The organism is Syntrophobotulus glycolicus DSM 8271 (assembly GCF_000190635.1).
GTDB lineage: Bacteria > Bacillota > Desulfitobacteriia > Desulfitobacteriales > Syntrophobotulaceae > Syntrophobotulus > Syntrophobotulus glycolicus.
The window spans coordinates 3,218,443-3,275,711 of sequence record NC_015172.1; the positions used below are offsets into that span (position 1 = coordinate 3,218,443).

A 57,269-nucleotide genomic window follows, 5' to 3' on the forward strand; every position below is an offset into this window, starting at 1 on the left:
AATAAAGCAACAAAGTTGCCATTTTCGGCTTTTGACCCGGCTGTCCGTATGGCCTTCACCCTCTGAATCACTTCAGAGATCGGTCAAAAAATTCTTTGCTGAAAAGGTTCCCGAACCTCTTTTCGCAAGAGATATTATATCGAAAACTTCGAGATTTTTCAATAGTTTTTGCAAACAATGTTTACGAACAATGTTTGCCAATCCTCATTTTTGCAAGGGAGCCAACCAGGAGGCTCGCTGAAGTATTCAAGAGACAGGACTCAGATACCACTTGCAGCCATTGCGATCATCTGGTGCCCGAGAACATTGGGATGAAAGTGGTCCGGTCCGATAACTGACTGCTCTCTGCCTTGAAATGTCCTGTCAATTGGGACGACTTGAAAACCATAACGTTTAGCACAATGAACGATCACTCTGTTCACCTGATTAATCAAGGGCTGGACTAATGTTGAGAATCGGCAATACGGTCCGGCTGGCAAAGGATTATAAATTGTCGCGATTTTTACAAGAGCCCCTGGATGAAGAGAACGAATTTGAGAGCCGATTAGATCAAGATTTTTTTTAAAATCAGCCAGGAAAAGCGGGATATTCAAGCTCCCTCCCCTTAAAACAGCCGCTGCTGAATGTAAAAGATCATTGGAGCCGATCGTAAGCGTGATCACCTCCGCTTTAGAGATTAAGCTTTGCAGCTGAACATTTGAAAACAATAAATTGGCCAACCCTTCTGTTGTCAGCCCGTTTATTCCGCAAGCGATGAATTGAAGATCAGGATTGATGGAATGAAGATAAGAATAGTAAATCAGGGCGAATTTTCGGCTGCCGACACCATACCCCGCTGTTAAAGAATCCCCCAGGGCAATATAATAGCTTAACACGTTTTTTACTCACCCCCCGGCCCCTGATTATATGTCAATATATGGTATTCAGACCGAGTCGAGCTTGTGAAAAAGAATAAAAGATCATCCATTAGATTCTCGGCCGTCTCGTTTTACTAAAAAAGGGTGTTTTAGCATTTTTTTCTTTTTTATGAGAATTGAAGGCTCACATCAGGCACCTGTTGCATAGTCTATTACTGGATATATATTCCAGAGAAGGAGGGCTATTCAATGTCAATCGGTGCTGTAGACGGCTTTCAGGGAAACAGATGTTTCTGCGGTATAGCAATCGTTGTTGTGATCATTCTTTTGTTAATTGCATTAGGCATTGTTTTCTAGTTTTTAAAGAAATGCGCGAAAGGAGGAAATATTTATGTTCGGTGGAGGTTGTTGTTGCAGACAGGCATCATACCCGGCAGTATCATACCCTGTAGGTGGATATGGCGGCGGTGCGGGAGCTGCTATTATTGCTATCGCCATTTTGATTCTCATTGCTTTAGCTGTAATTTTTTAAGTATGGTTTTTTGAATATAACGATTGACTGGAAGAGCTTTGTCTGCTCTTCCAGTTTTTCATTCCTTGATCACCCCAGTTATAAGAACAAAAAGACCTGTTACACCAGGTCTGAACACTGCATTCTGCGGCTTAAGCAATTTAGAGAGTTATCCCAGCATCTTTCCCAATACGGAAACAATTTCCTGAGAGTACTTACGTCCATCACTTTTCAGCGCTTTTACTGCTGTTTCCATTTTTTGCAGCGGTTTATAGGGACGATAGGAGATCATTGCATCAATACTATCGGCAATCATTACGATTCTGACGTCAGGATGGATTTGTTTTCCTTTCAGTCCTTTGGGATACCCGCTCCCATCCAGGCGTTCATGATGCTGCAAAACGATATCCAGGCATCCCTTAGGGATACCGCATGGTTCAAGAGAGCTCATCCCAAATTCACAATGCTGCTGGATGTGCTCCATTTCCACGTCATTTAAGGAACCGGGTTTCTCAATGATGGATTTTGGGATTAACAGCTTTCCTGCGTCATGCAGAAAGGCTCCCGTTCCGATATTCCATAACTCGTCATCAGAATACCGCATTTCCATAGCGATCATCAGGGATATCATAGAGACATCTATACAATGAACATACAGCCAGTCGACATAGCTCCCCAGAGCATGGACAAAAAACCACCAGGGCTTCGTTTGGGAATCAGCGATGATCGCGCTCAATATCTCTATTGTATATTCCAAATTCCGTTCATTACAAATATTGATCTTTTCTGCGAGATCCCAGGCAATCCTGGAAATTGATGAGCCCTGTATCCTAGCTAAAACATCATCTGTTATTTTTTTGCCCTTAGCCAATAGCAATAACCCGTTTTCGTCATAAATATTTTTCTTCGCAAAAGGTTCAGACATTTTAAAGACTCCCTCTATGACTTGCTCGATTAATGGCAGGTTTAAATGCTATGATGGTTTAGCAGTCAACATTGATTTTCTCATTTGGGAACTGATTTATTTCATTCATTAGGACTATCGGCCTATTAGATACAACATTTTAGTAATTTTGTTGCATTTACAATATCAAAAAAACCCTTTATATAAAGGATTTTCGTTGCTGATTTCAGAAATTTTATTATTTTTTTATGTATTATAATTATCTTTTTTTATATACTATAATAGTAAAAGATACATTTGGAGGACGAAATTATTATGACCGTTGAACCAATTAGAGAAAAAGACAAAATTAAGCAGCTTTATCAGTATTTAAACGGCAGTGATCCCAAATATGCTCTGGTTTTTAAATTTGGTATTAATACCGGCCTGAGAATCAGTGATATCATCCCTCTTAAAGTGAATGATATCTTTAATCATAAATGGCAATTTAAAGAGCACCTCATCCTGACTGAAAAGAAAACCGCAAAAGAAAAGAAAATTAAGCTAAATGACACCTTGCGCAAATCTCTTGATTTTTATATTAAAAATCAGCGTCTCGACCTGAATGACTATCTTTTTCGAAGTCAGAAGGGCGGTTATATCGGGAGAATTCAAATCTACAGGGTATTAAAGGAAGCCGCTGCTGTAATTGGGATTGAAAATTTCGGTACTCACAGTTTACGGAAAACCTGGGGTTATTGGACTTATAAAATATCCAAATATAATGTCGGACTGATTATGGACACCTTTAACCACAGTTCACCCAGTATCACTCTCCGTTATATCGGTATCAATCAGGACCAAAAAGATGAGCTTTATTCCATTGTTCAACTATAAATGTTCTTTTTCGCAAAAATCTTCATTGTTCAACCATATCAATACATAATCACCCATAGATTGACAATTTTGTACCAGCAAGGTAAACTATACTTAAGTGTAAATGCAACAAAATTACTAGAATGTTGCATTTATTGGGTATCCTTTCCAATAAATCTTTGGTCCGCTTTACTTTAAGATCATCGCTCAGAAAGGGAATATCGCCAAGAACCGTTTATCGCGGTTGGCAATATTCCCTTTTTTATTTGATGGGGACATTTTTTATCAATTGTCGGGGAAATATCCTCAATTCTGATCATCCAAAAATACCTTAAATGCAGTCGGAAGAGCATATGTCCCAGCGACAACAGCCTGATTCATCCAAGTAAAACATGCCGGCTGTGCTGTACAGGCAATATAATAACAGGTCATATGCCATTTTATATGAGTAAAAATATGGACACGCTGTAGGGATTTTATCATTGAGACAGGCTGGGTTTTCCATTGTGCGGCCAGTTCTATCGCCTGCTGCTCATCTAATTTCCCCTGGACATTAGGGAACTCCCACAATCCGGCTAACAGCCCGTCCTTTTTTCTGCGATGAATTGCGATGTTCCCCTGGCAGGAAAATAAAAACACTGTAATGTCTTCGATCTTCTTTATTTTTTTATTTTGCTTCCCGGACCAGTGCAAGCCTGTATTGTTCTGGAAGGCTTTGCAGAAAGTTGATACCGGACAAATCCGGCATTTGGGCGTCCCTTTCGGAAGACAAACCGTTGCTCCAAGTTCCATCAGACTTTGAGTAAAATCGCCGCTCCGGTCTTTGGGATAAATTTCGACAAGTGAAGCTGTGATCAATTTTTTTCCCTCTGATGCCTTCACCCGGTCGTCAAGCCCCATAATCCTTGAAATGACCCGCAATACATTACCGTCTACAGCCGGAACCGGCTGTCCGAAGCAAATGGAGGCAATCGCTCCTGCCGTATAGGGACCAACACCAGGCAATTTTAAAAGCTGCTCATATGTCTCGGGAAAATGACCGACATACTCGTCTACAATGCGCCTGGCCGTTTTTTGCAGGTTACGGGCACGACTGTAATAGCCAAGTCCCTCCCAAAGCTTCAGCAGTTTTTGTTCATCTGTTTGGGCAAGCTCTTCCACGGTGGGGATTTCCTCAAGGAAACGAGTATAATAAGTTTTCACAACCTCTACCCTGGTTTGTTGAAGCATAATTTCGGAAAGCCATATATGATAGGGGATACAATCTTTCCGCCAAGGAAGGAGCCGGGCGTTTTGATCATACCATTCCAAAAGTATACGGGGTAAGGCATGCTGAAGCCTCAGCCCGTCTTTGTCCGCTTGTACCGCGTGTGCAGATCCTTCTTCAGTCATCATTTTCCTCTCATGGGTTCTTCGTTTATGCTATCCTGCGACTCAGTGTTTTTCATTATAGCATAAAGAATGATCCTTTGAATATTTACGACAGCTTGGAAAAAACCGCTTGGTTATATTTTCCTTATTTTAACAAGGGCAGTTGGATGCCGGAAGTCCGAGCACAAAAAAATAAGCCCCGCGACAATGGGCAGGGCAAATCGTACGGTAACACCTTCTCTATTTATTCATCGACCCCAACCATAACGGAAGTAGCTTTAACGACGGCATAGGCTTCTCCCCCCACCTTCAGTCCAAGCTCTTTAACGGCCTCGAGGGAAATTGTTGCGGCTACTTTGTTTCCTGCGCCAATATCTAATACAACAATAGCATTGACAGCTCCTTCATTAATAGAAACAACTTTGCCTTTCCACTGATTCCTGGCACTGATTTTCATGACTTATCCCTCCCAATGTAATTTAATACCTCTATCTTAGCAATAATTACTATGGTTGACAAATATTTCGGGTATGATTTCATAATATTGGGTTTCTGAGCTCTTGCCCACCGCCTTTTACACCCGCCCTTCTTTCCTTGAATATACTATGGCTATCAATGCAATGATTGGAGTGGGTCACTTTGGACTACTGGATTGAAGTAGAGCAGGGAGTTCGGATTTATGTCAATGACATCAATCCATCCGGACATAGCCCCATCTTGTTTATGCACGGCTGGCCGGCAAATCATCACTTGTTTGAGTACCAGTATGATCAGCTTTTACAGCGGGGGTACCGCTGTCTGGGAATGGATGTCAGGGGTTTCGGACAATCCGATAAACCCTTGTACGGCTACGACTACAACCGGTCTGCCGACGATATCCGCTGCGTGGTAGAAGCAATGACGCTGAATAACTTTACCCTGCTTGGGCACTCTACCGCCGGGGCAGTTGCCGTCCGCTATATGAAACGCCACGAGGGATATGGAGTTTCCAAGCTTGTCCTCTGTGCCGCCGCTGCTCCCAGTCTCATTCAACGCCCGAACTTTCCCTATGGACTAAACGAAATGGCGGTAACCAACATAATCCAGGGTACATATCGCGACCGTCCGGATATGCTGAGAGACTTTGGAGAGATATTCTTCCACAACAAAGTGTCCGAACCTTTTGCCAGCTGGTTTCTTCAAATGGGTCTGCAAGCCGCAAGCTGGTCTACGGTCCAAGTGGCTAAGGCGTGGCTTTCAGAGGTACTCTTTGACGATCTTGCCTTTGTGAATATTCCGACCCTTATTCTCCACGGCATTCATGACAGAGTCTGTTTATTCCGTTTGGGTGTTGCTCAACATCAGGGAATAAAAGGCTCCATCTTTGTTCCGTTCAAGAATAGTGGTCATGGCCTGTTTTATGACGAAAAAGAAAAATTCAACGATCAGCTGATGCGGTTTGTCGGATAGGGATTTTTTCTCGTTTTTATCCCCATTGAATATTTCAAGGTCCGGTATTCCCTTGGTCTGCCACGGAGGTGTCATTGACAATGCCCACAATGTTTAATTGATTTTCTTTTGACAGGTCGACTAATTCAGAATTCACATAGATGATCGGCCTTGTGATGTTGTATTTGGGGATATGAATGACCTTCCCTGTCTCACCTGAGTTTAGCAATACCTGCGAACCTACATAATGAAAGATCAGGTTATTGACAAAAGTGTTCATGATGCTGATATCGTAAGTAGTTAATCCTTCCGTCATCAGGATATCAAGTGCCGTGAAGGGCGTGTATTTGCCCCTGTATTCCCTGTCGGAAGTCAACGCGTCATAGGTATCGGCAATTGAAACAATTTTTGTGTTCATATTCAGCTGCCTTCCGGTATATCTGTTCGGATAACCGGACCCATCTTCTCTTTCATGATGCAAGAGAACCCCTACCTTTATATCAGAATCCATGGAAATGATTTCTTTGATCATGTTATAGCCGTACATTGCATGTTTTTGGATCACCTTAAGTTCTTCAGAACACAATTTTTCTTTTTTGTTCAGTAAATCGAGCGGAATTTTAGTTTTGCCGATGTCATGGAGCAACCCTGTCTTAATAATGTTTTTTGTCTTTTTTTCGGTTAAATTCATCCATCTGCAAATCAGTGCCGAATAAAATGCTACATTTAAGCTGTGCTCGAATGTATAATTATCATGATTTTTTATATCACAAAGAAATTTCACAAGGTATTGGTTACACGCCATCTCACTAAAAATGAAATCGCTGATCATGTCAAGATTATTGATGTCGGCTTGATCATCATTCGACAAATTTTGGATTATCTTTTTAAGCGTTTTTATGTTATTCTCATAGTTTTCATAAAACTCATCAAGCTCCGGATCAATACCGGCGGATTGTCTTTTCTGCGCTGCCCTGAATATCCAAAAATCTTTGATCCCCATATTAATGAGGTTTTTCAGGATATATTCATTGATTATGGTATTTTTTGCTACAATGAGCAAACCATATTGATTGAATATATCAACAGCTACCTGATCTCCGATTTTGCAAGTAAAAGGTGATGCTTTAATCTTAATCATATAACCACCTTAAAGTATAATGTTCTTCCGTAAAACTCATCTAAGATATCTTAAACATCTAAGGCAGAATATTAATAAAAAGACAAATAAAATAAATCGTATTTATTTTATTTATTCGATTTTATTAATAATAAATAAAAGTCATAGCCCCCATAAGAGCGCCATGACTTTAAAATCACATTGTTATACGATTTTATGGCAACCCGGCTATCATGGTTAGATTACTTTAGACCCGTGGCTTTGTGTCCCTGTCTTTCGACAGGTTTACTCTTATCATATTTTTTCACATCTCTGTGCTTATGGTCACAATAATATATAGGACCAAAGAACTACACATTTATATCAGGTTACAATAAACGGGGAGAAAAGTCAACAAAATTCTTACTTTTTTTCACATTATATCCGTTTGTTGCTAATGAAGGCGAATCTGCGTTTTATTTACAAATATTTCGTTGTTGGTTTTAAGTATGGCTTCTCAATTTACAAACTGGCATCTCACCCCTTCTATCAGTTCATTGATCATCAATGCAATATATACTTTACATAAAGCAATTTATAATATATATTATAAGCATTAGGAGGTTTCCAATGAAAAATAAGCGAATGAAAATCGCCCGAATGGAATGTGATATGAAGCAAGAGGATTTAGCGAAAGCTGTAGGTGTCACACGCCAAACAATAGGGATGATTGAATCTGGGAATTACAATCCTACTCTTAATCTTTGCATAGCAATCTGTAAAGCGCTCGGCAAAACTTTAGATGGATTATTTTGGGAGGAATCGCAATGAAAAGAAAACACGGGTCAGATGAAAGAATTCTAATACAAAGCAGGAAAGTATTGAGTGAGGGATATACCCTTTTGATGATTATGCTTCTTGTATCTATCCTTGTGCAGCAGTTTCTGTTCGACGCTCCATTTGAACAGTATGCCGTTGAATTCATATGCTTTTTTGGTGTATACATTTATATTGTCATTCGAAGGTTAATGCTGGGAGTCAATCTGTTCGGCGACAAGGATACGACCAAAAAAATGACCTTACTGAATAGCCTAGTCACCGGGTTTATCATAACGATAATGAACGGTGTTCTGAACTATACCAAATATACGGAGAGCGCTAAAGAGCAGTTGGGATTTTTTATCATTACACTGTTGATTGTCTTTACGTGCGCAACTATTGGTTCATCCGTTATGTTGTCGATTCTCAATCATTTTAACAATAAAAAGCAACTGCAGATTCAGAAAAGATTGGATGAAGAAGAACGAGAAGACTAAGAAGAGGGGCTTTTGGGGGCTGAAAGAAAAAATAAGCTTATTTTCTTTTATAAGCAATCGCATCAATCTGCACATGAAGTCCATCCGGTCCGCCCCGATGGGCAAACTCAGTGCTTATCGTCTTTCTGGCCGGATACCTTTCTTTGAATCTTTCCTTAAAGACTCTCTCCATGACCGGGATATTCCACGGATCACGCATCATTACGTTTACCTGTACTACCGCGTCCAGGGTCAGTCCAATGGTCTCCAGGCGTTTGTTCATATCATCCAATGCGCCGTTGACTTGTGCTTCTATCGATCCGCCAATATTACCGACGCAAAAGGTCAGAAAGACAAAATCACCGGCTTCCACGATCCCCGAAAAGGCAAACTCCTCGTTTATCAGGCTTCTTTTAATCGTATCCATAATAAAGCTCCTTTCAAATGCTTTCACATCATCAAGGATAACAGGTCAATGACGACACCTGGCTGTCGTCTATTTTCAAGAATCATAATTTTTCAGGATTTTGTTTGCGGTATCAAGCAATTTTTTCTTTAATTGATCCGGCTCAAGCACAACCACCTGATCGCCGAACCCCATAATTACAGAAAACCATAGACGTTCTTTCTCCGGCAGGTACATCTCATAAATAAAACCACCATCCTCAAGCTCCTCGGCTATACTGCCGTTTAAATACTCCAACACTTGCTGTCTGACAGCGGGTTTACAATATAACTTTATCTTTAAATACCGCCGGATATCTCCACCTGTGCATTCCTCCAGAATGCGGGCGGTGTCCAGGTGCCTGCACGAAAAGGGCCTGTTTTTATGTTCCGCCCGGGTAATCCTCGCCAGTTTGAAGAGACGATAGTCCTTTTTCTTTTGACAATAGGCAAGAAGATACCACGAATACCATTTATATGTGAGCAACAGCGGTTCAACATCCCTTGCAGATACGCGGCTGTCCGCGTCGGAATAATCGATCTGAACAATAGTTTCTGTCCATATGGCTTTTTCCAGCAGGGAAAATGTCCTTTCCAGGTTATCCCCTTCCCGCAAGACGCCAAAATCCAGCGCCACACTCTGTCTCAATGATGAAACGGTAGAGAGCACCTTTTCAAGAGTCGAGTCGGCTTTTCCCTTTATGTATGCGGAACAAAAACCTTTCAGAGCAATAATGATGTTTTGGTAGTCTTCTTTGCTATATATTTGCTTATCCAGAGAAAAAGTTTCCGCAATACTGTACCCGCCAGCGGATCCATGGTATGTTACGATGGGAATTCCCGCCAGACAAAGCGTCTCAATGTCCCGCTGGATGGTTCGTTTAGAAACCTCAAAACGGTCAGCCAGTGTTTTGGCATTGACTATTTTATGGTTAAGCAGACATGTTGTTATCCCAAGTAATCTATCTATCCTCATCGTCTATTTCTCCAATATGAAAAGCAATAATCACAATCCTGTATTCGTGCCTGCCTATCTGTCTCAATTATAGTCTTTAATTTGGGAAAAAAGAAATTATCCTTTTGTGCGGATTTATCACCAGCCTTTGGAAAGAATTTACCGTCTATTTGCTCTCATCTTGATAGAAAATTTAAATACTATATTACTTTTTTCAACCTTTTGCCACGAACATCGTTCATCATTTCCATCATTGCCGTCATCAGCACAGTCAATATCATTAAGTAAAACGGGTATAGGCTGATATCGATTTTTTCAGCCAAAAACCCAAAAAACGGAGCCATGAATGTCGTTCCTACATATGCACATGCCATTTGCACCCCCATGATTGACTGTGATCTTTCTGCACCAAAATTGTCGGGAGTCTCATGCAATAAACTTGGATAAATGGGCGCGCATCCTAATCCCACAAGGACCAGCCCGCTAAGCATGGATATATTTCCAAGCGGAAGCAGCATAGACACAATACCCATCCCGGCGATCATCTGTCCGATACGGATCATATTTTTATCCCCGAGTTTCTCCGTGATGAAACCGCTCAAAAATCTTCCGGCAGTTATCCCAAGGTAAAACAAAGATGCCCATTTTGCCGCTGTTTCTGAATTGATCCCCTTATATAAGACCATATAACTGCTTGCCCAAAGACCTGCAGTCGATTCCAGAGCACAGTACAGAAAAAAAGCTGTGAAAATTGCCTTTGCACCAGGAAGTCTCAAGATTTCCCGCAAACTAAGGCTTTTTGTTCTTTCTGCTTTTGCTTCTCCTTCTTTTTTCTTTGTTTTCCATAAAGGCAAAGAAAATGCCAGGCAAATCGCTAAAATGATTTGCATCATGCCTATGACCTGATATCCTGAGTTCCATTTTAAACCACTGGTTAAGCATAAACCCATGATATATGGACCGGCTGTCGCACCGATTCCCCAAAAGCAATGCAACCAGTTCATATGGCGCGATTTATAGTGCAGGGCCACAAAATTGTTTAATGCCGCATCGACACTCCCCGCTCCCAAGCCATAAGGAATTCCCCACAGGCACAGCTGCCAAAAAGACTGTGCGCATGAAAATCCGAACAAGGCCGCAGCGGTCATTGCAACACTTGCCACAGTCACAGCGGCAGTACCATATTTACGGATGAATTTATCGCTAAAAAGGCTGGAGAGGATCGTCCCTCCAGCAATAATCATGCTGATGATCCCAGCGTAGGATACGGATACGTTTAACTCTCCGTACATGGCCGGCCACGCGGAACCCAGTATAGAGTCCGGCAGTCCCAAGCTGATAAATGCTAAATAAATAACAGCCAATAATAAAGACGTCATATTTCCTCCGGATTATGCTTCTGCTCAGTCTTTTCAATAACAGAATATGCCTATGCAAGTTCGCCATGGATGGCACCGGAACCTTGAACCTCGATTGAAGTTCTTTTCGATCGGTTAAAAAAGATGCCCTGCATATCTGACCATACGGCATCTTTTTGGAACCGTTCTTTACTTACTGTATCTTACAGGACAAAACTTAATTTTGTGATTCACTCCACCTCAATGCCAGAATCGTTTCCTCAATCAGCTGGTCAAGCTCCCATCCGAGCATTTCTGCCCCTCGCTCTATAACTTCCCGGGAGCATCCGGCAGCAAAATTGGCATTCTTGTATTTTTTCTTGACTGATTTCAATTCTAAATCCATCACACTTTTAGATGGGCGCATGATGGCGACCGCACCGATGAGTCCCGTAAGCTCATCAACAGCATAAAGCACCTTTTCCATTTGATGCTGTGGTTCGATATCTACCGTCAGCGCATACCCGTGGCTGGCAACGGCGCGGATCAAACGTTCATCAAGCCCGCGGTCCCTCATGATTTCCTGCTCTTTAATGCAATGCTGCTCCGGGTATATTTCGAAATCAAGATCGTGCAAAAGCCCGACAATTGCCCAGAAGTCGGCCTCTTTATCGTAACCCAGCTTATTTGCAAAATAACGCATGACATCTTCTACGATCTGAGCATGTTTCAAATGAAATTCCTCTTTGTTATATTCGGTCAGCAATGTCCACGCTTCTTCTCTTGTAATATTCTTTACCATTGATATCTCCTCGATTCGTTAGTTTTACTGAGCATGCATCTGAATTATCCAAAAATATTATTGACCTTGAGTTATTACTGAACAAGCAAGCCAGCCCATAATTAAGACATATGGGATAACTAAAATCCATGCAAGAATATGATTTTTTAATTTAACAGCTATTGCCGAGCCGATAAATAATAGCGGAAGGCCATACATAAAATACCTAAACTTTGGAGTGGAACCCAAATACCATGACATTGGAATCGCTAATAATGCCCCAAAAACAATTAAGCCAATCCTCTTTGAATATATCCCATAGCTCACAAAGACAATTGCCCCAATAATTCCAGGCCAACCTATTAGCAATATTTCTAATCCATGAAGCAAGGCCATGCTAACTCCCTCTCTTAACATAATCTACTTCTTGGTAAGATGTATTCGGAGAATTTGAATTCTTATTCCTCTATTCATGACAAGTTGCTTACTCTTTGTCCTTTTATCTTATCATTTTTCTCATGATGAGTGGACCTTATTTTCAGGGAACAAACCAAGTGTGAAAACCTGCCCCTAAGAAAGGACAGGTTATGAACATAACTATATTCTCAAATACCGGGAAATATTATCCCTTAGTATTTGATCGCATAACGTTTTGACGCAGATAAGCAATAATTCCCGGCAGCAGGGAGATGAAGATAATTGCCAGGATCACAAGGGTGAAATTGTTCTTAACCGCAGGTATATTGCCAAAGAAGTATCCTCCTGTTACAAATATCAAAACCCAGACGACGCCCCCTACAATGTTATAACTGAAGAACTTCCAATAGCTCATCCTCCCCATACCTGCGACAAACGGGGCAAAGGTACGTATGATCGGGATAAACCTGGCGATGATAATTGTTTTTCCTCCATGTCTTTCATAAAACGCGTGGGTTTTTTCAAGATATTCCTTTTTAAAAAATCGACTGTCTTTGATACCAAATGCCTTTAAGCCAATGAATTTTCCTATATGATAGTTGAGCGTATCCCCTCCTACCGCGGCCACGACCAAAAGAATCGTTACAAGCTGGATATCCAAAGCCCCCGTGGCTCCTAAAGCACCGATTACAAATAGAAGCGAATCCCCGGGTAAAAAGGGGGTGACAACCAGACCCGTTTCACAGAATATAATCAGAAAAAGTATCATATAGGTCCACATTCCATAGATTTGAATAAATTCCGCCAAATGCTTGTCGATATGCAGGATAAAGTCGATGATCCAGGCAATTAACTCCATTAGAACTCCTTCACAAAGTATTTTTCCGCGATTATATTTCAGCGTATAGCTTACGGCACAATCATCACCGGGCAATGAGTCTCGTGCAGCACATGGGTAGCGACACTTCCCAAAATCGCCCGTTTAACAGGCCCCAATCCCCGATAGCCCATGACAATGAAATCAACGGAACTCTTTTTAGCTTCCTCCAGGATCTCCTTCCCGGGGTCGCCGATTCTGACGACTGTGCGAACTGGAGTAGCCTGCTCATTGGTGATTTCAAGCGTGTGATCCAATACCTCTTTGCTTAATTTTTCCTGATAGGAATGAATTTCTTCCGGCGAAAAAAACCGCTTTACATTCGGGGTATTAAAACCGGGTTGAACATTTAACACAATGACCTCCGCTTCTTTTCCATGAGCCAGAGATATCCCAAAACGAACCGCCTTGTCAGAACCCGCCGATCCATCAACCGGTATTAATATTTTCGTCATGCTCATACTCTCCTTTTTTATTTTAATTTCAGGTTGTCCCATTTATATTACACGGTTTAAAAACCCTTGCCAAACTGAACCTTTGAACGGCCAAAATCAGGATGGATCAGCTAGTTGCTTGCTCTTTTTTTTGTTTCATGATTCTGCCGGTGAACAGAACTCCTGCAATGAGAACAATACTCAAGCCCCATTTCAGGACGAGATTATCCGCGAAAAAGCCTTTCAGGAACGCTTCGCCGGTAATCATTTTGGAAGCGGTCCAGGCTAATACGCCGGCCCCAATGTAGATGATGACGGGGTAACGCTCCACCCATTTGAGAATAATTGTACTTCCCCAAACGACGATGGGGACACTGATCAGCAGCCCAAGAACAACCAGAACGAAATTCCCATGGGCTGCCCCCGCGACCGCCAGGACATTATCCAGTCCCATCACGGCATCGGCAATAATAATGGTTTTAATTGCACTCCAAAAGCTTCCCCCGGACTTCATTTCACCGTGCTGTTTTTCTTCAACCAGCAGCTTGAAAGCAATCCAAATTAGCAGTATGCCCCCTATCAATAACAAACCGGGAATTTTCAACAACCAGACAACGACAAGGGTCATCAAAGTACGAACAGCAATTGCGCCGAAGGTTCCCCAAAAGATAACCTTCTTTTGTTTCTCCAAGGGTACGTTTCGTGCTGCCAAGCCAATAACAATAGCGTTGTCACCCGCCAGCACCAAGTCTGTAATGACAATAGCCAATAACGCCGACCAAAATTCCGGGGGGAAAAAATCCATTCGCAGGCACTCCTTTTTTGTTCATGTAAACTTTAGTCGTAATGCGCCAAAACCCCTTCAAACATACGACAAAAACCTTGAGCTATATAAAAAGACCCTTAACACAATTCGTTCAAGCCTGAATCGTGTTAAAGGTCTTGCTTCCTATTTGGATTATAAAGCCAGGCAGTTTCAATGCCGGTTGTTGACTTTATAGCTTAGAGCTACTCCCCTTTAATAGCATTAGAATACGATATCGCAGGACGTTAGTCAAGACAAAACTTTTCCCTATGAGAGATTCTCTGTGATAAATCCGCGTTCATCTTGAACTCAGATAAGAACCTTGCTTGATTATCGCTCATTAAAAGCAATATACCGGATAATTTATTGAAATTCTATCAATCCTTATAAAGAAGGTGCTGTAATAACATTTGAATCTACTGTAATTTCCGTAAACGCAGTCACTTTGCCTGTAGCGTCCACTTCATAAATATCGATATATTTCTTGCTCGTTGCATCTACTCCCGTAATGTCACCGCCTGAGGTATAGGCCTTTCCTCCGGCTTTTACTCCGATTCCCGGCAGTTTGCCCGGCTTGCTCACTACCTGTATTTTAAACGTATCCCCGGCATTGTTCGGTGTAAGCGTCAGTTTGACGCTTTTTGCCTTGCTTCCCGGTGCCTGTACCGGCGTCGCCGACAAAACCGGCGCCGCTATATTGCTTGCTGCTATCGTCAATTCTTTGAACGCGACAACCTTTCCGCTTCCATCTACTTCGTAAACGTCAAGGTATTTATTGGTCGTCTCATCAATCCCGCTTATGTCCTCCCCTGAGGTATAGGCAACCGCTCCTCCGGGAACTGTCTCTCCTACAAGCGGCAAGCTCCCCAGAGCAGCATTACTGATCACATACCGGAAAGTATCCCCTTTCACCAGCGGTGTCAGGGTTACCTTTGTCGTACCTGCCACGCTCCCGGGCGCCAGTGTTGAAGTTTTGAGGTCAGGCGCCGTAATACTTTCGGCAGTTACTGTAATTTCCGTAAACGCAGTCACTTTGCCTGTTGCATCCACTTCATAAATATCGATATATTTCTTGCTCGTTGTATCTACTCCCGTAATGTCACCGCCTGAGGTATAGGCCTTTCCTCCGGCTTTTACTCCGATTCCCGGCAGTTTGCCCGGCTTGCTCACTACCTGTATTTTAAACGTATCCCCGGCATTGTTCGGTGTAAGCGTCAGTTTGACGCTTTTTGCCTTGCTTCCCGGTGCCTGTACCGGCGTCGCCGACAGAACCGGCGCCGCTATATTGCTTGCCGCTATCGTCAATTCTTTGAACGCAACAACCTTTCCGCTTCCATCTACTTCGTAAACGTCAAGGTATTTATTGGTCGTCTCATCAATCCCGCTTATGTCCTCCCCTGAGGTATAGGCAACCGCTCCTCCGGGAACTGTCTCTCCTACAAGCGGCAAGCTCCCCAGAGCGGTATTACTGATCACATACCGGAAAGTATCCCCTTTCACCAGCGGTGTCAGGGTTACCTTTGTCGTACCTGCCACGCTCCCGGGCGCCAGTGTTGAAGTTGCTGCTTCCGCTACTTTTCCTCCCATGCTGATATTAATCAGAATAATTAAAAGACTTATCACGATACTCTTTTTCAGCCATGGTTTGACGATATATCGAACTGAATTCATATTTTTACTTCTCCTTCATGCAATAGCACCTTTTAATTAGTACCTTTATCTAGAATATCGTCATTTTTTTATCTTAACTTTATGTTTTTCGTATAATTTTTCCCAATTTTTATATCTTTATAGAAAAAGAGCATAATCGTCAGTCAGTTCTACACGGACTTTTATTCGGTGTTTCTTTTGTTTCTTTTGCCCTTAATGCTTTGAAAACAGCATCATTTCCGTTTGGATGAGTAAAACCGAAAATATTAAACGATTGTCCTTTTAAGTGATGATAATTAGCTTGACATATAAAGCCGGAGGCCGTCATGGTGTCTAATATAGTCTGCTCCGGCGTATAATGACCTGATATTCTCATAAAAATGCTTGCCCTTTCATTCCAATCAATAATTGCTATCCTGCCATTTGTTTTTAAGCATGAACGCAGCTCTGAAAAGTAAGCCACGGGGTTTTGCAGATGGTGAAACACATCACGTAGAAATACAAGATCATATTGATACTGATGCAGTTGATTTCTGTCCTGAATGTTTATCGTTCGTATATTTCCTATCCCAAGCTTTGCCTTTTCAAGCTGAATATACCCCAACAGCGAACTATCGGTATCGGCGGCGATTACAAGACCATTGAAGCCCGTCCGTTTTTCGCCGGACTGCCAGCCCCATAGCGGACTTTCACCGCCCAGTTACGCGCAATGCGTGGCGCACGCCAAAAAATCGGAGCAAAAATGTTCATTTTTCGCCCCGATTTTCGCTCAACCCAGGTGTTTCGCCACCGGCAGTCTATCGGAAAAAATGCCGGTCGTGGGCAGACTAGCCCCTGAAATTTTTCCTCTCCCAAATGAGCTCACCGCTGTAGGCATTCGACTGAGCGGCCCACCACTCGGAAGACCATCCAAAGATCAAGGACTATTAAGAGAACAAAAGAAACAAGAACGTCTGGATGCTGGAATTCGAAATGCTGTTGAAGGAAAATTCGGAGAAGGAAAGCGGTTTTATGGGCTCGGACGTATCATGGCACGTCTTAAGGGAACCAGTGAAACTGTTATCGCCATGCAACTATTGGTGATGAACCTGGAGCGCAGGCTCCGGATTCTTATACTCAATTTTATTGAAGGATATTTCAGACTGATCAGGTTAGCTTATTGAAAAAGCAGAGATCTGTTCAGCAATCTCTAGTTACATTAGATCAAACATACGTTCTGTCTAACAATATAAAAGCAGAGGTATCTCGTTAAAATCGATTAAATAAAAAATAATTCCCCCGAATTCGAGCGAATTAAAAGATGTCTGTTTATTCTATGCTCCTAGTCCATGCGTTTTCCTTCAACACGTTGGCTAAACCCCCCTAAAGCACCGTCATATACATTATGTGTCTAGGCCTTCACAATATTAGCCAGCATATTTTTTTAATATGATTCTCATAACACCTGCGATTGTTGCAGAATTTAGGTATGGATGACCATAATGAAAGGTTGTTTTCTTTATCTCTTCTTGAAATAACCTTTTAAATCTTTCTTCATCATCTATTTTTTGTTCTTTCAATTCCTCTTCAAAAGACCTACCATATATAATCTGATATTCTTTAATTCCCTGTAACATCCAAAACGCATCATAAAAAGACGTTCCGTACGCACGAATCCAGTCCCACATTATTTCTGGATCAGTAACATTAGGATTTTCTAAATGGCATCTATGGCAGAGCAACACTAGATTCGAAGGCGTGTCTTCTCCCCCCAAAGAATCCGGTATAATATGACATCTTTCAAGTGGTGCTTCATATCCACATCTCCAACATCTCTCATGGGCTTCTGCCGCATCAACGCTTAAACCACATTCATCTACTCTAGAAAACCAATAATCAACAATCTCTTGATTATTAGTTTTAATGCTCCTTCTCATATACTCTCCCCCTGAATAAAATATCTACAACTTTTATTGTCGCCTCGATTTTATTAACCCATTCAATTAACCCTCGATAATTCATCATAAAGCATTGAATTTTCTGTACTTTATCCTTATGTCATCTTTTTTTATCTACTCAAGGGTCTTGCCACTTACGATTAATAAGATATGCCTAACCTCTTTTATTTACAAGGCTTTAATGCCTCTCAAGCAGACAGACCGTTTCTGTATGCCTTGAACTGTCAAAAAAGATGCCACTTTAACCTAGTACAACATTCTTAAATTAGTTGCGCAAATCAGATTTGAATTTCATCCATTTTATATTTCCAATGGTAAACGACAGGAACCTCATTAACTTCATCCATATATCGGTAGATTCTATCGATGAGTTCTTCCTTAGATTTTACCCTGATGCCCTTCAGGCATACCCTTGCTAACTTCCCGAAGAAGCTTTCTATTAGGTTTAGCCATGATCCGTGTTTTGGGGTGAATACAAATTCAAACCTTCCTGATCTGCTAGCCAAATATTTCATGGTTTCTTTCGAAGTATGCGCACTATGATTGTCCTGTTGAAATAACTCCAAAGGCTAAAAAAAACTTGTACACTGATTCTTAAAAAAAAGAATTTGATTCCAAATGGCAGCTATAGGAGAAAAGCAAAAAGCCTTGAGTTTGTACTAATCTATGTACCTCAAGGCTTTTATCTTTTCATTCGCTGGTTTGTTTAACGGCGGCAACGTCAAGTCTTGCTCTAATATTCTGAAGCAATCTTTCAAATTCCATTACATACTTTTCTTGGATATTATGGCAAATTTCGATTGCCGATTGTTCGCTATAAATATGAGTTGTTGAATTCCTGTCCATGAGCATGGTAAGCCAAAGTTCATCGTCTTTTATCAGCCCTGCTGAAAATGCTTCACGCAATACTGTCTTAGGAGAATTCAGGCCCGTCAGGCCCTCATGCTCAAAGACTGTCTTCAAGGTTTTCCACGCAAGCTCAAAGGTGAACTCAAAACGTTGTATGATGCCATCTCTTAACAGGTCATTCGCTTCATCATACTTGGTAATCCCCTCTTTGAGTCTGACAAGTGCACGGAGGAAATTATCAGTTTTAGTGTATGGCTCGCTCATACAGAGATATCCCTTCTCTCTTAATATTTTCCAATAATTTAGGGTCTGTATGTTCGTTGATAAACGTGATATCTATTTTCAGGAGCGTATTAAGGTCTTCCAGGTCACTGGTCAAATAGCCTTTGCTGTTAAACTCCGGTAAGAGAAAAATTGCCAGGTCAATATCACTTGCAGGCTTATAATCCCCTTTTGCTCGTGAGCCAAAAAGAACAATTTTCTCTACTGCATACTTCTGACCAATTTCTTGGATACTCTGAACCAGCTCAGTATTTAAACTTGAAGCCATACATTGTCCACCTCTTGACAAATTTTTAATTGACCAAGACTCAATGGCTATTAAGAAAGCACCTCAAAACTTTAAAGTGCTTTCCTGAACTGCATATGTATTAAACGATGTTATCTCTTCAAAGAATCTAGAAAACGGATTATCACAAAAAGCTTAACCTCTTAAAGTGGTAAAGTAACCGATTATTCAGCTACCCCTTCCCTATACTGGTGGGTTTACATGGTGGAGGCGAGGGGAATTGCACCCCTGTATCGAAAGGCAACTACAACAACTTCTACGTGCGTAGCTCTCATTTTTGTTCTCGCTTCCTCGGACTCCTGAAAGCACGATTCCTCGGATGCCAGTCTGGTTAATCTCCTCTGTCAGCCTCAGACGGTGGCCGATTCGAGCAGCCTGCTCATATGACACCCTGACCCTTCACCGCAGGCACAGAAGGCAGGATGTAGCAGCACTTAGGCTGCTAAAGCGTAATCGTTTTTGCCAGTTATTAACTGATTCCGTCCTTTTTAACGAGGATCTGACGGGAATCTCGGCACGCGGCTATTGCCATTGCTCCCCCGAGCGATTCTAATAACGCCCCCTTATTGGTTGGCTTATTAAGTATATCATATGTGCGGGATATTGCCAGTGTTATTTTAAATCATTTTAAATAAGTTTAACTTGATTTCTTTCTTTTTTATCTTTTGCCCTGATAATAGTATAATTTTTTATTCATAATCACTGATTCTTATTGTATAGGTAAGCTTAATGTAAAATTACGGATTCTTTTTGGATAAATCAAATAGTTAATGAGATAAATAGATAAATTAATGAAAATGATTATCCTGATCTTTCACTTTAATGGCTTATAATAAAAATCTGATTTATAAGAAGAATTTACTTTTTCAATATTTCTTTAAATCCCTTTTCAATCCTCAGCCCTAGCTTCCTGAAGATGCTGCTGTCGTCGCTGTGCAGGTTGCTCCGAGCATAATGGCGGTCTGGGCGGAAATCAATGCTTCAATGGTTACAAACGATACGGCTTGCAGAACTTCATTATTCCTTTTCATGTTTTCCAGGTATTGTGAGGAAACCAAAGCTGCTGCAGTCAAAAAGATAGTTTCCCTGCCCAGCCAGCGAAATCTTCTGTCTTCAGAAAGATAGTCCGCCAGTTCTAATGTTCGGTCGGCAGCTTCTGTACTCTTTTCCGCAAGCAGAGTAATCAGCCCCAAAGAACTATAATAGGCAGAATAAATATGCTGGCCACTCTTTTTGAAAAATGTGAATAGCTCATGACATCTCCGGGCCTTAACCACATCATCCTCCACACTAAAATCCAAAATATGGGAAAGAAATTGCAGACCGTTGCTTTTGCTAAATCCGGCTTCTTGTAGTTTATGATAAATATTTTCTATGTTTGTCATAATAGCGGAAATTTCTTCTTTTGAACCCGCCAATAAAACCGCCAGAGGATAATCATCCCCCGAGGTAAGCCAAGGATGGTTTTTTCGCATTTCGCTGAATATCTTATACGCCTTTGAGATCCTTTGATTAACCTCGTTCTGTGAACAGGAAAGGAGCAGGGTGTATGCTGTCACAGGCCGGTAGGTATAGCTGCGGAAGCCCTGTTCTTTGAGTTTTTCTTCGTATTCAAGCAATAAATTGAATCTTTGTTCGGGGTCCGGAAAATTAAGATCCAGTAAAACTGAAAAAAGAACAGATTTTTGTCTATAGCAGGAAAAAACACTGGTATTATCCTTAATATACTCATTGATGATTCCTATCCGCTCAGCGGAGTATTCTCTTCCTTTCATGACATGAAAAAGAGCAATGAGATTGTTCATATTGCTGGAATTTTTCCATCGAAAGTCCCGGCTCGCTTCATTATAAATTTCTTGCAGCTTATCTGCCTTAACTCGGAGCTGTTTGTCCATACACTATAGCCTCCCTGTCAAAAATGCGGACTATCCCCAACATTGATTCCAGTTTTAATACTGCCCCTTGTTTCTCTCGCGTAAAGTGCGCTCTATCTCACGCTTGGCATCTTTGTCAGCCATATCATCGCGTTTATCATAATTCTTTTTGCCTTTACAAAGCCCTAGTTCTATTTTAGCCAAACCATGGCTTAAATATATCTTGATTGGCACAAGTGTCATTCCCTGTTGCTGAACCTTTGCCGAAAGTTTGATGATCTCCCGCTTGTTTAACAGGAGTTTGCGTTTTCGGAGCGGGTCATGATTGAACCGGTTTCCTTTTTCATACGGGCTTATATGCGTGTTTAATAGCCATACTTCTCTGTTTTTAATTTCGGCATAGCTGTCTTTGAGATTTACGCGTCCTCCCCGGATGGATTTGATCTCCGTACCTGTTAATATCACACCTGCTTCATAGGTTTCTTCAATGAAGTAATCATGTCTGGCTTTGCGATTTTCTGCTATGACCTTAATTCCGCCTGCCATAAACCCACCTCCGGTCCGTCTGATTTCCCCTGTCTTTTTCTTTTGATTCATGAATTTTCCTCATTCGTGGATCATCCTATTTCGTGGAATATCAAGCATCCTGAAATGCCAGGCTTTTTAAATGATCGCCACTTTATTATGATATTTTTAGGCTGATATTATTTTGATCCTTCTGTTTTCATGAATGCTTTAATCCATATCTTTTGCTATTGCTTCAATCCATATTTCTCAAAAAAAGAATCAATTTTCATCCCCAGCTCTTCTCTTGCCGTGCTTAAGACGATATAGTGATCTTCCTGCTGCCAGTAGATGACTTCTTTCTTCGCCTTCGTGATGCTTTTTTCAATGATGCGGCCGCTGCGGGGATTAACGGTTTTATCTTCCAAACCCTGTATGATTAATGAAGGGCATTTCACCTGGGCCAAGCTTTTTTGCACAGGCGTAATCGCCTTAGTGAGAGAGACCAAACACTTTATCGGCACTTGGGTATAAGAAAAGTGGGGAATTCCTTCTTTATTGATATGAATTTCATTTTCTTTATTCGGTTTATCCAGGTATTGTATTTTTGGCAGAAGCCGTTCCACAGAATACAATTCTCTTTCCCCATATATGATTGGGGCGTTTATTGAGGCTACTCCCTCAATTTCACCTGATGCTGCCAAACTGAGTGCAATAAGCCCTCCCATGGAATGACCGATCGCGAGAACCTTAGAACATCTTCGGCGCAGGGCAACCACTGCTTCCTGGGCGCTTAGCCTCCAGTCCTCCCATTTTGTCATGCTCAACTCCTGGGGTGTGGCGCCATGTCCGGCCAGCAGGGGCGCATGGACAGTATAGCCTTTGCCTGCCAAATATTCGCCAAGCGGACGCATATCTATAGGGCAGGCCGTAAATCCATGGATCAGAACCACCCCGGCCCTGCCTTCTCCCAAAATAAACGGCTGGATCAACTCTTCTTTCGTTAGCATTTCATCACTTCCATCGTTACAATTCTATTCTACCTTGTAAAGAAAGGCACCCACCATAAATAAAAATATGCTTAATAAAATGTCTTCGTTTATTTTTAAACTGAGTTTTATCCATTCTATCATTTTCCAGTTCATTACTATATCATTGAATTAATTTTATATGGTTTTAAAAAACCTTTTTTTCAATCGTTCATGGGGGGTGTTTTTTTTGAAGCAAAAGAATTCTGACCGTCTTCAAACATTTTATAAGTGGTGGCTGCCTGTATACAAAATTTTAAATATCAGAATGCGCTCAAACTACCGGGCTGCGCTGCCTGCAATCCTGGAACGGATGGCTATCAGCAAAGAGACAACCGTCCTTGATGTCGGCACCGGAACCGGTGCCTTGGCCGGGTTATTGTCGGAGTATACTCCCAATATCACGGGTATTGATTTTTCCATTGATATGCTGAATCAGGCAAAAATAACTTACGGACAGAAGATTGACTTTATTCATATGCCAGCACATGAAATCGCCAAATTTGGACCTGAGTCTTTTGATCTGGTTACATCCGCATTCTGTCTCCATGATATGAATAATGAATACCGGTTAACTGTTTTGCAAGAGATGCAGCGGGTTGCGGCAGAAAAGGTTGTCATTCTTGATTTCCCCAAAACTTTTAACCCCGTAATCCGCTTGATTGAGCTGTTGGAGGGCAGTTTTTACCATGATTTTGTTCAACAGATTGATGATCAATTAAACTCTGTCTTCTCCATGGTTGAGGAAATCCTTTTTTCTAATGAATTGATCATCTACATTTGTGATCCTTAAAGAGCTTTATCTAAGAATAAGATAAAAGACAGGCGCTTCAAATTCAATTGAAGCGCCTCGTCTTTTTATGCTGAATATTGTCTTTTCGCTCTCAATACCCGCACATTAAGAAAGGAACGGAGCGATAATCAAGGAAATTGTACCCATCACCTTAATCAGGGCATTAAGAGATGGTCCGGCCGTATCCTTAAACGGATCACCGACGGTGTCTCCGATAACCGCTGCCGCATGGGCATCTGTTCCTTTTCCGCCCAGGTTTCCTGCCTCAATATATTTTTTAGCATTGTCCCAGGCCCCGCCGGCATTAGCCATATAAATCGCCAGCAGGAAACCTGCAACTGTACAGCCGGCAAGCATTCCGCCCATAGCGCTTTTCCCGAGTCCAAAACCGACCAGAACCGGAGTTCCTACCGCCAGCAGACCGGGTATGATCATCTGTCTGATGGCAGCCTTAGTGGAAATATCCACGCATGCCGCATAATCCGGTTTGGCTTTCCCCTCCATCAGACCGGGAATTTCTTTGAACTGGCGGCGAACTTCCCCAATCATCTCAAAAGCGGCCTTCCCGACAGCTTCCATCGCAAAGGCTGAGAAAAGGAAAGGCAGACCGCCGCCGATAAACAGACCGACAATTGTTTTCGGCACAAGAATATCAATACTGTGCAATTCCGCCAATTCAGCAAAGGCATTAAACAGGGCCAAAGCCGTAAGTGCGGCGGAACCGATCGCAAAACCCTTGGCAACAGCGGCAGTGGTATTGCCCACAGCATCAAGCTTATCTGTCGTTTTCCGGACACTGGGCTCCAGTTCCGCCATTTCGGCGATACCACCGGCATTATCGGCAACAGGTCCAAAGGAGTCAATTGCTACAATCATCCCGGCCGTAGAGAGCATAGCCATGGCGGCAACCGCGATTCCATATACCCCCGCTACAGAGAAAGAGATCATTGTCGCCGCACAAATCGTAATGACCGGCAGCGCTGTACTCTTCAAACCAACAGCCATCCCTGTAATCAGGTTGGTTGCCGGACCTGTGAGTGATGCCTGGGCAATAGACTGGGCAGGTTTTTTGTTATTGGATGTATAGTATTCTGTAATAAGTCCGATCAAGATATTGACAACCAAACCGCAAATGACCGCAATAAATACTTTATTCGGTGTAAGCACCACACTTCCGGTATCATAACTGGCCGGAAGAAGCAAATGAACCAGTGCATATGATCCGAGCGCAGTCAGAAGATTGGTCCCCCAGAGACCTTTGTTCAAGGCTGTCTGTGGATTGGCATTCTCCCCTGTTCTCACCAGAAAGCTGGCTAAAATAGAACTAATAATTCCAATAGCACCCATCAGGATAAAGAGGAGCTCACCCGCTCCATGTCCTTTAAATACGGAAAAACCGATTAACATACCGGCAATCGTGGTTGCGGCATAAGATTCAAATAAGTCGGCACCCATTCCGGCCGTATCACCGACATTGTCTCCAACATTGTCGGCAATAACCGCCGGGTTTCGGGGGTCATCTTCAGGAATACCCGCTTCTACCTTACCGACAAGGTCCGCTCCGACATCGGCAGCTTTGGTATAAATCCCACCGCCGACACGGGCAAAAAGAGCAATCGCACTGGCGCCGAACGCAAACGAATTAATGGTTTCGGCATTGCCAAACAAAAGAAAAAGGCCTGCTACACCTAAAAGACCAAGCCCTGCCACCGACATACCCATTACCGCACCCGCTCTGAAAGATACCCCGAGAGCTTTGTTCAGGCTGGTCCGGGCAGCTTCTGTCGTCCGGCAGTTTGCTCTGGTGGTGATCCCCATCCCGACATATCCCGCTATACCGGAAGAAACCGCACCGACCATAAAGGATACTGCTACCTGCCAATCTTTAAAAATAAAGAGTACAACAAAAATAAGAACAGCGATCGGAATAAGTGTTCTATACTGTCTATTCAGATAAGCCATAGCCCCTTCCTGAATAGCCTTGGATATTTCCTGCATCCTGCTGTTGCCCGGATTTTCTTTAAGTACACTGCTGGCAAAAAAGACTGCGACCAGCAAACCGAGAACACCGGCTCCTACCCCCCATAAAGGCGTTAAGAAATCCATCACTTTTTACCTCCTACAAAAATAAAACCAAAGCGAAGTACTCAACATCGCCCGGCTTGAAAAACTTGCGTGACATCCTATTTCAGGTAAATGGTCAACCCCAGCGAACTGACAAGAAATAATACCGCAAAAGCAATGCTTAGTTTGGCCAGGAAACCTTCCATTCCTTTTGCTGATTTGCCAAAAAATTGCTCGCCTGCGCCTGTAATAGACCCTGAAAGGCCTGCGCTTTTTCCGCTTTGCAACAGCACAGTAGCGATTAGTCCAAGAGAACTGATTAAAAGAATTACAATAATAAATATCGTCATTGATTTCACCTCCTAAGCCTTATTTATGTAAATATGCCTGAGCTATTGCATGAAATACAACCACAATACGCAAATATGATGTCAGCAGTCCTATTTTAGCACAGCCCTTATTATCACGCAATATCTATCCTGTGCTTTGATCCCAAACCCTGGCAAAAATAACTTGCCCCATATGGAAAATCCATACAGGGCAAATGCTTTGTCCCTGCTCGTAAAATTCTGCTGTCCGGCAGACCGCCCCTTTATCTGATTATTTTTCTTCCTTTGTAAATGGCGGTTTGCCCCAGCTCTTCTTCAATCCGGAGGAGTTCGTTGTATTTGGCCAGCCTGTCGGTTCTGGCCGGGGCGCCGGTTTTAATTTGACCGGCATTTACGGCGACCGCCAGATGGGCCAATGTGACATCTTCCGTTTCTCCGGAACGGTGTGATATTACTGTGGTATATCCTGCCCTCTTAGCCATTTCGATGGCATCGAGCGTTTCTGTCAATGTTCCGATTTGATTCAGCTTGATTAAAATGGAGTTCGCAGACTGATCCAGGATGCCTCTGGCTAATCTTGAAGGATTGGTGACAAAGAGGTCATCACCGACAAGCTGCACTTTCCCCCCCAGACGCTGAGTAAGCTTAGCCCAGCCTTCCCAATCGTCCTCGGCCAGTCCGTCTTCAATGGAGAAAATCGGGAACTGCTCCGCCAGTCCGGCCAGATAGTCAATCATCTGCTCGGAAGTTTTGGTCAGCCCTTCCCCTTCCATTACATAAACACCGTTTTTATACATTTCTGTTGTCGCGGCATCAATGGCCAGAACGACCTGTTCCCCAGGTTTATAGCCTGCCTTTTCTATGGCGTCGACAATAACCATCAAAGCTTCCGCATTTGATCCCAGGTTGGGGGCGAATCCGCCTTCATCCCCAATTCCGGTGGCCAGGCCTTTTCCTTTCAGCACAGATTTCAGACTATGGTAGATCTCACTCCCCATGCGCAGAGCCTCGGAAAAATTCCCGGCGCCAACAGGCATCACCATAAATTCCTGAATATCCACGTTATTATCGGCATGCTGACCCCCATTCAGGATATTCATCATCGGAACGGGCAGCTCTTTTGCGTTGACACCGCCAATATATTGATAAAAGGGCAGTCCGAGAGATTCGGCGGCCGCTCTCGCCGTAGCCAGTGATATCCCCAGAATGGCATTGGCGCCCAGCTTGCCTTTATTTTCAGTACCGTCAATTTCACAGAGAACCCGGTCTATCCCCGGCTGATCAAAAGCATTGAGGCCTTCTATTTTGGGCGCAATGATATTCTTGACATGATTTACGGCCTGAATCACACCCTTGCCGTTATAACGGCTCTTGTCGCCGTCACGAAGCTCCACTGCTTCAAAAGCGCCTGTTGACGCTCCCGAAGGGACCGCAGCCCGGCCCAATGTCCCGTCATCAAGAACGACATCCACCTCCACCGTTGGATTGCCTCTGGAATCAAGAATTTCCCTGGCAAAAACCTGATCAATAAAACCCATAAATGATCACTCCTACCCTTTTCATTCTTCATTTTGACTCAGCAATGATTTGCCTGTCATTTCTTTTGGTTTCGGTATTCCCAGTATTTCTAAAATTGTTGGTGCAATATCGCGAAGAGCAGCCCCTTCCCGGAGTATTCTGCCCTTATACGCCTCATTGACAATAATACAGGGAACTTTGTTGGTTGTGTGTGATGTCATGGGGCTGTAAAGCCCCTTGTCACTGATAAAAGAAATACTGACCATACTGGTTGTGGGACTATTAATATCGGAAAGCGCCCGCTGGTCAATCATGGTTTCCGCATTCCCGTGGTCTGCCGTAATCAGCAATGTCCCGCCATGCCTCCTGATCGCTTCCTCCACTTTACCCAGGCAAATATCAACTGCCTCTACAGCCCTTACCGTCGCGTCAAAATACCCTGTATGGCCAACCATATCCGGATTGGCATAATTCAAAATAATCACATCATAGATATTCTTTTCAATCTCCTGTAATACCGAATCCGTGATTTCATAGGCGCTCATCTCCGGTTTGAGATTATATGTCGCTACTTTTGGTGATGGAATCAGGACTCTGTCTTCCTTATCGTTTGGTTCTTCAACACCTCCGTTAAAAAAGAAGGTAACATGGGCATACTTTTCAGTTTCTGCTATCCGGAGCTGGCGCAGATTGTTATCGGCCAGCACTTCCCCTAAGGTATTATCCAGATTTTGCGGGGGATAAGCCACTGGACAGTCAAATTCAGCATCATATTCCGTCATGCAGACAAAATGAACCTGCGGTCTGTCCGGTCTTTCGAACTCTTTAAAATCTTCTTGAATAAAAGCCCGGGTAATCTCTCTGGCCCTGTCGGCTCGAAAATTAAAAAAGATCAGACTATCCCCATCCTGAATCTTGGCTACCGGTTGTCCGTTTCCCTCTATGATTACGGTCGGCTGGACAAATTCGTCCAGAACTTTGCATTCATAGCATTTTTGAATAGCTGCCAGGGCATTGGGCGCCATTTCTCCTTCCCCGTAAACCATGGCCTTGTACGCTTGATTCACCCTGTCCCAGCGTTTGTCCCTGTCCATTGCGTAATAGCGGCCAATCACCGTAGCGATTTTTCCCTTGCCGAGCTCCTCCGTTTTGGTGATCAGCTTGCATAAATAATCCCGGGCACTTTGAGGAAGAACATCCCGCCCATCAAGAAATACATGGATGAAAACACGTTCCACTTCTTCTTTAACCGCCATCATCAGCATGTCATTCAGATGCTCGATATGGGAGTGAACCCCGCCGTCGGAAAGCAGTCCCATGAGATGCAGTGAATGATTGGTTCCCCTGAGCCGGTGCATCGCCTCCAGCAAAACTTCATTTTTAAAAAAATCCTCGTCCTCAATATCTTTAAAAATGCGGGTTAATTCCTGATACACCACTCTTCCTGCCCCGATATTCAGGTGCCCCACTTCAGAATTCCCCATCTGGCCTTTGGGCAGCCCGACTTCTTTACCGGAAGCGGTAAGCAAAGTATGGGGATAACGATCGATCAATCTGTTGAAATTGGGGGTTTTAGCCCATACAGTAGCATTCCCTATTCTTTCCGGACTACATCCCCAACCATCAAGGATCATCAGCATCAATGGTTTTTTTTGCCCGGCATCCGGCATAGGATCTCACCCCTTCTCACGCGTTATGGATCAAATCGGCGAATTGCTTCGGATCAAGACTTGCCCCGCCTACAAGCGCTCCATCAATATCTTTTTTCTTGGTCAGTTCTTTGATGTTATCTGCTTTGACACTGCCTCCGTAGAGAATCTGAATATTATTGGCCGCCGCTCCGGCTATACCGGCCAGTGTGGAACGGATTGCCGCGCACATTTCCTGGGCGTCCTGAGGAGAGGCTGTTTTCCCTGTTCCTATTGCCCAGACCGGTTCATATGCGATGACGATCTTTCCGATATCGGAGGAGGAAAGTTCACTCAGGTCTTTTTCGACCTGGGAGCGGACAAAGGACAGGGCCTTGCCGTCTTCACGCTGAGACAGGTTTTCCCCTACACACAGAATAGGCTTAAGATTGTTTTCCAAAGCAGCTTTTATTTTTTGAGCGATCAGTTCATCATTTTCTTTTAAATAGCCACGGCGTTCAGAATGTCCTATGATGACATAAGTACAGGCCAAGTCAACAAGCATTGCCGGTGAAATCTCCCCTGTATATGCTCCCTCCTTTTGATAAAACACATCCTGAGCTCCGATATGTATGATGCCTTCTTCCCATTCTTCTTTTAAAACATGCAGCGCGGTAAAGGGGGCACAGATCACAATCTCCTTGTCGGTAACATCGGCAACCCTTCCCTGAAAATCCAAAGCAAATTCCCTGGCCTGCTGGGTATTCATAAACATTTTCCAATTTCCTGCAATCAACTGCTTTCTACTATTCACGCCAAGTCCCTCCATAAATGATTTTAACTGTCCTGAAGCGCCGCCACTCCCGGAAGCAGCTTGCCTTCCAAAAACTCCAGAGAAGCTCCGCCGCCTGTCGAGACATGAGTGATCTTATCCGCAACACCCATTTTTTCAACTGCGGCCACCGAATCCCCGCCGCCTACAATCGTCACGCCCTGGCATTCGGCTACAGCTATCGCTACTTTTTCAGTACCCTGGGCAAATTTTGGCATTTCAAAAACACCCATCGGTCCGTTCCAAATCAAAGTTTTGGCCGGTCTGATCTCCTCGGCAAACTTTGCGGCACTGTCCGGACCAATATCTAAAGCCTGTTCATCCAAAGCGATTTCTTTAACAGAGGTTATTCTGGACTGAGCATCAGGAGCGAAATCCTTTGCCGCCACCACATCAGTCGGCAGTAAAAATTTAATTCCTTTTTGTTTGGCCTTAGCCAGCAATTCTTGGGCCAAACCTGTTTTCTCCTTCTCGACAAGGGATTTGCCCGTTTCATATCCCTGAGCCTTAATAAAGGTATTCGCCATTCCTCCGCCGATAATCAATGTATCCACTTTACTGATCAGATGATCAATAACGGCTATTTTATCACTGACCTTGGCCCCTCCGATTATTGCGACAAAAGGTCTTTCGGGATTTTCCAAGGCCTTGCCCATGATCTCCACTTCTTTTTTCATCAAAAAGCCGGCATAGGCCGGAATAAATCCGGCAATTCCTTCTGTAGAAGCGTGGGCCCTGTGTGCTGTGCCAAATGCATCATTGACAAAGATCTCTGCCAGTCCGGCTAATTTCCCGGCAAAGCTCCGGTCATTCTTTTCCTCTTCCTCATAAAAACGGACATTTTCCAAAAGCATGACCTGCCCGCCGGAAAGCTCTTTTGCCTGTTCCGCAACCTCAGGACCAATACAGTCTTTCGCCATCAGTACATCCGTTTTCAGCAGCTCGCTTAACCTGCCGGCAACCGGGGCCAGGGAGTACTTGGGATTGAATTTTCCTTTGGGTCTTCCCAAATGTGAAGCCAGAATCACCCTGGCCCCCTTTTCCCGCAAATACTTTATGGTGGGCAAAGCGGCAGTTATCCTGGTATCATCAGTTATTTTGCCGGAATCATCCAGAGGCACATTGAAATCCACTCTGACCAACACCCGTTTCCCTTTGACATCAACTTGATCAATACTCTTCTTATTCATTCCCTGCCTCACCTTTCTTAACGCTATTTGATTGTTCTTATTAAGCTAGTTTTCCGCTATATTGTTTTCTTATTCGAAGCTGTTGCTTGGAAGGTCCCTATTTTAATTGCATATGGTCTATCATAGCATACCAGCATAAAATATTCATTTCATTCCTTTTTTTGTTTCTCTGGATAATTCATGGTTATGTCCTTCACCATCCGTTTCCTGCCCGACAATGATCCTGGCAATATTAAAGATTTCCTCACTGATATTATACATTCCATTGATTAAATCAATCATGATGCTGATACAATCGATTTGAACCCTTCCAGGTTCAAACTCTGAATTTGCGCTCTTTCCTCCCTCAGAACCGGAAGACGGTGCACTGCCGTACTGAAAGCTGATCGCATTTTCCCTCATATGATGAAATATTCCGATCACTTCCTGGCGTTTATTGATCACCTCATAGGAGTTGGATCTCGTTTTATTGTCCAAGTCAGACAGAATAGCCAGATAGTGATTGGAATTCAGAATATACAATTCATCAAACATTGCCGAATCTCTCTCGGTCAATTTTATTTTCTCATTATGCATCCGCATGATATACCTGGTCATCACAACCAGATTATCGGCGATATATTCAAATTCCTTGGCCATCAGCAAGTAATTTTGACTGTCGAAAATCTGCTGCCTGATCAGGTTGCGCCTGAAAATCGCTGTAATATAGTCGGTGATCTGCCGGTAATGCCAATCCACATTCCGTTCAGACTGTTCCACAACATCAGCCCAGCGCTGCTCCCCCCGATACATTACTCTTGGCAACAGGTCCACCATATTCTCCATGATCTGATGGGAGAGCCACCTGATTTCCTGATAAACCTGGCTTAAGGCAACAACCGGAAGTTCCAGCGCTGTTTTGGTGATAAACATGTTTCGCAGTTCTTTATCCCTGCCTTTAGGCTGAGGAATAATTTTGATCAAGGCATTGGCGATTAATTTGTTGAAAGGCAAAAATAAAACAACCATTAATATCGCCGAAAAAAGGTGGGCATTGGCAACCTGCATGGGCAGATAGGGTGAAGACCAAACCAGCAATGCCGAAAATTGACTGAAGAAAGGAAAAACAATCAGAGCAGCGGCAACCCGGTAAATGCTGTTGGCAAGCGCTACCCTTTTGGCATCTGTTTTTTCTGCGCTTAAAGCGGAAACTAAAGTTGTTACCGTCCCTCCGATATGGGCCCCCATCACAAGGGGCACCACCGCCTCAACCGTCAAAAGCCCTTGAGTTGAAAGGGAAATCAAGATGGCCATGAACGCGGAGCTGCTCTGGAGCAATGCCGTAAAAACAGTGCTGACCAGTATCCCCAAAACAGGATTATCGCCAAAACCGGAAAGAAACGCATTGACTTCCGGTATATTTCGGAAAGGGGCAAATGCACTTGACAGGTAAGACATCCCGACAAAGATACAGCCGAATCCGATCATAGCCTGCCCGATCCGTTTTGTCTGGGTCGTTCTGATCACCAGATACAAAATAAAGCCAATAAAGATCATGGCCAGAGCGATATTCAGGATGGGGAAAGAAATCAGCAGAATCACAATCGATGTTCCGACTGAAGACCCCAGGGCCACTCCTAAAGCCTGTGCCAATGTCATTAACCCGGAATTGACAAATTCAACCACCATTACTGTTGTTGCGGCACTGCTCTGCAATGCGATTGTCATCACCATGCCAAAAAAGGCCGCCGTTAGGGTTTTCTTCGTAAGGGATTCCAGAATTTTTTTCAAACGATTGGCGGCTATTTTTTGCAGTCCTTCGGATGTCGCATTCACTCCGTACAGAAAAAGGCCCATGCCTCCCAGAAACTGCATTACCATTGTTACTGTAATCATTGATTCACCCTTTGCCCTGATTTTTGCGCCTATTTTGTTTTCGTAATTTTTTCCGCAATCTCGTCAATTTTACGGAGCCTGTGATTTATCCCTGATTTTCCTACTTTGGGAACAAGCATCTCTCCTAATTCTTTTAAACTGGAATCCGGATACTGCAGGCGTAAATTGGCTACTTCCCGCAGATTTTGCGGGAGAGCTTTCAAGCCGATCGTCTGCTGGATAAGCTTAATATTTTCCAGCTGCCTGACCGCGGCATCCACTGTTTTATTCAGATTGGCCGTTTCACAGTTGACGATACGGTTAACCTGATTGCGCATATCCTTAATAATTCTAACATTCTCAAAGTCGAACAAGGCTTGATGGGCGCCGATTAAAGCGAGAAATTCAAAGATATGCTCACTTTCTTTCAGATAGACGACATGAAAATTTTTTCGGTTGCTGATCTTTGCCCCAAGATCAAACTTGTTCAACAATTTGCTGATATCTTCCGCCAACACCTGATCATTCGTAATGATCTCCAGATGGTAATTGCCGCCTTCAGGATTGCTGATCGATCCGCCCGCCAGAAAAGCCCCTCTCAGATAAGCCTTTTGATCACAGCGATGCCTGATGATGTCCTTATGGATACCGGCCAGTATCTCTCCTTCATGATTCAGCAGGCCCAGCTTTTGAAGATCCTGGCCGCCGCGGGGATAAATCCTTACCATATAGGAATTGTTCTTTTTCAGCCTTAATTTGCGGCGGACCACAATACTGGCCGGCAACTCCAGCAGGTTACGGGCCATATTATAAATCTTGCGGGCAACAGGGGCACTCTCAGTCGTGACATTGAGAGAATATTGCTGATTGGAACTGATCTGCAGCGTTCCGTCCATTCGGATCAGGGCCGATAATTCTGCCAGTTCGCAGCATTTCTTCTTTTCTTCAAGCCTTGCCAGTTCTTCCTTCGTTGAGGTGCTGAAAGACATCGGACCAAACACTTCCCCTCATGTCTTAATCAAATGTCCCATCATAAATTCTTCATTTTACGGTTAAGAAGAAACGAATCCACCAAAGCAACTCTTTCATTTACAGGTTTCAGGCGGAATAACACCAGCAGAATTTCCTTGGCTAACGTTTTAGAAGCATGCCTGATCACATCGCCGCCCGCATAGAAACTGCCCGCAAAATACTGAATGCCCATTTTTCTGACCTTATCCTCATCACCGGTAACAGGCTCACCGCCCTCCTGCGCATAACGCCCGAGAACATCCTGCGGGAATTCTTCTTTCGCCGCCAGGACAGCATCGACGATCCCTTTCCCACAGTGCCGGACAATCACTTTCAAATGGTCAGAAACACTATAATGATCTGTTTCTCCAGGCTCGGTCATAATATTGCAGACATAAACACAGGGAGCCTTGGAGAGCGTAATCGCATTGCGGATATCTTTGACCAATAAATTTGGCAGGACACTCGTGTACAGGCTTCCCGGTCCTAAAACAATCATGTCCGCTTTCATGATCGCCTCCAGGGCTACAGCCGGTGAGGTGCAGTTGCCCGGGTTCAGCCATAGTTTTTTAATTTTCCCGGGAGTATCCCTGATTGAGGACTCCCCTTTCACGGAGCGGCCGTCTACGAAAGAAGCCTCTAGCGTAACCTGGGATAATGTTGAAGGGAATACAGCCCCCCGGAGGGCAAATACTTTGCCGACTTGCTCAATCCCTTTTTGAAAATCTCCAAACCGGTCTGCTAACCCGACCAGAAGAAGGTTACCCAGAGAGTGGCCTGCTAACGTCCCACTCTCAAACCGGTAAGAGAAAAGATCTTTCATAATATCTTCTTTTTCGGCAAGAGCCTCCAGGCAATTTCGGATATCTCCGGGAGGCAGAACCCCCAATTCTCTGCGCAGTTTACCCGAACTGCCGCCATCATCCGCCACGGTCACTATGGCCGTCAGATTACAGGTATATTCTTTCAGCCCATTGAGAAGAGCGGACAAACCGGTTCCTCCGCCAATCACCACAATCCGGGGACCCCTTTTTAAATGTCGGCGGGAATACACCACATCCAAAATCTTGTCTTCATTATCCGGCAAAAGCACAGAGATCACAGACCTCAACATATTCTTCAGTCCGGTATAGATCGCCAACAGACCGATGACAAAGATGACCACACCCGCCGGGACCACAGATTTAGGGGTTTTTCCGGTCAAAGTATATATGATCTCTCTAAACTGAGCTTCCAAATAACCCAATGCTTCACCATAGCTGATCACCGCCAATCCGGCTGAAACTAAAAACAACCCTATGACAGCCACGAAAAAGTAGCGTTTTACACCCAGATTGGGGTATAGCCACTTCATAAAATCCGAAAAATACTGTCCCGTTTTTTTCATCAGGCTTTTTCCTTTCTTAAAATAAGCTCTTTCTTATTTTAGACATCCCTGTGACTTACGGTACAGAAATAATTCTTTTCACGCAGAAATTCAGCGGTTTTTTCAGCAATTGCTACAGATCTGTGTTGCCCCCCCGTACAGCCGATTCCAACGACCAGGTGGCTTTTCCCTTCTTTAATGTAATAAGGAAGAGTAAACTCCAAAAATTTCAAAAATTTCTCAAGGAATTTCTTCGTGACATCATTGTTCAAAACATAGTCCTTTACCGCTTGATCTTTACCGTTCAGAAGTTTTAATTCCTCAATATAAAAGGGATTGTTCAAAAAGCGCACATCAATGATATTGTCCGCATCAAGAGGTATCCCATATTTATAGCCGAAGGAAACCACTGAAACATTCATTCTGGCCGGGTCATAGTTTTCTCCGAATAATTCCCTGATTTTATTCCTCATCTGGGCAGCGGTCAAATCGGTACTGTCGATAATCTTGTGCGCATTTCCCCTCAGCTCGGCCAAATATTTCCGTTCCATCAATATTCCTTCCAGGATATTGCCCAGAGGGGAAACCGGATGTCTCCGGCGGGATTCTTTGTACCTTTTCACAAGCACTTCATTAGAAGCCTCTAAAAAGAGGATCTCATAATGAAAGCCCACTTTATCCAGATCCTGCAAGGCTTGGTTTAGTGAAGAGAAAAACTCTCCTCCCCGCAGATCGCAAACTACGGCAGCTTTGTTAATTTTGCCCTGGGATTGGGAACAAAGCTCTACAAATTTCTCTATTAAGCTGGGTGGAAGATTGTCGACGCAAAAAAAGCCCAAATCCTCCAGACTCTGCAAAGCCTGTGTCTTTCCAGCTCCAGAAAAGCCCGTGATGATCACAAGATTCAGATTTTTTTTGAACATTGCCTTCACCTTCTATCCTTTCATTATCCATGGGTCTGTTATTTTTGGCTGCTGAGATAGACGGTCAGCTGCTGTTGAGCCTGCTCCAGAGCTGTCTCGGCACTGCCGCCTCCGAAAATTGAATCTTGAAAAGCATTTTCCAGTATGGGCAGCATTTTCAGTTCCAGGGAGGAAACCTCTATTCCCCAAGCTGTCGTCAATGCCTTAGCTACTTCATTCTTGATGAACTGATTTTGCTGTCCGGCATAGTATTGGTCATTGGCGGGCAATAGTTTTGCCGGAATACTCAGGGCTTCCGCAACCTGCGGCTTCAGCAGCTCCTCCTCGACCAATTGTATCTTGCTGTGCAGACCCGCTGCTGATTTGGTTGAAGAATTCGCCAGGCAGACAGAACGACCGGTCACTGCCTTAGCATTGTCGCCAAGCAGGGAAGCAAAGGAAACACAGCCCCAGCTGACCTGATTTGCGGTTAATGTCTGAACCGTACTGCCCCAGGCCAAAAGATAGTTCTCTTCTCCTTTCATAAATTTCTCCACGGCTTGAGGGTCTTCCTTTACTATTCCTTCTGCTCTCAAGGTGCTGATATGATTCAAAAAAGCAAGGTTGTTTGCTGTATTAATCATCGGATTTTGTCCCGATACAAAGCCGCCTCCTTCCGCTTTCCACCATCCGCTAAGGAGGGAGATATTGAGCTTCTCAGCATAAATCGCTGTTCTGCGGGCAAGCAGGTCATTAAGATTCACGGGAGCCTCAACCAAATCCGTTCTGTAGAAAAGCAATGGGACATCCGTAAGCAGCGGCAAGGCGTACGGCTGCTCATGGGAACTATAACGAACCTTTGCCGGTTGAAAAAGATGATCGCTTTGGGCCAGGACCGGGGAAAGAGCGCCTTTGCTGAAAAGCTGGTCCATAATACTGCCGCTGGTCACAAATATCTCCGGCCCTTCTCCTCCAGCCTGCAGCTGCCACGTCTTCTCCACAAATTCACTTTCGGCAAGGTAATCCGCCTTAATCACCAGATCCGGATGGGCACTCATGATCTGGCTGCACTGTTTTAACAATTCATCGGCCTGGGCCCCGCTCAGGGAATACCAAACAGAAATAACCGCAGGAGCAGTTTCCTCGCCGCGATCAGAATTCCCGCATCCCAACGGCACCGATATCAGAAATATTACGATTAAAATAAGAAGCAACCCTTTTTTTGTTGTTTTACCCATTAGAAACTCCTTTTAGATCGTCCCTCATTTTAGTTTGCGCATTTAAAGAACTTTTTGTCTTTCCCGTAATAAAAGAGGTACCATCCTCCCTGAGCCTCCTGCGGAAGACCGTCTTTGGCTTTATTCAGGTTGGACATATCGACATGGAAATAGTCGATTGCGGTCGCTCGTTCCCATTGCCGTTTATCCATGGACTTGCTCTCAGGAATTCTGTCCTCCCACAAAGTCCTGTTCCGCCTTTGCTCTTTTGCCGTTTGATATCCTTTCGGTTCCAAAAGGTTTTTTCCCAAAAAATCCGGGATATTCCCCGGACGGTCTAAAAGATAATAATCAAATTTCAGGGTCTCCAGAAAAAAACCGAACCGGCGGCTCTCCTCTTTGGACGGAGTGGAGCCCAAAATATTTTTGACAAATAAACAAAGTTTCTCAAACAAGGCTTTTGGTTTCCAGGCCTGGCTAAACCACTTCCCTTTATGCCAGAAAGCCGCAAATTTTTGATAAAAAGTAAATGCGTCCGGGAAAAAACTTTCGGCATATTTCAAACTATAGGAAAATATTGCGGAATTATAGTACTTCTCCAGGAGCTCTTCTATCCTTGTCAGCTCCAGAATTTCCTGATGGCTTAAGCATTTGGTTTGAAGTACAGTATAAGGCGGATCAGGCAGATAGGTGATTCCATATTCTATGCTTTGGCTCTCCAGCGCCGAACCTTTGAGCACTTTAAGAAATCCCAGTTGCAGGCGGTCAGGCCTTACTTTGTAGACATCGTTAAAGGATTTTTTGAACTCTGCCGGGCCTTCCTCCGGCAGCCCGGCGATTAAATCCAGATGAACCGGGATGTTATCCTCATGTTGGATCTTCCTAATCTTTTCCTGCCAATCCTCAAAATTCTGCCGCCTGGCAATTGCCTCCAGCGTAGGCTGAAACGTGGACTGAACACCTATTTCCAATTGCAGCATTCCTTTGGGATAGGCAGCCAGATAATCCAGCCAGTCCTCATCCAGCAATTCACCGGCCATTTCACAATGGGCGCGGGGAACATCCTGGCCGGCACCTGCATATTTTGCTGCCTCTTCTTTAAAAATATCCAGGATAGCGAACGCATGCGCCTTGCGGACATTAAATGTCCTGTCCACAAATTTGACCGTTCTGGCCCCATATTGCAGGATATTCCGCAGAATAGCCCTGAATTTGGATGACTCCAAATAACGGACCCCTTTCAGAGCGGATGAGATACAAAAACTGCAATGAAAAGGACAGCCTCTTGTTGTCTCGACATAAACCAGCTTCCCCCGCAGATCTTCAGGCTCCGAGTAAGGATTAGGGAGATGATTCAGTTCCGGAAGCAAGGCCTCTCGACTATTACTGACGATCTTATCCTTATGCCGCCACAACACCCCCGGTATATTTTCCGGGTCCAAACCCATCCTCCATGCCTGAAGCAGCTCGGGCAGAATCAATTCCCCTTCTCCAACAATAATGGCGTCAGCCTGAGGATTGTTCTTTAAAATTGCCGCGGAATCATAAGATACCTCCGGCCCTCCTAAAATGAAGCGTGTTTCAGGCAGCACAAGCTTAAGTCTCCGCACTAGAGAAAGTACCATGATGATATTCCAAATATAACAGGAGAAACCAATAAAATCCGGTTTCTCTTCATAGATTGCAGCAGCAATCCTTTCCGGCTGTTCATTGATCGAAAATTCCTTGCATTGAATTCCCCAAGAGCCGCCAAAGTCATTCTGCTTGGATTTTAGGGTTTGGCGCAAACTGCGTATCGCCGGATTCGTGTGGACATAACGGGCATTGATCGCTGCCAACAATAGCTTCACCTTAATTTTGCTCCTGTTTGATTTCTTGAGCAAGCACCAGGTTTTCGATGGCCTTGGCTACTCCGTCCTCAGCGTTGGAATCCGTTATGTAATCGGCTATTTCTTTTATTTCCTCCCGGGCATTGCCCATGGCCACACCGATCCCGGCATATTCAATCATTTCCCGGTCATTCCAACTGTCTCCGATAGCCATGACCTCTTCCCTCCGTATGCCCAGCTGGTCGGCCAGATCTTTAATGGCCGTTCCTTTGTTCACACTTTTATTTAACAGATCAAGGTAAATCGGTCGGGACGAAGTAAAATGCAGGCTTTGTGCATAGCGGGATGTCAATTCTCCGGTCAATTCGGCAATTTCTTTTTCCCGGCCTATCAAAAGAATCTTTTCAAATCCTTCTTTTTCTTCTTTCATCAACGCGAAAACATCGGTTTCCTCAACATTAACCCCGGACATTCTCCGGTAGTAATCAGAATATTCATTGGCCTGATTGACAAAGACCCTATCCTTTACATAAACCTGAGTATGGACTTTTCGATCAAGCAGTTCCCTGATAATCGGCTCAGCTAAGGATATGGGAATAACCTTGCGGTATAGAACTTCACCGCTTAAAGCCTCTTCAACCAGTGCTCCATGATAGGTAATCACAGGGACGTCCAACCCGAGTTCCTTTGCGAATTTCCTGCAGGATGCGGCCATTCTGCCCGTTGCCAGAGTAACCCTTACCCCCTGGGCCGCCGCTTGCCGGATCGCCTCCACATTGCGCCGAGAAATCTTCCAATCATGATTTAACAGCGTTTCATCCATATCAATAGCGATAAGCTTGATCATTCCGATTTCTCCTTCAACATTCCATTTATCAGTATTATAGCATATTCCTATCCGGAAAAAAAAACAGCTTGAGCAGCTCCCGGGGCTATCGTTGTCCGGTAATCAAGGGTTTACCTTTCTTTTTCTTTGGAACTTTTCCGCCAGGCAAATTCACTATTTTCCACTTATTGGTATTGTCACAGCAAAAAATTTTTTCATATATTATATCGCACCGATATAATAAAGGGGATGAGAATGAGATGATGATACCGCCAACCAATTATCCTACTCTGCAAATTGGCTCAACAGGACCTGCGGTTGTACATTTACAAGAAAGCTTAGTCGTTCAGGGCTTTGACCCTGGGATGATTGACGGAATATTCGGCCCAAAAACGCAGGCTGCTGTAATTGCCTTCCAGTCTTGTTGTTGCCTGGTCCCTGACGGCATTGTAGGACCTATTACATGGGCAGCGCTTGAAGCCGCCTGCCCGCCGCCTCTGGACCATCTTTCCGGAGCGCAGATGTCTTCCTGCATGCCTTATGTCTCTCAGGCGGGCTGCGCTCCTTCCGCTCCCGCCCGCCCGGCGCGCACTCAGAGCTGCCCTACTCTCAGAGAAGGTTCACGGGGAGCTTCAGTCAGAGAGCTTCAGACTCTTTTAAGCAACCATGGCTTTAATCCCGGGCCGATTGATGGTATTTTCGGTCCAAGAACCCGGGCGGCTGTTGTCTCCTTCCAGACCAGCAAGGGTTTGTCCCCGGATGGTATTGTCGGCCCAAGAACCTGGGCAGCGTTAGGCGTCAATTGTACTTCCTCTCCCTCGACAAAGTGCCCGACCTTGAGAAGGGGATCAAGAGGCTCTTCAGTCAGAACACTGCAGACCCGCCTGAACAACCAAGGTTTTAATCCCGGTCCTATCGATGGAATCTTTGGTTCAAGAACCCAGGCGGCTGTGATTGCTTTTCAGAACAGCAGATGCCTTTCCCCTGACGGCATCGTCGGTCGAAAAACCTGGGCGGCATTGGGTGGCTGCTGTTAAGCATCCCGCTTAAATAAGCCGATAAGTGTATGGAAACATGGCAAAGATCAGAAAAAGGGCATCTCAGGATTAAGCTTGAGATGCCTCTTTCTTATGATTTTTTAATTAATTTTTTTTCGGTTGTTCCTTTGTTCCGGTCTTACTCAGCCGATGTTTCTGAACTTGCTGGCCGGGACTCCGCAGACCGGACATTTTTCCGGGGCGCTCCCTTCGTGAATATAGCCGCAAATCCCGCAGAAGTAATAATCCTTGTCTTGCTCCAGGGAGTCTAAAGCCTTCTGGTAAAGCTCGGCATGAGACTTTTCCGCTTCGTTTGCCAAATGGAACACTCTTTTGGCTGTTTTTTCCTCACCGGCTTCAGCTTCAGCAATGAATCCAGGATACATCACGGTAAATTCGTATGTCTCCCCCTCAATAGCCGCTTTTAAATTCTCAGCAGTCGTGTTCACCATACCTAACGCATTCAACTGGCTTAAAGCGTGAAGGGTTTCCGCCTCGGCCGCGGCTCTGAAAAGCTTTGCCACTCCTTTATAGCCTTCTTCGTCAGCTTTTTTGGCAAACGCAAGATATTTGCGGTTAGCCTGAGATTCCCCGGCAAATGATGTTTTGAGATTATCTTTCGTACTCATGATTTCCCTCCTGTGAAAAATATTTGATATAATTATTATTACATAATACTTCTATAATAGTAAATACAAAAGGAGCGCCTATGAGAGTACACGGTGAAACAGAAGGCTTAAAAAGTTCCGTATTGGAAAGATTGGACGCCCTTTATGACTTGCGTATTCCCCAGAATCAGCTCTGGACAGAATCCTTGGTTGAGGAAATCTCTTCTGTTTCTTCTGGAATCAACCGCGAAATCGCCGTCTATCTGGATCGTAAAGGAAACGTGACCGATGTCAGTATTGGGGACCATCAAACAGTGACTCTGACCGAGGTCGCGGGAAAACGAAACACCCGCCGGCTGACGGGAACAAGATGCCTTCATACCCATCCCGGGGGCAGCGGGATGCTATCCTCTGTCGATATCAGTTCTCTCAAGATATTGCGTCTTGATGCCATGATCGCAGTATCTGTACGCGATGGCTGCCCCGGTGAACTGTTTGTCGGCGTGCTTTCGCCGGAAAATCCGGATGGGATCGAGCTTTTCGGGCCGCTCAGTCCGGGTCAGACCTCTTTTGCCGAATTGCTGGAGTCTATCCGGCATACTGATGATACCCTGCGCAAAACCCTGCCTGAAAATCTCAGTGAAGCAGAAAGAACTGTTCTGGTTGGAGTTCAGACCCAGGAATCCCGTGACCTTAATGGGATAAGTGAAGCCGATGTCTCATTAGGCGAACTTGAGGAGCTGGCCAAAACAGCTGGAGCCACCGTTGTCGGCAAAATTTTGCAAAAACGTGACAGCCTCAGTTCATCGACCATCATCGGCCGCGGCAAACTGAATGAGCTCCGGCTTCTTGCCCAGGCCCTGGAGGCCGATACTGTGATCTTTGACTGTGAAATCTCCGGGACCCAGCAGCGAAACATTGAACAAATCCTGGGTATAAAAGTCCTCTCCCGCCCAAGCCTGATTCTGGACATTTTCGCCCAGCGGGCGCGCTCCCGTGAAGGGATGCTGCAGGTGGAACTGGCCCAGATGGAATACCGGCTTCCTCGTCTGATGGGAATGGGCTTGTCTCTTTCCCGCCTGGGCGGGGGTATCGGAACCCGTGGTCCCGGTGAAACCAAGCTTGAAACTGACCGGCGCCATATCCGGACACGGATCACCCATCTTAGAGCACAGCTTGCCGGTATCCGCAAACAACGCGGAGTATTGCGAAGCGAACGTCAAAAGAGCGGAATTCCGGTTGTCTCTATTGTCGGATACACCAATGCGGGAAAATCTACTCTCTTGAATACCCTGTGCCAAACCGCCGTCTTCGCTGAGGACAAATTATTTGCTACCCTTGATCCAACTACACGCAAACTGGAATTCAGTGATGACCGTACTGTTCTGCTCACCGATACCGTAGGCTTCATCCGCAAGCTCCCCCACCATCTGCTTGAAGCTTTTAAGTCAACTCTGGAAGAGGTTGTCCTGTCCGATCTAATCCTGATTGTAGTTGATGCTTCCGATCCTCAGGTCGAGGACCATATTCGGATCGTTGATGAAATTCTCGGGGAATTAGGAGCATCAGCCAAACCGGCTATCATTGTTTTAAATAAAATCGACAAGCTGGCGGATAATCCCGTAATCCTCTCTCGGGAAAACCGGCCGGTTATCGAAATCTCCGCCAGAACGGGCCTTGGGCTCGACCATCTTAAACACGGGATAGAAAAAATCCTGTACAGCAACCGAGTCCGGGTTAAATTAGCCGTCCCCTTTCAAGATGGAGCGGTTATGGCCTGGCTTTATGCCAACAGCAAAGTCCTCTCAGCAACCTATGATGAAAACGTAAACATTGTTCAAGCAGAGTTGGACAAGGCACTATTAAAAAAGGTTTCACCCTATAGGATCAACTGAAAAACTCGTCTGGGATTTCCAGACTTTTTTCTGTCCATATGGACATACATATGCCGGGAGGCCATTTTTTCCGCTTCCCGGCATTTTATATTTTACGTTTTTGTTCTTATGCTATGCTTTTGTTATTCTTGTTCCGTAAAATATTTCGACCATTTCTTTCTTTAAACGCTGTTTAATCTTCTTTTTTTCACCCGGCAACAGCTCTTTTTTGGCCGTCCCAAACAAATAATTGTCCAGATCAAATTCTTTCAGAATCATTTTCGTGTGGAAAATATTCTCCTGATAAACATTTACATCGATCATCTGATACAGGTCCCGTGTTTCTTTGGTAATATAATTCTGGATAGAATTAATTTTATGGTCGATAAAGTGCTTTTTACCCTGAATGTCCCTGGTAAACCCGCGCACCCTATAATCAACAATAGCAATATCCGAGGTGAATGATTCGATCAAATAATTCAGTGCTGTCAACGGGGAAATTTCCCCGCAGGTTGAAACATCAATATCGGTACGAAAAGTGCTGATTCCCTTGTCCGGGTGCCTTTCCGGATACGTATGCACCGTGATATGGCTTTTATCCAAATGCCCTACAACCGCCAAAGGATGCTGCCCTTTCTCCGATTCGGCTTCTTCCTCTATTTCAGACCCGGCAGGAATCTTGCCTTCCGCTATAAGCATCATCACACTTGCTCCCTGAGGCTCATAATCCTGGCTGGCAATATTTAAAATACTCGCCCCTATGATATTGGCGACTTCAGTCAAAATTCCGGTAAGCCGCTCCGAATTGTATTCATCGTCAATATAATCCAAATACTCATCTTGATGCTGGGTATTTGTTGCGTAACAGATATCATACATATTAAAACTCAAGGTTTTTGTTAAATTATTGAATCCATAAAGCTGCAACTTTTTTTTCGTTTTAATATCCATTATCTTTCCCCCTGATCAAGGTGAGATTTTTCCCCTGAAACTACAATAAACTCAATAATTTTATCATATTGTTCAAAAATGTAAAGGAAAAGATGCTTCATATTGTTCCTACATCGTTATCACTTTTCAAGCGATTGAACAAACCGCCGATCAATGCGCCTTCTTGTGCAGACAGATCAGGTTTGTTTTGCGCCAGTTCATTTTAGCGTAAAATTTCAACGCTTTTATATTCTGCAGGTCCGCAAGGAGCTGCAGTCTTTTTACTCCTTTTTCCATCGCCCAGTTTTCGGCATGATGAAGCAGCGCTTTACCAATGCCGTGACCCCGGTAATCTTCTTGCACTACGACATCTTCAATCACGGCAGCCAGTCCTCCCTCTGCTGTGGATATGAGGATCTGAACCGTGCACATGCCGATTACCCCTTCCGCGGCTTCAGCCACCAGCAGGCAGTTTTTCTCGTCGTCTGAGAGCATCAACGCCAGCCCCTTTTTTTGCTTTTCCTCATCAAATCTAAAGTCCTCCTCAATCACAAAAAGGGCCTTAAGCAAAGCCGCCATCCCGCCCAAGTCAGTCAAAGCCGCTTTCCTGATCACATAGTTCGGTTTCATCATCTCAGTCCTTTATTCTCAGTTTATTTTTATTTTATTGCTTACAATATTTTATTACTTCATGAATGAGTTCCGCTGTAATTCCCCATATTGTTCCCTGGGGAGTTTCATAGACAAATACTCTGTTCTGTTTTCCGCCCCATGCCTGGTGATATTTGCGGGGTAAGCCCAATCTTTCCGAAGGAAGAAGTTCAATCTTATTCCCGTCCTTAAAAAAATAAGGCTCCGCCATAAGCCTGACCTGATATTCATCCGGCAAATTTTCTTTAAAGTATGCCACCGGCAATGTAAATACAGCTTCTACTTCAAGCTTATTGAGAGAGAGTTCATCCATACCCTCTATTTTTAATCTTCCTATATAAGGCTCAACTAATACCCCCATATTGGAGACAACCGTATCCAGCCTTCCTTCAATCGTGATCTTCTCTTCCGGTATACCAAGCTCCTCACAGGTTTCTCTTATTGCAGACTGTCGGAAATCCAAGTCAATACGGGGGTCAAACCCTCCTCCGGGGAAGCAGACTTCTCCTCCCTGTCTTATTCCGGCCGCCCTTTTCTGAAATAAAAAATGGTATTGCCGGTGAATAAGAACTAATGGAATTAGAACCGCTGAATTAAAATATTTGTCTCTGCCTAAGATTCCCGGTTTCTCCGGTAATTTTGATTTAAGCCGCTTCAGGTCTTCCTCTTTCATTCATCAAAGCTCCTTTTCGTTATTCAATCATCGGAACCCGGAGTTGGGGCTGATTTTTAACGATCATCGCAGAGCAAGGATGCCCCTTTGGTGGAAACAGCATCCTTGCTCATCCTCACGGCAAGGAAATAAAAAAGTCACCTCAAAAGGAATACACTTTGAGATGACTTAATTATATCAAAATATGCTCTTTGTTTTGTAACAATACTTTTAATGATGAACTATTATTTTGGCTGCCTTACGATATCGATTACTGTTCCATCCCGGTATTCTACAACCGCTACAACCCTGTCATTAAACTCAATAGGCTCCGCCTGGCCGGTCATGGACTCGGAGATCGTTTTTAATTCTTCAATTGTCATGATATTGAGATCTGTCGCTTTCAATTTTTCTATGAGATCCTGTCTGAGCGGATTGACCGCAATTCCCCTCTCTGTCACGAGAACATCTATAGTTTCCCCCGGAGTGGTTACTGTTGTGACTTTATCTTTAACTACAGGCAGTCTCCCCTTAATTAGGTTCGTCACGACCATAGCCAGTTTTGATCCGGCGGCAGTGTCATTATGTCCGCCTGAAGCCCCCATGATTACACCATCTGATCCTGTAACGACATTGACATTAAACCCAACATCGATTTCAGTAGCTCCCAAAATCATGACATCAAGGTTATTCACAATGGCCCCCTTATCATGCGGGTTCCCGTAAAGAGAGCCGCTCATTGCCTGATGTCTGGGATTGTCCCGGTACGAAGCAACCGCTTTCAGGTCAAAACATTGTACATCAAAAAGATTTCTGAATAACCCCTCGGTCAGCATATCAACAAAGTAACCGGTAATACCGCCCGCTCCAAAGCTGCCGATAACCCCTTTTTCTTTCATAATTTTCCTTACTTCGGCTGCCACGGCAAGAGAGGTTCCGCCCGCGCCGGTCTGAAAGGATAATTCATCTTTGATATATCCGCAAGCATCGATTACCTTGGCAGCAATCTTAGCGATTTTTAACCCTACAGGATCTGATGTCACTTTAGTTGTGCCCGAAACAATCCCGGTAGCGTCACCAATAGAATCGACAACAACGACATAATCGACAAAATCCTGTGTAATATCAATCGGACAGGCAGGATATGGAGAGAGAGTATCTGTTACCGCAACTACTTTATCAGCATAAATTGCATCCGCCACCGCATAGGACAATGTCCCGCATGAAGCTTTTCCTCCTACACCATTGATATTGCCATAGGCATCGGCTTCTGGGGAAGCAATGAAGGCCACATCAATATGCAGGTCACCGCTCTCAATAGCCCTGGGACGACCACCGTGGCTCATCATTACCGCCGGGCGTTTGAGAAAACCCTGAGAAATCGCCTTGGCGACAGGCCCCGGTGAAATATAGTTAACAGAAATACCGGTAACAACACCGTTTTTCATATGTTCAACAAGCGGCTCATGAATGGGGAATATCCCCGTCGAGGCAACGTGAATATCTTTAATTCCCCTTCTGGCAATTGCTGCCATGACAAGATTGATCACATAGTCCCCATTTCTGAGATGATGGTGAAAAGATACTGTCATGCCGTCTTTCATTTCTACTTTATCCAAAACCTGATCAATGGTATCCAGCAGCTTTTTCTCTCCCGGCTTTACGGAACGCAGTCTCACAGAAGCTCTTTGTCTTTCCCCATAATTTTCAAAGGCCCCCATAAACGGTTTTGTTTTTCCATAGCCTTCTATGTATTCCGGGATCTCTCTTCCAACAGCGTTTTTCATTTCTATCCCTCTTCCGTTATATTTATGATCATTCGAAAATATCATGTATGATATCGATCTGTCTCCCATCAATGGCCGCCTTGCCAGTAAAGCCCATATTTCTGGCCCTGAGCGCGTCCTTTTGCAGACCTTCATAATCATCCCCGTCTAAAAACGGAGTATCGATCACATTCTGTTTTTGTGCCCTGCAAGCCATAACAACCCTGCTTCTGGCGTAAATAATTTCTTCGCCTTCCTTGGTTCTCTTCATGCCGAAGTCTGCCGTCAGGCCCTCTGCATTGAGATAAGCTCCGGTTATTCTCGGGGTAGAGGTAATGATATTGGTGACATATTCCAAGGCGTACGCCGTTTCGATCACAGGGATCAGCCGGATACTTCCTTGGACAAACCCCTCTTTATTTTCAATACATGTTAATTTTTTATCAATCTCATGCATCTGCTCCTGACTGGCCCTTGGGATCATAAACGCAAAAGGTTTTTCTTTGGCAATCATTTCAATATCATTTATTCCATGCTTTGTCGTCAGCGGATTAATTTTGACGATAATGTCAACTTTGGAATAATCCAAAAAAGTCAAAGCTTCTTTTACAAGCAAACGGGCACTGTCTTTATCTTCTGTAGGGACGGCACTCTCCAAATCAAAAACCACGCCGTCAGAGCTAAAAACCGGTGCATCCTGAAGCATTTTCGGATTATTTCCGGAAACAAACAAAATACTTCTTCTATATCCTCTCATTTTCTTACCCCTTCGTATAAAATTTATCGTAGACGAATACTGCTTTTTCAATTGCTGCCTGAAGCCTTGCGCGGATCACATAATCCAAAGCCCCGTTATCTTTAGCCTTGATCACAATATCGGTAACTCCCATTTCTTCGACCTTTTGGCGAATAACTTCCTCAATATGCCTGCCAAACTGTTTCATTACAACAGGCTTGCTCTGGATTTCCAACTTAACTCCGCCTTTATCGTTAGGTGAAACCATAACCATAATATCACTAGCATCAGGAGTCCCAACTTGGGCTGTTCTTGAAATTTTCATTAAATCTTCCTCCTCATTTGCAATATAACTTGACCGCTAATATCTCTATTTCCCTACCATTAGTCAGCCTAATGTTTTATTGGATAAAACAAAGTTTCACATCTCTCCTCAAAAAAAACGCCATTTTCATATAATCATCTCATTATACGAAACGGTGTTTCATGATTTTAATACATAACAAGTCCTTGTTTTACTTCTTGAAACAACGTTTTATAGAACTAGAACAAGAAAAAGCCGAATACTAATACCATTATAGCCTTTATGTTAAATCATTTAGCTTTTGTTGTCAATAACATAATATAGTAGTTCTGGCTATTTTTATATTTGGATTTGACTTATTCTTTCTTTACAGTTATAATAAGATAACTCGTTAGATATTGTGGATTTAGGAAAACCTTCTCATTTGCCTAGTGCTCAGGGAAGCGGTAAATACTTCCCAAGCAACGGGTAAATTTCAAAATTTCGGAGGGTTTTTTTTCATGTTTAATGACAAGGTATTATCTTGCAAGGACTGCGGTAGGGAATTCACTTTTTCTGCTTCAGAACAAGAGTTCTATGCGGAGAAGGGGTTCACTAACGAGCCTGGCCGTTGTCCAGAATGCCGTTCTGCAAGAAAAGCTCAAGGCAGATCAGGCGGCTATTCCCGTCAGCCAAGGGAAATGTTCCCTGCAGTATGTTCAGCTTGTGGGAAAGAAACTACAGTTCCTTTCCAGCCTACAGGCGAAAAACCGGTTTATTGCCGCGACTGCTACCAACCGCGTTCACGCAGCAATTGGTAAAATCTTTTTGCTTAAGAACCTTCCCCAGCTTTGAGCTTGGGAAGGTTTTTTTATGCTTTTTCACAAGTCGGATCAATTACCTGAAATAAAAAGGAGCTTCACCGCGAAGCTCCTTTTTACACCTTATCTCTCTGTCATCTTTATTTTTTACAATTCAAGGCCTTTTTTATCCTATTATGCAAAATGGAAAAATCCTGGATGATTTCTTTTTCGCCATTCGGCCCCGCCAGCCATTCCTCTTGCTTGATCACATAAAAACCAGGATATCCAATAGCCTCAAGCGGAACTTCTATTGCTCCGGGTATTGCTTTTTTAGGTGAATAAAAAATCTCAAACTCCAGATGCCAGGTCCAGCCCAGCTTTTCTCCTGATAAATACTCCCACAACTTTGCTTTTTGCCACGCGCCCGCACTTGGCTTTTTGCTCTTAATCAAAGGGTCAAAGAGAATATTCCACTTTCTCTCTACGAAAATGATATCCGTTCCTTTAGGATCATAAGGGGTTGGCGGGGTCCCCGCCAAAAATGCTTCCCAGTTATCCAGAGTCCCTTTAAAGGTCCTGGCTTTCGCATTATACCCATACTCATCAGTTTTGGCTAAAACAATCCCCGGAAAAGATAATACGATGGCCAGTAGCAAGACGATCAATGTCAGCTTCCTTGTTGCTTTCATAGAAATTCCCCCTAACATTTATTTGGAGGTAGGATTTCGCCATGAAAAAAGCAACACCTTGCAAGGTTGATTTATTTTCTCTTTTTCCGGTATCTTTTCTATGTTTTTACTGTTCTTGACACTTTTCTGCTTTGACCAAGGCTTTAACATGGTACTGAATGAAATCAGCTCTATAAAACATGAAAGACAGCCATCGTTAAAAGAATAACCCCAACAATGATTCTATAGACAGCAAAGCCTTTCATCGGCTTATGCTGCAGATAAGCGATAAACCGGTCAATTACGACTAACGCTACAAAAAAAGAAATGATAAAACCTACCACTAAAGCAATGATTTCTATTGAGCTTAAAATTAATTTTGTTTTTAGGAGAGAATATCCCGTTGCGACAACCATTGTTGGCAAAGCTAAAAAAAATGAAAATTCTGCGGCAGCAACCGTTGACAACCCCACTATCCAGCCGCCAATGATTGTGGAGGCTGATCTGGAAAAGCCCGGCCATATTACTGCGAGGCTTTGAAATAAGCCAATGATTACCGCCTGTCGATAGGTCACATCTTCCACTTTTACTGTTTTGTGATGATTCCTATACCTCGTCTCCGCAAACATCATCCAGAATCCGCCTGCTAAAAGGGACGCTGCGACAGGGACAGGGCTCATTAACAAAGTTTCTATTTTGTCATGGAGCAAAAAGGCAATCAGGCCCGTCGGAATAAAAGCGACGATCAGACTCGACCATAGCTTGAACCCGTATTCCCCCGGTTTTAGATTGTTTAAGGATTGAAAAATCCGTTTTCTGTATAAAACGATAACGGCCAAAATTGCTCCCAATTGAATAACGATTTGGAAAAGCTTGGCAAAGTCTCCCTCAAAATTAATAAAATGTCCTACAATGATCATGTGGCCCGTCGAGGATATCGGCAAAAACTCTGTTATCCCTTCAACTATACCAATAATAACAGCCTTAATCATGAACAAAGTATTTGTATCCATTTCTTTGTACTCCTTATCTTTTATTTCTATTTATCGTCAGTCAGCCCGCCATCGCCGAAAACAGGTATCGGTTCACCAAGATAGGTCGGTTTAGGCCGGATAATCCTGACCCAAAGGAAATCCTTATTCCTTGCTATAATCTCCCTTAGCTTGTAAGTATCCATGACCTGTCCGTAATCATGCCTGTCTGCACTCACTCCCCCAGCCTCAATTCCCAATCCCCGGGCATCAAAGACCGCTCTTTTGAGGTGATATTCCTGCGTTACAATAATCAGCCTTTGTACTTTGAAAATATCCCTGGCTCTATACATGCTTTCATACGTACTGAAACCGGCATGGTCCATAAAAATATCCTGAGCCGGTACTCCCTTATGTACTAAAAAGCTTTTCATTGAATTTACTTCATCATAATCACTTTGCCCGTGATCCCCACTGACAATAATTTTTGGGGCCTTGCCCATTTTATACAGTTCATCTCCCACTGCCAGCCTGTCTTCAAGCATTCCTGAAACAGTCCCATTGGGCAGCACATAAGCGCCCAGGATCAGGATTGCCTCAGCTTGAGGAATCTCATCCAAGGAGCAAATATATTCCGCGCCTTGTTTTTCAACGTAATGGTTAACAGCAAAGATATATGTACTGAGGGAAATTGTTATGCCCAGTAAAAATAATATCATTTTCCTGAGCTTCTTTTTCTTCAATCGTTTATTATTCATTTCTCCGCCGTCGATCACTTTCACCTTTTCAGCATGCTTTCTATCCCTAAAACCTGTTTTCTTTAATTGGTCATTTCCTTATCCTCATGATTATACTATAAATAGCCTCACTAAATCCAAACAATAAGTAAAGAGATAATTCTGCGCCTACTGAATAATCCTTATTTCTCATAAATATGAAGAGATTCAAATCAGTCATTTTCATCCAGGAAGAAAAAATTTTAATTTGTTTACTTTTGCTTCGATTATACATCCTTCACATCACGTGATATATTGGAGATAAGAGGAGATAACCAGATTTGATCGCAGTGATGAAGAAATTACCTTTTAGGATTATAATAAATATGTCGCCACAATTTGGCAGCCAAAATGTGCGAAAAAACGATCAGAAGATCGTCATAGGGGCTTATTGCTAATGAAATTTTTGGGGGGATAAAATTTGATCGTAATTAAAACTGCGGAACAAATCGAGTTGATGGCCGAAGCCGGAAAAATATTGAGTTCCTGTCACAGGGAACTGCGCAAAATCATTCGTCCGGGTATAACCACTGCGGAGATCGACCGCTTTGCGGATGACTTCATCCGGTCTCACGGAGCGAAAGCTGAGCAAAAAGGTTACAAAGGCTATCCCTTTGCTACCTGTGCTTCAGTCAACGATGAAATCTGCCATGGATTCCCCAATCAAACCCCTCTACGGGAAGGGGATATTGTTACTATAGATATGGTTGTCAATCTTAGGGGTTGGCTGGCTGATTCTGCCTGGTCTTATCCGGTCGGCCGGATATCCGGGCAGGCTGAAACTCTCCTCAGAGTAACGAAAGAGTGTCTTTATATTGGGATAGAAAAGGCCGTTAAGGGCAATCGTCTGGGGGATATTTCCCATGCCATTCAGGCCCATGCAGAATCGCACGGCTTTTCCGTGGTCCGTGAGTTTACAGGACACGGTATAGGGGCAAATATGCATGAAGATCCTCAGGTCCTTCATTATGGCCGCCCCAACAGGGGCCTTAGGCTTAGTGAAGGAATGGTTTTTACCATAGAACCAATGGTTAATTTGGGTGCTTATCATCTGACCATTGATCAAAACGGGTGGACGGCCAGGACGGCAGACGGCAGCCTGTCTGCCCAATATGAGCATACCTTAGCCATCACCGAGAACGGCACCTTGGTGTTAACTGAACAGGACTGACCGATTGAACGGCGGGCCTTTTGGAGGAAATTTTGCTTAAATATGGACTCTTTGCGTCAAATATGCTAATATTGATAATATAGATAATTGCATTGCATATTATCATCGATTATCGCTTATTATCTTTGTTTTAACGATAACTGTGTCAAATGTCAGTTGTGATTAATTATTTGTGTCTCGAATTTCTTCGTCCTTCCTTGCCAATTGTTTTTCAGAAGGTTAAAATGAAGGAAATCGTGTCGCCAATTATGATTGAAGGAGGCTTGGCAGTGGAATCAGAAGATTACAAACTGATTGTTACCATTGTGAACAAAGGTAAAGGGGAAAAGGTAGCGGATATCGCCCACCAAGCCGGAGCTCAAGGAGGAACCGTTCTCTATGGTCGCGGAACGGCGGTTCGTTTATTGTTAGGAATCAGTATCGAACCGGAAAAAGAAATCTTTCTGACTTTGATTCAAAAAGAGAATGCTCAGGCGGTGCTGGACGCTATTGTGAAAAAAATGAATTTAAATGAACCCCATAAGGGAATTGCTTTTATGCTTTCTCTTGATCAAGTAACGGGCATCAATAAAGGAGAATGAAGCTACCGGCAGGCAGCGGAAACTAGGAAGAATACAAATAGCCGTATAAATGAAGAAGATGCCTGAAGAGTTGCTTCCACAGACTGAGATCTGCGAAATGCGCTCAGAGGATCTTCTTTTTATTTTGAGAAGGGGGGACCCGGAAAAATAATACGATGAAAGGGGATACAACTAGTGCTCAATATGGAACAGCATATTGCCTATTGGCAAGTTATCGCGGCAGTAGTTATCTTTCTCACAAGCTACGCCATCATTGTTTCGGAGAAAATCAATCGCTCTATTATTGCCCTGTGCGGCGCACTCCTCATGATTATATTAGGTATTGTAGACCTGCATGACGCCTATACGGAGCATATTCACTGGGCGACCATCTTCCTGCTTCTTGGTATGATGATTTTAGTTGGGATTACAAACAAAAGCGGAATTTTTCAATATATTGCAGTCAAAACCGCACAAAGCGCCAAAGGAGATCCGGTGAAAGTATTGGTAAGGCTTGCCTTGCTGACAGCTGTCGGGGCAGCTTTTATCGATAATGTAACTACCGTTTTGTTGATTACACCCATTACGATCGGTATTGCCCGGGTTTTACATGTCCGGCCTTTTCCTTTTCTCATCACGGAGATCTTTATCTGCAATATCGGCGGTGCCGCTACTTTGGTGGGAGACCCCCCCAATATTATGATTGGCGTAGCGGCAGACATTTCCTTTAATGATTTCCTTTTTCATATCACACCTATCATTATCATTATTACGCTTATTACAATCGCTTTTTTAAAATTTTCCTTTGGCAGACAGCTCCATGTAGAGGAGCAATATAAACAGCAGCTGATGGACATTGATGCGAAAGAATATATCCGGGATATGGTTCTGGCCAAAAAATCCCTCTTTGTTTTTACTCTTACCTTATTGGGCTTTGTCCTGCATCAGTTTGTGCACTTGGAACCGGCGGTGGTCGCTTTGTCCGGCGCTACCCTTTTGATGCTTATCGGTGTCAAAGAAGGCGACCTGGAAGAAGTCTTTCATACGGTAGAATGGGTAACCATTTTCTTCTTCGCGGGCTTGTTCATATTGGTAGGAGGCTTGGTTGAAGTCGGTATTATCGGCAAAGCCGCTTCATGGATGATAGAAGTTACCGGCGGAGATATGGGTCTTACCTCCCTGGTCATCATGTGGGGGGCCGGTTTGGCTTCCGCTTTTATTGACAATATTCCCCTTGTGGCCACCATGATTCCCATGCTTCAGGACATGATTGTTCAGTTATCTCTGCCCCAAGTGGAAGCATCCACCCTCTGGTGGTCTCTATCCCTGGGAGCTTGTTTGGGCGGTAACGGTACATTGATTGCATCCTCCGCAAATTTGATTGTGGCTTCAATTGCGGCTAAAGAAGAAGCGCCCATTTCATTCATAGAATTTCTCAAAGTAAGCATTCTAGTCACCCTGATGTCTTTAGTGCTGGCAACCGTCTACGTGTATGTGGTGTTTATTAAACTGGGTTTTGCGTGATCATCCAGCTGTTGATAAAGATAAAGTGATCATAAGCAATATCAATACCCTTATTTTCTTCAAAATTAACATCCGCCTCTCTAAAATCCTATCCTCCGGTAATGATTTCATCTGAATAATCGTCTCCAACCGCCCTTCCAGTATCTTATACCCGCTTCCTCCATGATACCACATGAATTTCTCTCCTAAAAATATTGACCAAGTAATATCAATATGTTAAAATGTAGGTTTTCGTTTTATTCTATATATGGTATACTTAAAAGGAATCGTCAAAGGAGGCGGATTATATGTTTCAAGTCGGAGATAAAATTCTGTATCCGATGCATGGAATTTGTATAATTGATGCTGTAGAAAAGAAAGAGCTTTTCGGCCAACAGGAGCTTTGCTACATTCTGAATATCCAAAAAGCAAACATGAAGATTACTATTCCTGTAGATAAAGCTACAAAAATAGGAGTCCGCAAGGTAGTCGGACCCGAGATCTTAGAAAATATACTCAATAGTTTCAACCTTGGAGATACAGATTCCAACATTTTTGAAAACCAAAGATACTGCAAGGAAATCAATAAAAAGAAATTTAAAACTGGGAACATCAACCAAGGTACTGAAATCATTCGTGATTTGACTCGTAAGAGCCGAAGGACCAAACTCGGACAAGACGACACAAATATGTTGGACAACGCTCGACGGGTTTTTGTCAGTGAGCTGATGGAGGTAAAGGGTCTTGCTCTGGAACAAGCGGTCTATTTACTCGACGAAGCGCTGAATTCCAAATAAGAGGCTCTCGTTGGAAATTAACACTGTTTTTTCTTCCGGGAGTATCCGTATTTCAATTTGCTTTCTTGGAAATGATATTGGCTCGAATATCTGTGTTGACTCTGCTGTTGTTGAAACCGTGCTTGAATGCCCGAGAACCTTTTGGGCTTTCCTATCTATAATGATGAAATCATTGTTTCCTTTTGTTTCTATGACCGTACTGCCAATACCCACAATTACTCTATACGCAGCTTTTGTTCCTTCATTTACTGCCTTTCCTGTAGAATCAACCATTACATCCCGTGTTGCTGATGCTATTTTCTCACCCGGAAAGTCAATCTCAAACTGATTCTCTTTTCCATTAAGATTGATCTCAATTGATACTGATTGGTTGACTAATTCCAGATTATGTGGAACTTTAACAACGCCATAATCATCACCTGTTACTGTCACCCCAAACCCACCCTTAGTCTCATCCATATGTTCCAGAAAATTTCGGGGGCCGTCCTTACGCTCAATCCCTTTAACAACGATAATGTTTGACAACTGTATATTTCGGCCTTTATATACAAAGGTTATAGAATTCCTGTCAAAGGCAGCTTTCTGAAAAACGACTTTTTCATCTCCTAAATCAACCTGCTGGTTTAACTTAGATATAAACCCTTCTTGCTCTAATTGAGCCTCGTTATTCAATTGAACCCCTCCTGACCCCAGCGGCGAGCAGCCGGTTATATAGAACGCCCAAAGAATGCACAAAAACCATAAAATACTGTGTTTAGGTGGATTCATTGTTTTTCCCCTCATCCTTCATTAGGCTTATTTTTTATTTTTAGATTTCATATAATCTCTTGCGTTTTTTATTCCCCCAAACTCAGTAAACATTTCCGTGATTTTCTCTTTTTCTATTTCCCTGGAATTTAAGCCTTCATACTTTGCCTCTCTCTTAAGCTTTTTATAGTTCTGCAGGCGTTCTTGGGTAATCAGACCTTCTTCAATAGCTTTTTTGACTGCGCAGCCCGGCTCATTCTCATGCAGACAGTCTTTGAATCTGCAGCGTTCGGCAAACTCATCGATATCCGCGAAGGTCTTCACAAGGTTTACACTTTCCGCGCCGATTTCGCGCATTCCCGGTGTATCTATAACCGCTCCACCGGAAGGGATAACGATTAGCTCGCGTCTTGTCGTCGTATGTTTTCCCTTATCATCTTTTCTAATCTCTCTCGTTTCCATTGCGTTTTCACCAAGAAGGCGGTTAATCAAGGTTGATTTTCCGACACCGGAGGAACCTATAAATGCAACCGTCAAACCCGGTGAAATATACTTCAGGATTGCATGATATCCATCCTCTGTCATGCTTGAGGTGAC

At 43.7% G+C, this 57,269-nt stretch carries 58 protein-coding genes, 1 other RNA gene, 2 pseudogenes and 1 riboswitch (1 of these 62 running past the window's edge); of the genes and pseudogenes, 13 read left to right on the top strand and 48 right to left on the bottom strand.

From position 1 onward, the window contains the following. Positions 1 to 260: 260 nt before the first annotated feature. Both SGLY_RS15925 and SGLY_RS15930 read right to left on the bottom strand, forming a co-directional pair. Positions 261 to 875: an SGNH/GDSL hydrolase family protein gene (locus tag SGLY_RS15925; RefSeq protein ID WP_013626171.1), complete on the bottom strand. Its 615-nt coding sequence runs from the start codon at positions 873 to 875 to the stop codon at positions 261 to 263. A 662-nt stretch (positions 876 to 1,537) separates the two neighbouring features. Continuing rightward, positions 1,538 to 2,293, bottom strand: a complete 756-nt coding sequence (locus tag SGLY_RS15930; RefSeq protein WP_013626174.1) for an HD-GYP domain-containing protein — start codon at positions 2,291 to 2,293, stop codon at positions 1,538 to 1,540. Positions 2,294 to 2,587: 294 nt separating this feature from the next. Between SGLY_RS15930 and SGLY_RS15935 the strand changes: the two genes are divergently transcribed. Next, positions 2,588 to 3,148: a tyrosine-type recombinase/integrase gene (locus SGLY_RS15935; RefSeq protein WP_013626175.1), complete on the top strand. Its 561-nt coding sequence runs from the start codon at positions 2,588 to 2,590 to the stop codon at positions 3,146 to 3,148. A gap of 285 nt (positions 3,149 to 3,433) precedes the next feature. Here SGLY_RS15935 and mutY read toward each other — a convergent pair whose 3' ends face one another. Both mutY and SGLY_RS15945 read right to left on the bottom strand, forming a co-directional pair. Next, the gene (gene mutY, locus SGLY_RS15940) at positions 3,434 to 4,519 is read right to left on the bottom strand and encodes an A/G-specific adenine glycosylase (RefSeq protein WP_013626176.1); all 1,086 of its coding nucleotides are present in this window, start codon (positions 4,517 to 4,519) and stop codon (positions 3,434 to 3,436) included. A gap of 223 nt (positions 4,520 to 4,742) precedes the next feature. Next, positions 4,743 to 4,955: a TOBE domain-containing protein gene (locus tag SGLY_RS15945; RefSeq protein ID WP_013626177.1), complete on the bottom strand. Its 213-nt coding sequence runs from the start codon at positions 4,953 to 4,955 to the stop codon at positions 4,743 to 4,745. 182 nt (positions 4,956 to 5,137) lie between these two features. On the opposite strand from SGLY_RS15945, the gene SGLY_RS15950 reads away from it, so the two are divergent. Continuing rightward, positions 5,138 to 5,947, top strand: coding sequence for an alpha/beta fold hydrolase (locus SGLY_RS15950; protein ID WP_013626178.1), 810 nt, complete (start codon positions 5,138 to 5,140; stop codon positions 5,945 to 5,947). Positions 5,948 to 5,981: 34 nt separating this feature from the next. On the opposite strand, the gene SGLY_RS15955 is transcribed toward SGLY_RS15950, so the two are convergent. Continuing rightward, positions 5,982 to 7,067: an HD-GYP domain-containing protein gene (locus tag SGLY_RS15955; RefSeq protein ID WP_013626179.1), complete on the bottom strand. Its 1,086-nt coding sequence runs from the start codon at positions 7,065 to 7,067 to the stop codon at positions 5,982 to 5,984. Positions 7,068 to 7,261: 194 nt separating this feature from the next. Continuing rightward, positions 7,262 to 7,346, bottom strand: a riboswitch (cyclic di-GMP riboswitch). Positions 7,347 to 7,655: 309 nt separating this feature from the next. Between SGLY_RS15955 and SGLY_RS15960 the strand changes: the two genes are divergently transcribed. Both SGLY_RS15960 and SGLY_RS15965 read left to right on the top strand, forming a co-directional pair. Beyond that, positions 7,656 to 7,856 (top strand): helix-turn-helix transcriptional regulator, encoded by a 201-nt coding sequence (locus SGLY_RS15960; RefSeq protein WP_013626180.1) that lies wholly within the window; start codon positions 7,656 to 7,658, stop codon positions 7,854 to 7,856. Further along, entirely contained in the window at positions 7,853 to 8,341 is a 489-nt protein-coding gene (locus SGLY_RS15965) for a DUF6773 family protein (RefSeq protein ID WP_013626181.1), read from the top strand. Before SGLY_RS15960 ends, SGLY_RS15965 begins: the two co-directional genes overlap by 4 nt. A gap of 37 nt (positions 8,342 to 8,378) precedes the next feature. Here the strand turns inward: SGLY_RS15965 and SGLY_RS15970 are convergent, their stop codons facing one another. The 10 genes from SGLY_RS15970 to SGLY_RS16015 form a co-directional block, all read right to left on the bottom strand. Then, a complete protein-coding gene (locus SGLY_RS15970) occupies positions 8,379 to 8,747 on the bottom strand; it encodes a RidA family protein (protein WP_013626182.1) in 369 nt (122 codons plus the stop codon). A gap of 75 nt (positions 8,748 to 8,822) precedes the next feature. After that, a complete protein-coding gene (locus tag SGLY_RS15975; protein ID WP_013626183.1) occupies positions 8,823 to 9,740 on the bottom strand; it encodes a helix-turn-helix transcriptional regulator in 918 nt (305 codons plus the stop codon). A gap of 179 nt (positions 9,741 to 9,919) precedes the next feature. Continuing rightward, entirely contained in the window at positions 9,920 to 11,098 is a 1,179-nt protein-coding gene (locus SGLY_RS15980) for an MFS transporter (RefSeq protein WP_013626184.1), read from the bottom strand. Positions 11,099 to 11,294: 196 nt separating this feature from the next. Further along, positions 11,295 to 11,858, bottom strand: coding sequence for a hydrolase (locus SGLY_RS15985; protein ID WP_013626185.1), 564 nt, complete (start codon positions 11,856 to 11,858; stop codon positions 11,295 to 11,297). A 57-nt stretch (positions 11,859 to 11,915) separates the two neighbouring features. Beyond that, positions 11,916 to 12,233: a hypothetical protein gene (locus SGLY_RS15990; RefSeq protein WP_013626186.1), complete on the bottom strand. Its 318-nt coding sequence runs from the start codon at positions 12,231 to 12,233 to the stop codon at positions 11,916 to 11,918. A 226-nt stretch (positions 12,234 to 12,459) separates the two neighbouring features. Beyond that, positions 12,460 to 13,113, bottom strand: a complete 654-nt coding sequence (locus SGLY_RS15995; protein ID WP_013626187.1) for a DedA family protein — start codon at positions 13,111 to 13,113, stop codon at positions 12,460 to 12,462. 50 nt (positions 13,114 to 13,163) lie between these two features. Then, positions 13,164 to 13,586 carry a universal stress protein gene (locus tag SGLY_RS16000; protein WP_013626188.1) on the bottom strand — a complete coding sequence of 141 codons (423 nt, stop codon included), beginning with the start codon at positions 13,584 to 13,586 and terminating at the stop codon, positions 13,164 to 13,166. A gap of 106 nt (positions 13,587 to 13,692) precedes the next feature. Continuing rightward, on the bottom strand, positions 13,693 to 14,370 hold the full coding sequence (locus SGLY_RS16005) for a TerC family protein (protein WP_013626189.1): 678 nt from the start codon (positions 14,368 to 14,370) through the stop codon (positions 13,693 to 13,695). A gap of 384 nt (positions 14,371 to 14,754) precedes the next feature. Next, positions 14,755 to 16,041 (bottom strand): hypothetical protein, encoded by a 1,287-nt coding sequence (locus SGLY_RS16010; protein ID WP_013626190.1) that lies wholly within the window; start codon positions 16,039 to 16,041, stop codon positions 14,755 to 14,757. A 139-nt stretch (positions 16,042 to 16,180) separates the two neighbouring features. Further along, positions 16,181 to 16,720, bottom strand: coding sequence for a methyltransferase (locus tag SGLY_RS16015; protein ID WP_083811254.1), 540 nt, complete (start codon positions 16,718 to 16,720; stop codon positions 16,181 to 16,183). Positions 16,721 to 16,892: 172 nt separating this feature from the next. Between SGLY_RS16015 and SGLY_RS16020 the strand changes: the two are divergent. Beyond that, a pseudogene (locus tag SGLY_RS16020) lies at positions 16,893 to 17,183 on the top strand (transposase); the annotation flags it as partial. A gap of 243 nt (positions 17,184 to 17,426) precedes the next feature. Here the strand turns inward: SGLY_RS16020 and SGLY_RS16025 are convergent. From SGLY_RS16025 to SGLY_RS16055, 8 genes and pseudogenes are all read right to left on the bottom strand, one after another. Then, positions 17,427 to 17,936, bottom strand: a complete 510-nt coding sequence (locus SGLY_RS16025; RefSeq protein WP_013626191.1) for an HNH endonuclease — start codon at positions 17,934 to 17,936, stop codon at positions 17,427 to 17,429. A 299-nt stretch (positions 17,937 to 18,235) separates the two neighbouring features. Then, positions 18,236 to 18,505, bottom strand: a pseudogene (locus SGLY_RS16030) (transposase); the annotation flags it as partial. A 142-nt stretch (positions 18,506 to 18,647) separates the two neighbouring features. Next, positions 18,648 to 19,070, bottom strand: a complete 423-nt coding sequence (locus SGLY_RS16035; protein ID WP_013626192.1) for a nucleotidyltransferase substrate binding protein — start codon at positions 19,068 to 19,070, stop codon at positions 18,648 to 18,650. Next, positions 19,051 to 19,356 (bottom strand): nucleotidyltransferase domain-containing protein, encoded by a 306-nt coding sequence (locus tag SGLY_RS16040; protein WP_013626193.1) that lies wholly within the window; start codon positions 19,354 to 19,356, stop codon positions 19,051 to 19,053. The genes SGLY_RS16035 and SGLY_RS16040 overlap by 20 nt, the downstream gene beginning before the upstream one ends. Positions 19,357 to 19,576: 220 nt before the next feature. Beyond that, positions 19,577 to 19,937, bottom strand: a transfer-messenger RNA (tmRNA) gene (ssrA, locus tag SGLY_RS17695). Between the two features lie 339 nt (positions 19,938 to 20,276). After that, entirely contained in the window at positions 20,277 to 21,269 is a 993-nt protein-coding gene (locus SGLY_RS16045; RefSeq protein WP_013626194.1) for a DUF4003 domain-containing protein, read from the bottom strand. A 54-nt stretch (positions 21,270 to 21,323) separates the two neighbouring features. Further along, positions 21,324 to 21,794 (bottom strand): SsrA-binding protein SmpB, encoded by a 471-nt coding sequence (gene smpB / locus SGLY_RS16050; RefSeq protein ID WP_013626195.1) that lies wholly within the window; start codon positions 21,792 to 21,794, stop codon positions 21,324 to 21,326. A 206-nt stretch (positions 21,795 to 22,000) separates the two neighbouring features. Beyond that, a complete protein-coding gene (locus SGLY_RS16055; protein ID WP_013626196.1) occupies positions 22,001 to 22,762 on the bottom strand; it encodes an alpha/beta hydrolase in 762 nt (253 codons plus the stop codon). A 208-nt stretch (positions 22,763 to 22,970) separates the two neighbouring features. Here SGLY_RS16055 and SGLY_RS16060 point away from each other — a divergent pair, with 208 nt between their 5' ends. Further along, entirely contained in the window at positions 22,971 to 23,573 is a 603-nt protein-coding gene (locus tag SGLY_RS16060) for a class I SAM-dependent methyltransferase (RefSeq protein ID WP_013626197.1), read from the top strand. Between the two features lie 105 nt (positions 23,574 to 23,678). Here SGLY_RS16060 and SGLY_RS16065 read toward each other — a convergent pair whose 3' ends face one another. From SGLY_RS16065 to SGLY_RS16125, 13 genes are all read right to left on the bottom strand, one after another. After that, entirely contained in the window at positions 23,679 to 25,679 is a 2,001-nt protein-coding gene (locus SGLY_RS16065) for a sodium-translocating pyrophosphatase (protein ID WP_013626198.1), read from the bottom strand. A 77-nt stretch (positions 25,680 to 25,756) separates the two neighbouring features. Beyond that, entirely contained in the window at positions 25,757 to 25,987 is a 231-nt protein-coding gene (secG, locus tag SGLY_RS16070; protein WP_013626199.1) for a preprotein translocase subunit SecG, read from the bottom strand. 242 nt (positions 25,988 to 26,229) lie between these two features. After that, a complete protein-coding gene (gene eno / locus SGLY_RS16075; RefSeq protein WP_013626200.1) occupies positions 26,230 to 27,504 on the bottom strand; it encodes a phosphopyruvate hydratase in 1,275 nt (424 codons plus the stop codon). A gap of 21 nt (positions 27,505 to 27,525) precedes the next feature. Then, positions 27,526 to 29,154 (bottom strand): 2,3-bisphosphoglycerate-independent phosphoglycerate mutase, encoded by a 1,629-nt coding sequence (gpmI, locus tag SGLY_RS16080; RefSeq protein WP_013626201.1) that lies wholly within the window; start codon positions 29,152 to 29,154, stop codon positions 27,526 to 27,528. Positions 29,155 to 29,170: 16 nt separating this feature from the next. Beyond that, entirely contained in the window at positions 29,171 to 29,926 is a 756-nt protein-coding gene (tpiA, locus tag SGLY_RS16085) for a triose-phosphate isomerase (RefSeq protein ID WP_013626202.1), read from the bottom strand. 23 nt (positions 29,927 to 29,949) lie between these two features. Then, positions 29,950 to 31,134 (bottom strand): phosphoglycerate kinase, encoded by a 1,185-nt coding sequence (locus SGLY_RS16090; protein ID WP_013626203.1) that lies wholly within the window; start codon positions 31,132 to 31,134, stop codon positions 29,950 to 29,952. 144 nt (positions 31,135 to 31,278) lie between these two features. Next, on the bottom strand, positions 31,279 to 33,009 hold the full coding sequence (locus SGLY_RS16095) for a Na/Pi cotransporter family protein (RefSeq protein ID WP_013626204.1): 1,731 nt from the start codon (positions 33,007 to 33,009) through the stop codon (positions 31,279 to 31,281). Between the two features lie 29 nt (positions 33,010 to 33,038). Then, on the bottom strand, positions 33,039 to 33,977 hold the full coding sequence (gene whiA / locus SGLY_RS16100; RefSeq protein WP_013626205.1) for a DNA-binding protein WhiA: 939 nt from the start codon (positions 33,975 to 33,977) through the stop codon (positions 33,039 to 33,041). A gap of 41 nt (positions 33,978 to 34,018) precedes the next feature. Further along, entirely contained in the window at positions 34,019 to 35,386 is a 1,368-nt protein-coding gene (locus SGLY_RS16105; RefSeq protein ID WP_013626206.1) for a gluconeogenesis factor YvcK family protein, read from the bottom strand. A 38-nt stretch (positions 35,387 to 35,424) separates the two neighbouring features. Next, the gene (gene rapZ, locus SGLY_RS16110; protein WP_013626207.1) at positions 35,425 to 36,288 is read right to left on the bottom strand and encodes an RNase adapter RapZ; all 864 of its coding nucleotides are present in this window, start codon (positions 36,286 to 36,288) and stop codon (positions 35,425 to 35,427) included. A 38-nt stretch (positions 36,289 to 36,326) separates the two neighbouring features. Next, entirely contained in the window at positions 36,327 to 37,505 is a 1,179-nt protein-coding gene (locus tag SGLY_RS16115) for an extracellular solute-binding protein (RefSeq protein ID WP_013626208.1), read from the bottom strand. Positions 37,506 to 37,534: 29 nt separating this feature from the next. Beyond that, positions 37,535 to 39,334, bottom strand: coding sequence for a B12-binding domain-containing radical SAM protein (locus SGLY_RS16120; RefSeq protein WP_013626209.1), 1,800 nt, complete (start codon positions 39,332 to 39,334; stop codon positions 37,535 to 37,537). A gap of 1 nt (position 39,335) precedes the next feature. Next, positions 39,336 to 40,160: a Cof-type HAD-IIB family hydrolase gene (locus tag SGLY_RS16125; RefSeq protein WP_013626210.1), complete on the bottom strand. Its 825-nt coding sequence runs from the start codon at positions 40,158 to 40,160 to the stop codon at positions 39,336 to 39,338. Positions 40,161 to 40,399: 239 nt separating this feature from the next. On the opposite strand from SGLY_RS16125, the gene SGLY_RS16130 reads away from it, so the two are divergent. Continuing rightward, the gene (locus SGLY_RS16130) at positions 40,400 to 41,176 is read left to right on the top strand and encodes a peptidoglycan-binding domain-containing protein (protein ID WP_013626211.1); all 777 of its coding nucleotides are present in this window, start codon (positions 40,400 to 40,402) and stop codon (positions 41,174 to 41,176) included. A gap of 143 nt (positions 41,177 to 41,319) precedes the next feature. Here the strand turns inward: SGLY_RS16130 and SGLY_RS16135 are convergent, their stop codons facing one another. After that, a complete protein-coding gene (locus SGLY_RS16135) occupies positions 41,320 to 41,805 on the bottom strand; it encodes a rubrerythrin family protein (protein ID WP_013626212.1) in 486 nt (161 codons plus the stop codon). 80 nt (positions 41,806 to 41,885) lie between these two features. Between SGLY_RS16135 and hflX the strand changes: the two genes are divergently transcribed. After that, entirely contained in the window at positions 41,886 to 43,679 is a 1,794-nt protein-coding gene (hflX, locus tag SGLY_RS16140; RefSeq protein WP_013626213.1) for a GTPase HflX, read from the top strand. Positions 43,680 to 43,790: 111 nt separating this feature from the next. Here hflX and speD read toward each other — a convergent pair whose 3' ends face one another. From speD to citD, 6 genes are all read right to left on the bottom strand, one after another. Then, entirely contained in the window at positions 43,791 to 44,609 is an 819-nt protein-coding gene (speD, locus tag SGLY_RS16145) for an adenosylmethionine decarboxylase (RefSeq protein ID WP_013626214.1), read from the bottom strand. A 150-nt stretch (positions 44,610 to 44,759) separates the two neighbouring features. Beyond that, positions 44,760 to 45,221, bottom strand: a complete 462-nt coding sequence (locus tag SGLY_RS16150) for a GNAT family N-acetyltransferase (protein ID WP_013626216.1) — start codon at positions 45,219 to 45,221, stop codon at positions 44,760 to 44,762. 31 nt (positions 45,222 to 45,252) lie between these two features. Beyond that, positions 45,253 to 45,912, bottom strand: a complete 660-nt coding sequence (locus tag SGLY_RS16155; protein WP_013626217.1) for an NUDIX hydrolase — start codon at positions 45,910 to 45,912, stop codon at positions 45,253 to 45,255. 224 nt (positions 45,913 to 46,136) lie between these two features. Next, positions 46,137 to 47,678: a citrate lyase subunit alpha gene (gene citF / locus SGLY_RS16160; protein ID WP_041444861.1), complete on the bottom strand. Its 1,542-nt coding sequence runs from the start codon at positions 47,676 to 47,678 to the stop codon at positions 46,137 to 46,139. A gap of 28 nt (positions 47,679 to 47,706) precedes the next feature. Then, positions 47,707 to 48,414 (bottom strand): HpcH/HpaI aldolase/citrate lyase family protein, encoded by a 708-nt coding sequence (locus tag SGLY_RS16165; protein ID WP_013626219.1) that lies wholly within the window; start codon positions 48,412 to 48,414, stop codon positions 47,707 to 47,709. Between the two features lie 4 nt (positions 48,415 to 48,418). Continuing rightward, complete coding sequence (gene citD / locus SGLY_RS16170) at positions 48,419 to 48,718, bottom strand: citrate lyase acyl carrier protein (RefSeq protein ID WP_013626220.1); 300 nt, start codon at positions 48,716 to 48,718, stop codon at positions 48,419 to 48,421. A gap of 479 nt (positions 48,719 to 49,197) precedes the next feature. Here citD and SGLY_RS16175 point away from each other — a divergent pair, with 479 nt between their 5' ends. Beyond that, a complete protein-coding gene (locus tag SGLY_RS16175; RefSeq protein WP_013626221.1) occupies positions 49,198 to 49,497 on the top strand; it encodes a zinc-ribbon domain containing protein in 300 nt (99 codons plus the stop codon). Between the two features lie 140 nt (positions 49,498 to 49,637). On the opposite strand, the gene SGLY_RS16180 is transcribed toward SGLY_RS16175, so the two are convergent. The 3 genes from SGLY_RS16180 to SGLY_RS16190 all read right to left on the bottom strand — a co-directional run bounded on the left by SGLY_RS16180 (position 49,638) and on the right by SGLY_RS16190 (position 51,837). Continuing rightward, positions 49,638 to 50,168 (bottom strand): hypothetical protein, encoded by a 531-nt coding sequence (locus SGLY_RS16180; protein ID WP_013626222.1) that lies wholly within the window; start codon positions 50,166 to 50,168, stop codon positions 49,638 to 49,640. A gap of 170 nt (positions 50,169 to 50,338) precedes the next feature. Then, positions 50,339 to 51,160 (bottom strand): undecaprenyl-diphosphate phosphatase, encoded by an 822-nt coding sequence (locus SGLY_RS16185; protein WP_013626223.1) that lies wholly within the window; start codon positions 51,158 to 51,160, stop codon positions 50,339 to 50,341. Between the two features lie 26 nt (positions 51,161 to 51,186). After that, positions 51,187 to 51,837 carry a SanA/YdcF family protein gene (locus SGLY_RS16190; RefSeq protein ID WP_013626224.1) on the bottom strand — a complete coding sequence of 217 codons (651 nt, stop codon included), beginning with the start codon at positions 51,835 to 51,837 and terminating at the stop codon, positions 51,187 to 51,189. Positions 51,838 to 52,315: 478 nt separating this feature from the next. Here SGLY_RS16190 and map point away from each other — a divergent pair, with 478 nt between their 5' ends. The 4 genes from map (at position 52,316) to SGLY_RS16210 (ending at position 55,925) form a co-directional block, all read left to right on the top strand. Then, on the top strand, positions 52,316 to 53,065 hold the full coding sequence (map, locus tag SGLY_RS16195) for a type I methionyl aminopeptidase (protein ID WP_013626225.1): 750 nt from the start codon (positions 52,316 to 52,318) through the stop codon (positions 53,063 to 53,065). Between the two features lie 224 nt (positions 53,066 to 53,289). Beyond that, positions 53,290 to 53,646 (top strand): P-II family nitrogen regulator, encoded by a 357-nt coding sequence (locus tag SGLY_RS16200; RefSeq protein ID WP_013626226.1) that lies wholly within the window; start codon positions 53,290 to 53,292, stop codon positions 53,644 to 53,646. 183 nt (positions 53,647 to 53,829) lie between these two features. Further along, positions 53,830 to 55,149 (top strand): ArsB/NhaD family transporter, encoded by a 1,320-nt coding sequence (locus tag SGLY_RS16205; RefSeq protein WP_041445515.1) that lies wholly within the window; start codon positions 53,830 to 53,832, stop codon positions 55,147 to 55,149. Between the two features lie 287 nt (positions 55,150 to 55,436). Further along, on the top strand, positions 55,437 to 55,925 hold the full coding sequence (locus SGLY_RS16210; RefSeq protein WP_013626229.1) for a CarD family transcriptional regulator: 489 nt from the start codon (positions 55,437 to 55,439) through the stop codon (positions 55,923 to 55,925). Here the strand turns inward: SGLY_RS16210 and SGLY_RS16215 are convergent. Then, the gene (locus SGLY_RS16215) at positions 55,896 to 56,597 is read right to left on the bottom strand and encodes a hypothetical protein (RefSeq protein WP_041444865.1); all 702 of its coding nucleotides are present in this window, start codon (positions 56,595 to 56,597) and stop codon (positions 55,896 to 55,898) included. The genes SGLY_RS16210 and SGLY_RS16215 overlap by 30 nt on opposite strands. A gap of 123 nt (positions 56,598 to 56,720) precedes the next feature. Continuing rightward, a protein-coding gene (gene rsgA / locus SGLY_RS16220) for a ribosome small subunit-dependent GTPase A (RefSeq protein WP_013626231.1) crosses the window boundary here: on the bottom strand, positions 56,721 to 57,269 show its 3' portion. It continues 525 nt past the right edge of the window; the window shows 549 of its 1,074 coding nt (coding positions 526-1,074); the start codon falls outside the window, past its right edge — the gene reads right to left on this strand; its stop codon occupies positions 56,721 to 56,723.

Bases quoted from the DNA above. Each gene is read 5' to 3' on its own strand.
- SGLY_RS15930 (WP_013626174.1), bottom strand. From the start codon at position 2,293: ATGTCTGAACCTTTTGCGAAGAAAAATATTTATGACGAAAACGGGTTA.
- SGLY_RS15935 (WP_013626175.1), top strand. From the start codon at position 2,588: ATGACCGTTGAACCAATTAGAGAAAAAGACAAAATTAAGCAGCTTTAT.
- mutY (WP_013626176.1), bottom strand. From the start codon at position 4,519: ATGACTGAAGAAGGATCTGCACACGCGGTACAAGCGGACAAAGACGGG.
- SGLY_RS15945 (WP_013626177.1), bottom strand. From the start codon at position 4,955: ATGAAAATCAGTGCCAGGAATCAGTGGAAAGGCAAAGTTGTTTCTATT.
- SGLY_RS15955 (WP_013626179.1), bottom strand. From the start codon at position 7,067: ATGATTAAGATTAAAGCATCACCTTTTACTTGCAAAATCGGAGATCAG.
- SGLY_RS15960 (WP_013626180.1), top strand. From the start codon at position 7,656: ATGAAAAATAAGCGAATGAAAATCGCCCGAATGGAATGTGATATGAAG.
- SGLY_RS15965 (WP_013626181.1), top strand. From the start codon at position 7,853: ATGAAAAGAAAACACGGGTCAGATGAAAGAATTCTAATACAAAGCAGG.
- SGLY_RS15970 (WP_013626182.1), bottom strand. From the start codon at position 8,747: ATGGATACGATTAAAAGAAGCCTGATAAACGAGGAGTTTGCCTTTTCG.
- SGLY_RS15975 (WP_013626183.1), bottom strand. From the start codon at position 9,740: ATGAGGATAGATAGATTACTTGGGATAACAACATGTCTGCTTAACCAT.
- SGLY_RS15980 (WP_013626184.1), bottom strand. From the start codon at position 11,098: ATGACGTCTTTATTATTGGCTGTTATTTATTTAGCATTTATCAGCTTG.
- SGLY_RS15985 (WP_013626185.1), bottom strand. From the start codon at position 11,858: ATGGTAAAGAATATTACAAGAGAAGAAGCGTGGACATTGCTGACCGAA.
- SGLY_RS15990 (WP_013626186.1), bottom strand. From the start codon at position 12,233: ATGGCCTTGCTTCATGGATTAGAAATATTGCTAATAGGTTGGCCTGGA.
- SGLY_RS15995 (WP_013626187.1), bottom strand. From the start codon at position 13,113: ATGGAGTTAATTGCCTGGATCATCGACTTTATCCTGCATATCGACAAG.
- SGLY_RS16000 (WP_013626188.1), bottom strand. From the start codon at position 13,586: ATGACGAAAATATTAATACCGGTTGATGGATCGGCGGGTTCTGACAAG.
- SGLY_RS16005 (WP_013626189.1), bottom strand. From the start codon at position 14,370: ATGGATTTTTTCCCCCCGGAATTTTGGTCGGCGTTATTGGCTATTGTC.
- SGLY_RS16010 (WP_013626190.1), bottom strand. From the start codon at position 16,041: ATGAATTCAGTTCGATATATCGTCAAACCATGGCTGAAAAAGAGTATC.
- SGLY_RS16025 (WP_013626191.1), bottom strand. From the start codon at position 17,936: ATGAGAAGGAGCATTAAAACTAATAATCAAGAGATTGTTGATTATTGG.
- SGLY_RS16035 (WP_013626192.1), bottom strand. From the start codon at position 19,070: ATGAGCGAGCCATACACTAAAACTGATAATTTCCTCCGTGCACTTGTC.
- SGLY_RS16040 (WP_013626193.1), bottom strand. From the start codon at position 19,356: ATGGCTTCAAGTTTAAATACTGAGCTGGTTCAGAGTATCCAAGAAATT.
- SGLY_RS16045 (WP_013626194.1), bottom strand. From the start codon at position 21,269: ATGGACAAACAGCTCCGAGTTAAGGCAGATAAGCTGCAAGAAATTTAT.
- smpB (WP_013626195.1), bottom strand. From the start codon at position 21,794: ATGGCAGGCGGAATTAAGGTCATAGCAGAAAATCGCAAAGCCAGACAT.
- SGLY_RS16055 (WP_013626196.1), bottom strand. From the start codon at position 22,762: ATGCTAACGAAAGAAGAGTTGATCCAGCCGTTTATTTTGGGAGAAGGC.
- SGLY_RS16065 (WP_013626198.1), bottom strand. From the start codon at position 25,679: ATGGATTTCTTAACGCCTTTATGGGGGGTAGGAGCCGGTGTTCTCGGT.
- secG (WP_013626199.1), bottom strand. From the start codon at position 25,987: ATGACGATATTTATTATTGTAATTCTTTTAATCAGTTCTCTTGGACTA.
- eno (WP_013626200.1), bottom strand. From the start codon at position 27,504: ATGGGTTTTATTGATCAGGTTTTTGCCAGGGAAATTCTTGATTCCAGA.
- gpmI (WP_013626201.1), bottom strand. From the start codon at position 29,154: ATGCCGGATGCCGGGCAAAAAAAACCATTGATGCTGATGATCCTTGAT.
- SGLY_RS16090 (WP_013626203.1), bottom strand. From the start codon at position 31,134: ATGAATAAGAAGAGTATTGATCAAGTTGATGTCAAAGGGAAACGGGTG.
- SGLY_RS16095 (WP_013626204.1), bottom strand. From the start codon at position 33,009: ATGATTACAGTAACAATGGTAATGCAGTTTCTGGGAGGCATGGGCCTT.
- whiA (WP_013626205.1), bottom strand. From the start codon at position 33,977: ATGTCTTTCAGCACCTCAACGAAGGAAGAACTGGCAAGGCTTGAAGAA.
- SGLY_RS16105 (WP_013626206.1), bottom strand. From the start codon at position 35,386: ATGAAAAAAACGGGACAGTATTTTTCGGATTTTATGAAGTGGCTATAC.
- rapZ (WP_013626207.1), bottom strand. From the start codon at position 36,288: ATGTTCAAAAAAAATCTGAATCTTGTGATCATCACGGGCTTTTCTGGA.
- SGLY_RS16115 (WP_013626208.1), bottom strand. From the start codon at position 37,505: ATGGGTAAAACAACAAAAAAAGGGTTGCTTCTTATTTTAATCGTAATA.
- SGLY_RS16125 (WP_013626210.1), bottom strand. From the start codon at position 40,160: ATGATCAAGCTTATCGCTATTGATATGGATGAAACGCTGTTAAATCAT.
- SGLY_RS16130 (WP_013626211.1), top strand. From the start codon at position 40,400: ATGATGATACCGCCAACCAATTATCCTACTCTGCAAATTGGCTCAACA.
- SGLY_RS16135 (WP_013626212.1), bottom strand. From the start codon at position 41,805: ATGAGTACGAAAGATAATCTCAAAACATCATTTGCCGGGGAATCTCAG.
- hflX (WP_013626213.1), top strand. From the start codon at position 41,886: ATGAGAGTACACGGTGAAACAGAAGGCTTAAAAAGTTCCGTATTGGAA.
- speD (WP_013626214.1), bottom strand. From the start codon at position 44,609: ATGGATATTAAAACGAAAAAAAAGTTGCAGCTTTATGGATTCAATAAT.
- SGLY_RS16150 (WP_013626216.1), bottom strand. From the start codon at position 45,221: ATGATGAAACCGAACTATGTGATCAGGAAAGCGGCTTTGACTGACTTG.
- SGLY_RS16155 (WP_013626217.1), bottom strand. From the start codon at position 45,912: ATGAAAGAGGAAGACCTGAAGCGGCTTAAATCAAAATTACCGGAGAAA.
- citF (WP_041444861.1), bottom strand. From the start codon at position 47,678: ATGAAAAACGCTGTTGGAAGAGAGATCCCGGAATACATAGAAGGCTAT.
- SGLY_RS16165 (WP_013626219.1), bottom strand. From the start codon at position 48,414: ATGAGAGGATATAGAAGAAGTATTTTGTTTGTTTCCGGAAATAATCCG.
- citD (WP_013626220.1), bottom strand. From the start codon at position 48,718: ATGAAAATTTCAAGAACAGCCCAAGTTGGGACTCCTGATGCTAGTGAT.
- SGLY_RS16175 (WP_013626221.1), top strand. From the start codon at position 49,198: ATGTTTAATGACAAGGTATTATCTTGCAAGGACTGCGGTAGGGAATTC.
- SGLY_RS16180 (WP_013626222.1), bottom strand. From the start codon at position 50,168: ATGAAAGCAACAAGGAAGCTGACATTGATCGTCTTGCTACTGGCCATC.
- SGLY_RS16185 (WP_013626223.1), bottom strand. From the start codon at position 51,160: ATGGATACAAATACTTTGTTCATGATTAAGGCTGTTATTATTGGTATA.
- SGLY_RS16190 (WP_013626224.1), bottom strand. From the start codon at position 51,837: ATGATATTATTTTTACTGGGCATAACAATTTCCCTCAGTACATATATC.
- SGLY_RS16200 (WP_013626226.1), top strand. From the start codon at position 53,290: ATGAAGGAAATCGTGTCGCCAATTATGATTGAAGGAGGCTTGGCAGTG.
- SGLY_RS16205 (WP_041445515.1), top strand. From the start codon at position 53,830: ATGGAACAGCATATTGCCTATTGGCAAGTTATCGCGGCAGTAGTTATC.
- SGLY_RS16210 (WP_013626229.1), top strand. From the start codon at position 55,437: ATGTTTCAAGTCGGAGATAAAATTCTGTATCCGATGCATGGAATTTGT.